This window comes from Oceanospirillum sp., from assembly GCF_982874595.1.
Genome location: NZ_CEYNZH010000006.1, coordinates 57,672 through 114,824 on the forward strand (window position 1 = coordinate 57,672; position 57,153 = coordinate 114,824).

General features: G+C 50.9%; 53 protein-coding genes (2 of these 53 running past the window's edge). 31 read left to right on the forward strand and 22 right to left on the reverse strand.

Features of this window, described 5'->3' with window-relative positions:
* The 4 genes from AC4GL5_RS04395 to AC4GL5_RS04410 form a co-directional block, all read right to left on the reverse strand.
* Positions 1-729 carry the 5' portion of an HTH domain-containing protein gene (locus AC4GL5_RS04395; RefSeq protein ID WP_490381576.1) on the reverse strand. It extends 3,381 nt beyond the left edge of the window, so the window shows 729 of its 4,110 coding nt (coding positions 1-729); it begins with the start codon at positions 727-729; the stop codon falls past the left edge of the window.
* 550 nt (positions 730-1,279) lie between these two features.
* Complete coding sequence (locus AC4GL5_RS04400; RefSeq protein WP_490381577.1) at positions 1,280-2,284, reverse strand: TniB family NTP-binding protein; 1,005 nt, start codon at positions 2,282-2,284, stop codon at positions 1,280-1,282.
* On the reverse strand, positions 2,285-4,090 hold the full coding sequence (locus AC4GL5_RS04405) for an integrase catalytic domain-containing protein (protein ID WP_490381578.1): 1,806 nt from the start codon (positions 4,088-4,090) through the stop codon (positions 2,285-2,287).
* A gap of 4 nt (positions 4,091-4,094) precedes the next feature.
* Positions 4,095-4,727, reverse strand: coding sequence for a Tn7 transposase TnsA N-terminal domain-containing protein (locus AC4GL5_RS04410; RefSeq protein WP_490381579.1), 633 nt, complete (start codon positions 4,725-4,727; stop codon positions 4,095-4,097).
* 184 nt (positions 4,728-4,911) lie between these two features.
* Here AC4GL5_RS04410 and AC4GL5_RS04415 point away from each other — a divergent pair, with 184 nt between their 5' ends.
* The 4 genes from AC4GL5_RS04415 (at position 4,912) to AC4GL5_RS04430 (ending at position 10,260) form a co-directional block, all read left to right on the forward strand.
* Positions 4,912-5,556: an MBL fold metallo-hydrolase gene (locus AC4GL5_RS04415; RefSeq protein WP_490381580.1), complete on the forward strand. Its 645-nt coding sequence runs from the start codon at positions 4,912-4,914 to the stop codon at positions 5,554-5,556.
* Positions 5,557-5,889: 333 nt separating this feature from the next.
* Entirely contained in the window at positions 5,890-7,905 is a 2,016-nt protein-coding gene (locus tag AC4GL5_RS04420) for a TonB-dependent receptor plug domain-containing protein (RefSeq protein ID WP_490381581.1), read from the forward strand.
* A 35-nt stretch (positions 7,906-7,940) separates the two neighbouring features.
* Positions 7,941-9,074 carry a hypothetical protein gene (locus AC4GL5_RS04425; protein ID WP_490381582.1) on the forward strand — a complete coding sequence of 378 codons (1,134 nt, stop codon included), beginning with the start codon at positions 7,941-7,943 and terminating at the stop codon, positions 9,072-9,074.
* A 100-nt stretch (positions 9,075-9,174) separates the two neighbouring features.
* Positions 9,175-10,260, forward strand: a complete 1,086-nt coding sequence (locus tag AC4GL5_RS04430; protein WP_490381583.1) for a hemin-degrading factor — start codon at positions 9,175-9,177, stop codon at positions 10,258-10,260.
* Between the two features lie 112 nt (positions 10,261-10,372).
* On the opposite strand, the gene AC4GL5_RS04435 is transcribed toward AC4GL5_RS04430, so the two are convergent.
* From AC4GL5_RS04435 to AC4GL5_RS04445, 3 genes are read right to left on the reverse strand one after another with little or no spacing between them, the layout of a single operon-like run.
* A complete protein-coding gene (locus tag AC4GL5_RS04435; RefSeq protein WP_490381584.1) occupies positions 10,373-11,236 on the reverse strand; it encodes a heme ABC transporter ATP-binding protein in 864 nt (287 codons plus the stop codon).
* A gap of 1 nt (position 11,237) precedes the next feature.
* Positions 11,238-12,269 carry a FecCD family ABC transporter permease gene (locus tag AC4GL5_RS04440; protein WP_490381585.1) on the reverse strand — a complete coding sequence of 344 codons (1,032 nt, stop codon included), beginning with the start codon at positions 12,267-12,269 and terminating at the stop codon, positions 11,238-11,240.
* A gap of 4 nt (positions 12,270-12,273) precedes the next feature.
* Positions 12,274-13,200, reverse strand: coding sequence for a heme/hemin ABC transporter substrate-binding protein (locus AC4GL5_RS04445; protein ID WP_490381586.1), 927 nt, complete (start codon positions 13,198-13,200; stop codon positions 12,274-12,276).
* Between the two features lie 155 nt (positions 13,201-13,355).
* On the opposite strand from AC4GL5_RS04445, the gene AC4GL5_RS04450 reads away from it, so the two are divergent.
* The 12 genes from AC4GL5_RS04450 to AC4GL5_RS04505 all read left to right on the forward strand — a co-directional run bounded on the left by AC4GL5_RS04450 (position 13,356) and on the right by AC4GL5_RS04505 (position 23,113).
* Positions 13,356-13,895 carry a HugZ family pyridoxamine 5'-phosphate oxidase gene (locus AC4GL5_RS04450; protein ID WP_490381587.1) on the forward strand — a complete coding sequence of 180 codons (540 nt, stop codon included), beginning with the start codon at positions 13,356-13,358 and terminating at the stop codon, positions 13,893-13,895.
* 270 nt (positions 13,896-14,165) lie between these two features.
* Positions 14,166-14,942, forward strand: coding sequence for a response regulator transcription factor (locus AC4GL5_RS04455; protein WP_490381588.1), 777 nt, complete (start codon positions 14,166-14,168; stop codon positions 14,940-14,942).
* Positions 14,942-16,327 (forward strand): ATP-binding protein, encoded by a 1,386-nt coding sequence (locus tag AC4GL5_RS04460; protein ID WP_490381589.1) that lies wholly within the window; start codon positions 14,942-14,944, stop codon positions 16,325-16,327. The genes AC4GL5_RS04455 and AC4GL5_RS04460 overlap by 1 nt, the downstream gene beginning before the upstream one ends.
* A gap of 119 nt (positions 16,328-16,446) precedes the next feature.
* Positions 16,447-17,088 (forward strand): PepSY-associated TM helix domain-containing protein, encoded by a 642-nt coding sequence (locus AC4GL5_RS04465; RefSeq protein WP_490381590.1) that lies wholly within the window; start codon positions 16,447-16,449, stop codon positions 17,086-17,088.
* A gap of 60 nt (positions 17,089-17,148) precedes the next feature.
* Positions 17,149-17,700 (forward strand): DUF2271 domain-containing protein, encoded by a 552-nt coding sequence (locus AC4GL5_RS04470; protein WP_490381591.1) that lies wholly within the window; start codon positions 17,149-17,151, stop codon positions 17,698-17,700.
* An 18-nt stretch (positions 17,701-17,718) separates the two neighbouring features.
* Positions 17,719-18,552: a DUF4198 domain-containing protein gene (locus AC4GL5_RS04475; protein ID WP_490381592.1), complete on the forward strand. Its 834-nt coding sequence runs from the start codon at positions 17,719-17,721 to the stop codon at positions 18,550-18,552.
* A gap of 13 nt (positions 18,553-18,565) precedes the next feature.
* Positions 18,566-18,874: a hypothetical protein gene (locus tag AC4GL5_RS04480; protein ID WP_490381593.1), complete on the forward strand. Its 309-nt coding sequence runs from the start codon at positions 18,566-18,568 to the stop codon at positions 18,872-18,874.
* Entirely contained in the window at positions 18,861-19,430 is a 570-nt protein-coding gene (locus tag AC4GL5_RS04485) for a DUF6162 family protein (protein WP_490381594.1), read from the forward strand. Before AC4GL5_RS04480 ends, AC4GL5_RS04485 begins: the two co-directional genes overlap by 14 nt.
* Positions 19,431-19,456: 26 nt before the next feature.
* Positions 19,457-20,443, forward strand: a complete 987-nt coding sequence (locus AC4GL5_RS04490) for a metal ABC transporter solute-binding protein, Zn/Mn family (RefSeq protein WP_490381595.1) — start codon at positions 19,457-19,459, stop codon at positions 20,441-20,443.
* On the forward strand, positions 20,443-21,192 hold the full coding sequence (locus AC4GL5_RS04495; protein WP_490381596.1) for a metal ABC transporter ATP-binding protein: 750 nt from the start codon (positions 20,443-20,445) through the stop codon (positions 21,190-21,192). The genes AC4GL5_RS04490 and AC4GL5_RS04495 overlap by 1 nt, the downstream gene beginning before the upstream one ends.
* Positions 21,189-22,088, forward strand: a complete 900-nt coding sequence (locus AC4GL5_RS04500) for a metal ABC transporter permease (protein WP_490381597.1) — start codon at positions 21,189-21,191, stop codon at positions 22,086-22,088. The genes AC4GL5_RS04495 and AC4GL5_RS04500 overlap by 4 nt, the downstream gene beginning before the upstream one ends.
* A gap of 74 nt (positions 22,089-22,162) precedes the next feature.
* On the forward strand, positions 22,163-23,113 hold the full coding sequence (locus tag AC4GL5_RS04505) for a hypothetical protein (protein WP_490381598.1): 951 nt from the start codon (positions 22,163-22,165) through the stop codon (positions 23,111-23,113).
* Positions 23,114-23,200: 87 nt separating this feature from the next.
* Here AC4GL5_RS04505 and AC4GL5_RS04510 read toward each other — a convergent pair whose 3' ends face one another.
* The 5 genes from AC4GL5_RS04510 to AC4GL5_RS04530 form a co-directional block, all read right to left on the reverse strand.
* Positions 23,201-23,698 carry a chemotaxis protein CheX gene (locus AC4GL5_RS04510; protein ID WP_490381599.1) on the reverse strand — a complete coding sequence of 166 codons (498 nt, stop codon included), beginning with the start codon at positions 23,696-23,698 and terminating at the stop codon, positions 23,201-23,203.
* Positions 23,699-24,111: 413 nt separating this feature from the next.
* Positions 24,112-24,456 carry a 4a-hydroxytetrahydrobiopterin dehydratase gene (locus tag AC4GL5_RS04515; RefSeq protein ID WP_490381600.1) on the reverse strand — a complete coding sequence of 115 codons (345 nt, stop codon included), beginning with the start codon at positions 24,454-24,456 and terminating at the stop codon, positions 24,112-24,114.
* A 221-nt stretch (positions 24,457-24,677) separates the two neighbouring features.
* The gene (locus AC4GL5_RS04520; protein WP_490381601.1) at positions 24,678-26,726 is read right to left on the reverse strand and encodes a TonB-dependent copper receptor; all 2,049 of its coding nucleotides are present in this window, start codon (positions 26,724-26,726) and stop codon (positions 24,678-24,680) included.
* Positions 26,727-27,139: 413 nt separating this feature from the next.
* Entirely contained in the window at positions 27,140-27,979 is an 840-nt protein-coding gene (locus AC4GL5_RS04525; RefSeq protein WP_490381602.1) for a hypothetical protein, read from the reverse strand.
* Positions 27,980-28,125: 146 nt separating this feature from the next.
* A complete protein-coding gene (locus AC4GL5_RS04530) occupies positions 28,126-28,692 on the reverse strand; it encodes a YceI family protein (protein WP_490381603.1) in 567 nt (188 codons plus the stop codon).
* A gap of 245 nt (positions 28,693-28,937) precedes the next feature.
* Here AC4GL5_RS04530 and AC4GL5_RS04535 point away from each other — a divergent pair, with 245 nt between their 5' ends.
* Together AC4GL5_RS04535 and AC4GL5_RS04540 are read left to right on the forward strand one after the other, a co-directional pair.
* Positions 28,938-29,840, forward strand: coding sequence for a LysR family transcriptional regulator (locus AC4GL5_RS04535; protein ID WP_490381604.1), 903 nt, complete (start codon positions 28,938-28,940; stop codon positions 29,838-29,840).
* 334 nt (positions 29,841-30,174) lie between these two features.
* Positions 30,175-30,375 carry a DUF3185 family protein gene (locus tag AC4GL5_RS04540; RefSeq protein WP_490381605.1) on the forward strand — a complete coding sequence of 67 codons (201 nt, stop codon included), beginning with the start codon at positions 30,175-30,177 and terminating at the stop codon, positions 30,373-30,375.
* Positions 30,376-30,494: 119 nt separating this feature from the next.
* Here AC4GL5_RS04540 and AC4GL5_RS04545 read toward each other — a convergent pair whose 3' ends face one another.
* On the reverse strand, positions 30,495-32,324 hold the full coding sequence (locus AC4GL5_RS04545; RefSeq protein WP_490381606.1) for an ABC transporter ATP-binding protein: 1,830 nt from the start codon (positions 32,322-32,324) through the stop codon (positions 30,495-30,497).
* A 456-nt stretch (positions 32,325-32,780) separates the two neighbouring features.
* Between AC4GL5_RS04545 and AC4GL5_RS04550 the strand changes: the two genes are divergently transcribed.
* From AC4GL5_RS04550 to AC4GL5_RS04560, 3 genes are all read left to right on the forward strand, one after another.
* Positions 32,781-33,449 carry a 7-cyano-7-deazaguanine/7-aminomethyl-7-deazaguanine transporter gene (locus AC4GL5_RS04550; RefSeq protein ID WP_490381607.1) on the forward strand — a complete coding sequence of 223 codons (669 nt, stop codon included), beginning with the start codon at positions 32,781-32,783 and terminating at the stop codon, positions 33,447-33,449.
* 216 nt (positions 33,450-33,665) lie between these two features.
* Positions 33,666-34,595: an alpha/beta hydrolase family protein gene (locus AC4GL5_RS04555; protein ID WP_490381608.1), complete on the forward strand. Its 930-nt coding sequence runs from the start codon at positions 33,666-33,668 to the stop codon at positions 34,593-34,595.
* Between the two features lie 115 nt (positions 34,596-34,710).
* Positions 34,711-35,103: a DUF2061 domain-containing protein gene (locus AC4GL5_RS04560; protein ID WP_086481393.1), complete on the forward strand. Its 393-nt coding sequence runs from the start codon at positions 34,711-34,713 to the stop codon at positions 35,101-35,103.
* A gap of 129 nt (positions 35,104-35,232) precedes the next feature.
* On the opposite strand, the gene AC4GL5_RS04565 is transcribed toward AC4GL5_RS04560, so the two are convergent.
* Positions 35,233-35,700: a VOC family protein gene (locus AC4GL5_RS04565; protein ID WP_490381609.1), complete on the reverse strand. Its 468-nt coding sequence runs from the start codon at positions 35,698-35,700 to the stop codon at positions 35,233-35,235.
* 166 nt (positions 35,701-35,866) lie between these two features.
* Here AC4GL5_RS04565 and soxR point away from each other — a divergent pair, with 166 nt between their 5' ends.
* The 4 genes from soxR to AC4GL5_RS04585 all read left to right on the forward strand — a co-directional run bounded on the left by soxR (position 35,867) and on the right by AC4GL5_RS04585 (position 38,050).
* Positions 35,867-36,322 (forward strand): redox-sensitive transcriptional activator SoxR, encoded by a 456-nt coding sequence (soxR, locus tag AC4GL5_RS04570; RefSeq protein WP_490381610.1) that lies wholly within the window; start codon positions 35,867-35,869, stop codon positions 36,320-36,322.
* 47 nt (positions 36,323-36,369) lie between these two features.
* On the forward strand, positions 36,370-36,981 hold the full coding sequence (locus tag AC4GL5_RS04575; protein WP_490381611.1) for an HD domain-containing protein: 612 nt from the start codon (positions 36,370-36,372) through the stop codon (positions 36,979-36,981).
* A gap of 341 nt (positions 36,982-37,322) precedes the next feature.
* Complete coding sequence (locus AC4GL5_RS04580; RefSeq protein WP_490381612.1) at positions 37,323-37,562, forward strand: HP1242/YdcH family protein; 240 nt, start codon at positions 37,323-37,325, stop codon at positions 37,560-37,562.
* 173 nt (positions 37,563-37,735) lie between these two features.
* Positions 37,736-38,050, forward strand: coding sequence for a TraR/DksA family transcriptional regulator (locus AC4GL5_RS04585; protein WP_490381613.1), 315 nt, complete (start codon positions 37,736-37,738; stop codon positions 38,048-38,050).
* A gap of 116 nt (positions 38,051-38,166) precedes the next feature.
* Here AC4GL5_RS04585 and AC4GL5_RS04590 read toward each other — a convergent pair whose 3' ends face one another.
* Positions 38,167-39,603, reverse strand: coding sequence for a hypothetical protein (locus tag AC4GL5_RS04590; RefSeq protein ID WP_490381614.1), 1,437 nt, complete (start codon positions 39,601-39,603; stop codon positions 38,167-38,169).
* A gap of 187 nt (positions 39,604-39,790) precedes the next feature.
* Here AC4GL5_RS04590 and trmA point away from each other — a divergent pair, with 187 nt between their 5' ends.
* Positions 39,791-40,891, forward strand: a complete 1,101-nt coding sequence (trmA, locus tag AC4GL5_RS04595; RefSeq protein ID WP_490381615.1) for a tRNA (uridine(54)-C5)-methyltransferase TrmA — start codon at positions 39,791-39,793, stop codon at positions 40,889-40,891.
* Between the two features lie 129 nt (positions 40,892-41,020).
* Here trmA and AC4GL5_RS04600 read toward each other — a convergent pair whose 3' ends face one another.
* The 6 genes from AC4GL5_RS04600 to AC4GL5_RS04625 all read right to left on the reverse strand — a co-directional run bounded on the left by AC4GL5_RS04600 (position 41,021) and on the right by AC4GL5_RS04625 (position 48,392).
* Complete coding sequence (locus AC4GL5_RS04600) at positions 41,021-42,742, reverse strand: BatD family protein (RefSeq protein ID WP_490381616.1); 1,722 nt, start codon at positions 42,740-42,742, stop codon at positions 41,021-41,023.
* Complete coding sequence (locus AC4GL5_RS04605) at positions 42,736-44,652, reverse strand: VWA domain-containing protein (RefSeq protein ID WP_490381642.1); 1,917 nt, start codon at positions 44,650-44,652, stop codon at positions 42,736-42,738. Before AC4GL5_RS04605 ends, AC4GL5_RS04600 begins: the two co-directional genes overlap by 7 nt.
* A 2-nt stretch (positions 44,653-44,654) precedes the next feature.
* Positions 44,655-45,788, reverse strand: coding sequence for a vWA domain-containing protein (locus tag AC4GL5_RS04610; RefSeq protein ID WP_490381617.1), 1,134 nt, complete (start codon positions 45,786-45,788; stop codon positions 44,655-44,657).
* Complete coding sequence (locus AC4GL5_RS04615; RefSeq protein ID WP_490381618.1) at positions 45,767-46,261, reverse strand: DUF4381 domain-containing protein; 495 nt, start codon at positions 46,259-46,261, stop codon at positions 45,767-45,769. The genes AC4GL5_RS04610 and AC4GL5_RS04615 overlap by 22 nt, the downstream gene beginning before the upstream one ends.
* Before the next feature lie 179 nt (positions 46,262-46,440).
* Positions 46,441-47,418, reverse strand: a complete 978-nt coding sequence (locus tag AC4GL5_RS04620) for a DUF58 domain-containing protein (RefSeq protein WP_490381619.1) — start codon at positions 47,416-47,418, stop codon at positions 46,441-46,443.
* Complete coding sequence (locus tag AC4GL5_RS04625; RefSeq protein WP_490381620.1) at positions 47,418-48,392, reverse strand: AAA family ATPase; 975 nt, start codon at positions 48,390-48,392, stop codon at positions 47,418-47,420. Before AC4GL5_RS04625 ends, AC4GL5_RS04620 begins: the two co-directional genes overlap by 1 nt.
* A 496-nt stretch (positions 48,393-48,888) precedes the next feature.
* Here AC4GL5_RS04625 and AC4GL5_RS04630 point away from each other — a divergent pair, with 496 nt between their 5' ends.
* From AC4GL5_RS04630 to AC4GL5_RS04645, 4 genes are all read left to right on the forward strand, one after another.
* Positions 48,889-53,739, forward strand: a complete 4,851-nt coding sequence (locus AC4GL5_RS04630) for an NAD-glutamate dehydrogenase (RefSeq protein WP_490381621.1) — start codon at positions 48,889-48,891, stop codon at positions 53,737-53,739.
* An 8-nt stretch (positions 53,740-53,747) separates the two neighbouring features.
* On the forward strand, positions 53,748-53,969 hold the full coding sequence (locus tag AC4GL5_RS04635; RefSeq protein ID WP_490381622.1) for a DUF2835 domain-containing protein: 222 nt from the start codon (positions 53,748-53,750) through the stop codon (positions 53,967-53,969).
* Between the two features lie 55 nt (positions 53,970-54,024).
* Positions 54,025-54,468, forward strand: a complete 444-nt coding sequence (locus AC4GL5_RS04640; RefSeq protein ID WP_490381623.1) for a hypothetical protein — start codon at positions 54,025-54,027, stop codon at positions 54,466-54,468.
* A gap of 121 nt (positions 54,469-54,589) precedes the next feature.
* Positions 54,590-55,624: a quinone-dependent dihydroorotate dehydrogenase gene (locus AC4GL5_RS04645; protein ID WP_490381624.1), complete on the forward strand. Its 1,035-nt coding sequence runs from the start codon at positions 54,590-54,592 to the stop codon at positions 55,622-55,624.
* A 113-nt stretch (positions 55,625-55,737) separates the two neighbouring features.
* Here the strand turns inward: AC4GL5_RS04645 and rmf are convergent, their stop codons facing one another.
* Positions 55,738-55,947 (reverse strand): ribosome modulation factor, encoded by a 210-nt coding sequence (gene rmf, locus AC4GL5_RS04650; RefSeq protein ID WP_490381625.1) that lies wholly within the window; start codon positions 55,945-55,947, stop codon positions 55,738-55,740.
* 467 nt (positions 55,948-56,414) lie between these two features.
* Between rmf and rlmKL the strand changes: the two genes are divergently transcribed.
* On the forward strand, positions 56,415-57,153 hold the 5' end (the start) of the coding sequence (gene rlmKL, locus AC4GL5_RS04655) for a bifunctional 23S rRNA (guanine(2069)-N(7))-methyltransferase RlmK/23S rRNA (guanine(2445)-N(2))-methyltransferase RlmL (RefSeq protein ID WP_490381626.1). The gene runs 1,445 nt beyond the window's last position; 739 of the gene's 2,184 nt are visible here — the first part of the coding sequence; its start codon is at positions 56,415-56,417; its stop codon lies off the right edge, out of view.

A 57,153-nucleotide genomic window follows, 5' to 3' on the forward strand; every position in this document is an offset into this window, starting at 1 on the left:
TGATGAGTTCCTTATCTTGAGCAGACGAGAAGCCTCATCTACATTGTTCGATCCAATAGCATCCGTAAAGGCCTGTGCTATTACAGCCTCTTCCGTTTGACACAGTTTTTTTGAGCTTGATAACCATTTTTTTGTGAACTCGGTCCTTTCCCCTGCGCACAAGTATCTTGCAAGACATCCTAGCGCCTTTGCTTTTACTTGGGGCGTACCGCCAGATAACTCACCATCAATAATGCTTTCTGCTAAAACAGACGCTTTTTCTTCTAAGGGAAAGGATCCAAAAAAACGTAGCGAAGAAATTTCACTAGTACGTTTTTCTATTTCTTTGTCTTGAAGATGCTGAGCGGTAAATCCCGAGTTCTGAATTTGATCAACTACCGAATCTGCTGTTTGTTTTGAGTGGTCCTTGACAACGTCCAATAGCTTTCTTGCGTTATCCTGACGCATTGATTTAATTTGAAGCAAAACCTCAATAAAATAAATCAAAATGCTTAAACTGATTAGCACCCACCCAGTTATATACATTTGAGTTGATATTGGCTCGCTATATTCTGGAAGGGCTTTCTGATTACTCAAAAACCAATTTAGAATATCCAGCCACAAAGGAGGATTGAGGATACCTATTCCTGCCAACAATAGCGGCATACTTATTGCCTTCGCTAATGAAGGTCTAAACAGCGCAACCAAAAATTTTATGTTTTTCCACACAACAGCCCAATCAATATTCATAACAATCTAAACTCTCCCTGAAGGTGGAATTTCCTTTTCAAACGGCCGGCGCATCTGAGCAGTTTTTGTATTCGGGGCGGTCAGCCCTTCTGAAGGGGCCATATATCGCTGGTATCTATATGTCGTTCTGCCCAAATAAAAGACAATTTCTGCCTGCGCTCAGCTATTGTTCTTCCTTTCACTCTGCTCAGCCTCAAGGCGCCCTACCTCTACCTGAAGCTCCTTAGCTTCTTTAAGTTGCCTGTTCTCTGGTTTTTATGAACCGCACGGCAGTGCTCGTTTTGAGCGCTTGAATCTAACTTATTTTGAAGTGATTGACGATTTAAACCAAGGTGTTTGCCCAGTATCTCATAGGTGGGCTTAGATCAAGTCTGGTTGTAGTGGTTCATTGAACCTCTACACTAAAAAGTGCTTCAGATTAAATATTTTCCATGGCACAGAAAGGGCTTACTACTGTAGCTTTTGCTCGTCCAGTGGGTCTTGGTTATTCATAATGTTATCCCCCCCACCGAATGCTGCGAGTGCTTTCAGATAGAGGAAAGAGGAATTGTTAAGACTTACTGAGCAACTCACTTAAAGAATAGAACTGAGATAGTTTGGCTGGTTCGATGTGTGCAGGGTACATTGAGTCGCCGCGTATATATCGAGAACTCATATCTATTTCTCTGAAGTTTACCTTCTCTAATTTGCCCTTGAAGGGCTGGTCGTTAGCAGCCGGATAGAGATTTCTGAATGCTTCGTCATATACGCTTAAGCTGATAGGTCTCTTTTGGACGAGGCATAGCCGATATACTTCTGTCATTAGAGCCTTGATTTGTCTCTGTTCTCCGCAAGTTGCTGCAAAGATTCTCAGGTCTTCCTCCATATTTTCCATTTCATCTGAGCGTTGGATTGGTATGTGGCTTTTTAATGCTTTCATAAAATCACGAAATTGCCTTGGTTTTTTTATGATGGAAAAATACTCGATATTATGAGCTCGTGTAGCAAGACGTGAAGCCCATTGTGGGTCTTGTCTGATTTCATCAGACCATGGCATACCCACGAAAATCATAGGGACCTCAGTTTTTTCGCTAATGAGCTTTAGCCGGTTGGAGATTACTTGTTGATCTTTAGGTTTTTTAAACTCAACGAGCTCTTGGAACTCATTGATTATGATGAGCTTAATCCCCGCATCCTTAACTGCAGAAATTAGACGATTAGTGAGATTCTGGTCTGATGATTTTCTGCTGGAAACCGAGCTTCCAAAAATACCCATATCAATTAACATTTGCTTTGTGGTTTCTTCAGCAGTTGCTCTGCTAGGCACTCGTGTAGATAGAATCGGAGCTCTACCGGTTTGAGGAGATATTTTACTCTTAATGAAATGATTTATTGTCGAGGACTTTCCCGAGCCAGTGTCTCCAGTGATGAGCATAGACAGCGGTTCACCGCCTATCTCACTGCTTTCAAAAACAGTTTCGAGGTCGCTTAATAGTTTTTTGATACTGTAGTAAAGGCAAAATGAATCTTTAAATTGCCGTATGTTGGCTTTCTGAGCATCTGTGAGTTTTGGCATTTACGTATCCTCTTGCCATATCATTTCAAGATCGGCCAAAGATGATGGCTGTTTGACCGTATTTGAATCTTTTTCACGATGAGTTTGAACGGATACGCTATCGACCCCTTTTACACGGGCTGCTTTTTTCATTCCACCAACTTTCTTCTGTTTAGAGCGGCTTTCCTTAGCCGAAGCATCGATATCTTCAAGGATCTCAGCAATGTGCTGTTTAGCAAGTGCTTGATCCAATCCGCTTTTGCCATGTATCTTGTTGTACTTCCTTATGTAGGCGATATGGACCTTATGCTTTTCATACGTTAGGCCCGATGCATACTGAAAATCTACGCATGGAACCTTCAGGTAGCGTTCGTATTCGAAAAGGTAGACGTATGCGAAACCTAAATCGTCAATATTAACCTTGGTTGTAACTTTTATTTTCTTATCACGACAAAATTGTTTGCGGTAGTCTGCAAGTTCTTTGGAATCATATCTAAGATGTTCAAATATAATTCCATTATTCTGAAGAGTTGGCTTCTTTAGTATCCCTGATATGAGTTTAATATGCTCATACTCTGGGGGAGTCAATTCATTAGGAGGGAATTTGTTTATAGCCTTGCGCCATTCGAGCATCGGTACATGCGTTTTTTTCTGATTAGGTTCCCAGTTAAATACTTCAGAAACCCATTTTTCAAAAGCTTTCACAAACCGAGAGAATTTAAACTTCGCATTTTTGACGGAGTCATAATCTGCCCTTTCTATATTATTAGAAAAGGTCTTTCCTTCCAAATCATCAAGAATGAGCTGTTGGATTGTTAAAAAATTTCGCTCAACCAGCCCCTTGCCCCACGGTTGACCTACTTTGTTATATTGAATGTTGATACCCGCTTCAAGACAAAAGTGCTCTAATGATTCTGACCAGAACTCTGCACCGTTATCTGCAACTAAAGTTTCAATTTTGCCATGACATTCCCAAGAGGGTTTGCCATCCGGACCTTTAATTTTTTTGGGGAGCATAGCATGGCAAATAGCCTTTGAGGCAGAGGCATAGCTTGGAGCCTGAAAGGATAGATGGTACCCAATAATGCATTTACTGAGAGAGTCCTTAAGAATAGTCAAATAAGGACGACCCAGAGGGTGTAAAGTTTCATCATCGAGTAATATCAAGTCTAGTGGGGTATGATCAATTTCAACGCGTTGTAAAGGTCTTTTAAGCTTAAGAGGCCCTCCTTTATACCCAAATTTCATGTCCGCTTTGTACTTTCCATACCTTTTGGCAGTGACTTCGTAACTAGAAAGCTTTGCCAGGCGTTTGTAAAAGGCTGTCTGAGAAATAGGACGGCCCTCGTACTTGCCATTTTCAATATCGATCAACATTTGACTCTCGTAATATCGATAGGCACTCATAGCCGTTGGCCGAGTTGCTTTAAGGAATCGCTCAAGGGCTAAATCGAAGTACTTGTCGTCTCCTACCTTGGAGTTCCTATTTCCTTTTCTATGGTGTTTCGAGACCAGAACAGCGGGATTATCTTGATTCTGGGAAAGGCTGAGATGCCACCTTTGAACACTGCTAAGGCTTGGCGATTTAAATGGCAAGCTTGCGTCATACAGAGTATCGACTATCGGCATCACATTCTCTTTAGTCCATCCTTTTTCTTTGAGCTTTTTGCGGATATTCAGAATGAATTTCGTTTTTGCGACAGCTATTTTTTGTTGCTCTTTTGGGAAGCAATCTAAGTCGTAAGTAGCTTCTTCCCCTTCGTTATTTTCTATAAAACCATCATCGAGATTATCTATGTGTTCTGGGCTATATTCGTCTTCGAACATGTGTTTAATCCTCGGATGGTGTTAGTGATAATTCAGTAAATTTTGACACTTTTAAGTCAGCAGTTAGATATCCTCTAGCAAGCATCATTGCACATACAGGTATGAGATTTTGCTCTTCGAGATTAAGCAGAGAAGCGAGCTTAGCAACGCTTAAATCTTTTGTTTCGTGAAGTCTTTTTTTGATTTCGGCTTGTAGTTTAGAGTCTCCCTGAAAGGAGGCATAGCGGTGTAGGATCTTATAGTTAGTGAGAGCCGGTTCACTGCGAATTTGATTTTCAGTCACTAAGATCAACGTTTCCCCAATTTCTGAATATGCATCAATTTTTTGGGAAAAGTCATTTTGAAAGTCTGGGGATAGTAATTTCTTGACAGGTTTTACTTCGATGAAATTTGAAGTTCCGTCTTGATAGGAAACGGTAAAGTCTGGGGTATAGCGCCTTTTTTTATTCGCACTATCAAAATATTCTATGCCGTTAGGCTGTGAGGCAAAGCTGACTACTTTTTCTGAGTATTCAAGATGAAAACAAGCGTCAAATTCCAGGCTGCTTTCGCACATGATAGTGCTTCGATTTTTACGACTGGCGAATTTGAAGACATTTTTGACTGGACTAGGTTTTCTTAGATTACGATTGTACATGTAAACTATCCTTAATTATGTGCCAGAACAGCACAGCTTGGCTGTGAACGCTCACAAAAAGAGAAGCACCTTACTAAGGGTAGTAAATTTTCACTTTATGGTTGATTTTTCACCTTTTAGTTTATTTTTTTCACTTTATGGTTGAATTAACATATCAATCGCCCAAACGATCAGAGACGACCCCATGCAATATGAAATTATCCCGGTGACCGGCTTTCAACAGAACTGCACGCTGGTGTGGTGTGATTCCAGTAAAGACGCGGCTGTGATCGATCCCGGTGGTGATCTGGATAAGATTCTGGCGCGGGTTGAAGCGCTGCAACTGAAACTGAGTCAGATCTGGCTGACCCATGGCCATATTGATCATGCGGGTGGGACAGGTGAGCTGGCAGACAAGCTGAATCTGCCGATTATTGGCCCTCATAAAGATGATGGTTTCTGGATTGATGGGTTGGCGCAGCAGAGTCAGATGTTTGGTTTTCCGGCAGCAAAACCTTTCACGCCGACCCGCTGGTTGGAAGGTGGCGATACGGTAACGTTGGGGCAAGAGACCTTTCAGGTGATTCACTGCCCAGGGCATACGCCCGGTCATGTGGTTTTCTACCATGAAGGTGCTCAGTTTGCTCAGGTGGGGGATGTGCTGTTTCAGGGTTCTATTGGCCGTACCGATTTCCCGAAAGGCAACCACGGTGATCTGATCCGTTCGATCCGCGAGAAGCTGTTTCCGCTGGGTGATGAGATTCGTTTTGTTCCCGGTCATGGCCCCATGTCGACTTTTGGCCAAGAGCGCCAAACCAACCCTTTCTGCAGTGATCCGAATTACGGTTGATTCGATGAGAGGCCTTAGCTTCGCTCCGGGCTAAGGTTTCTGCATCCGGGTTTACTCACCCACGAACTCCCCTTCCTTGTTTCGTCCCCGCTTTTTTCTGCACGCTTCTCAACACTCTGATACTGGGTTTTATCCATCTGGGATGAATGGTTTCAGAGGATGGGACTAAGCGCGTGATGAGTTCCATCCTCTGTGTTTTAAATGTGGCTACCCATTTACGGGTTGCATCAATATTAGTGTTTTATTAATTTAAAATAATTCTCATTTCCGTTGAATAATATCTAAATGGTAATTATTATCATTGAGTTTTATTTATTCAGCGGGTGGGAAGCAATGCAAGGTACAACGGTAAAACCCCTTTCATCATGGATCATTTTAGGCACGCTGTTCCTGTCTTCCGGCGTTGTGTCAGCTCAGGGTGTTACCGGTTCATCTGATGAAACCTGGGTGATTACCGGTACCCGAACTGAACGCCTTCTTGACGATACTCCGGTACGTACTGAAGTGATCTCCCGGGATCAAATTGAAACGTTGCACGCCAGGCATCTTGGCGAGGCATTAAGGTCTATTCCCGGATTAATGCTGAAGGATATTCATGGCAAGGGCGGTCAGGAGGTCTGGCTGCAGGGATTGGATGCTGACCGGGTACTTATTCTGGTTAATGGCCGACCGGTTACTGCCAGCACCGGATCTTCTGTCGATGTCAGTCAGCTGGCTACAGCAGATATTGAGCGTATCGAGGTAGTCAAAGGCGCGACCTCCGCACTTTACGGTAGCTCTGCGATGGGAGGGGTGATCAATGTCATCACCCGTCAGCCCGAAAAAAGCTTCAGCCTTTCCGCGACCGCAGATGTGGGAAGTTATGGTGCCGGTAATATAGGCAACTCATCATACGGTTTAGGAGGGCGAAAACAGGATATCAGTGCGCGTTACGGCCAGCTGAACCTTGGGCTTAAACATGGTGGCTGGAGTGGTGCGCTGAACGCCAGTGTCCGGGATGTTGATGGCTATGATCTGGAGCCTGAAACACCCGCCAGAGATGGAGAGATGGGGCGCAAAAGCAATCTGTCAGCCCGTATTGCTTATAAGACGCTTCAGGGGGATGAGTATTTTTTTGAACCCAGTTATTACAAAGAGGATCTGGTTGCTGAAAACCTGATCTACTCACCGGGTATCGGCTACAAGGACAAAACCGAGATTGCTGAGCGCGAGCATCTTGATATCGGGAGTCGTCTGCAGTTTGGTGAAGACAGGTTGGGAATTTACCTGACCCATGAGTCTTTCAGTGATACCACGGACAAAGGTGATATTCGTACCGCCAAGCAGAATATTACCCGCGGTAGTTTGCAGTGGGATACGCCTCTGACAGACAACCAGTTGCTGACGTTGGGTGCAGATCTGTCCCGGGCAGAGCTGGAACAGTATATCGATAAGCCCAGCCTAAGTGGCTATAAACGCACAGACGAGATTGGTCATGGCACCAACAATAAAAGTGTCGAGGCGTTTGCACAAAACGACATCTTTATCGGGCAGGATTGGGAGTTTTTACCGGGGATACGTTACCAGTATGACTCTGACTTTGGTGATCATTACACCCCCAAAATTAACGTGCTTTATACCCCTGACTGGTTCACGGCAATGGAGTTGCGTATTCGCGCCGGTATGGGAAAAGGGTACCGTGTTCCCAGCCTGAAAGAGCGCTATTACGTTTTTGATCACAGCAATCTGGGTTATATGGTTATGGGTAACTCAGACCTGCAGCCGGAGCGTTCGGATAGTTTCCAGTTGGGTGCTGAAATGCGTTTTCCATCGGGACTGACTCTGGATCTGAGTCTGTTCCGCAATGAATTAACCGATCTTATTGCATCTGCGGCCAATCCTGATCATCCGCGAACCACACCCTCTGTGGTGATCTATGAATACCTCAATATTGATAAGGCGACGATTACCGGGGCCGAGCTGGCGCTGAAAAATCAGTGGCAATCATGGGTGTACTGGGATGCTGCTTTTACCCTGATGGATACAGAAAACGCCAGCACCGGCAAGCAGTTGACCGGACGCCCGCAACAACAGTTTAAAACCGGCCTGACCCTCCGACCCGGCAAAGGCTTCAGTGCAACGTTGCAGGGACAATATCAGAGCAAAAGCTATAACGATGTCGCTAATGACACTTATACACCTGCCTGGAGTCAGTGGGATCTGAAGCTCAATCAACAGATCAACCCCCACCTCAAGCTTTATCTGGGTATCGACAATCTTGCAGATACCACCAAAGACCCATCCGATCCGGACGACCAGGGGCCGCACCCCGGCCGCTTTGTTTATACAGGACTGAAGGTCGACCTTTAATTAAATCCGAAAAACAACCAACGGAGATGATACTCATGCCCCGCGAACACCTTTTTGCCCGTTCTTTCCTTACGACTGCAGTACTAACCGCTTTGCTGACTGGCTGTGGCTCATCAGATGATAGTGATAATAGCAAGGATGATCCTGATAAAACCTCGTCAGGTAAATGGCAGGCTGCAGTGGCATCCCCCAGCTTAACGCCAGGTGACGGAGCCCCGGTTTACTGGGATCTGGAGACCAACAGTATTGTTACGGAAAATGACGATTGGGAAATTAAGATCGCTAAGTCAGGCTATAGCACCGTTTATTCATTAAACGGAGGGGCATCAGGAAAGGGTCAGGCTGCGATTGCCGGTGCCGACAGTGATGGCAAAGCCCAGGGGGTTGGCGCACTCCTGGTTGATTCCGTCTGGGATGTGACCAACCCAACCGATACCGATCAGGTTTACAAATACTTCACCGACTCGGCGGAGGGAGCATTCAAGTCTCCGGGGGATTATGGGGCGCTTGAATATGGTGCCCATGGCGGGCATGCCATGTCACCGACCTTTGCGGTGTATCTGGTTGAAGATGGCGATGGCAACACACATAAAGTTCAGATCTTGAGCAATACCGGTGAAACCGGAACCCTATCGTCCGGCAGTCTCTTTATCCGCTACGCTGAAGCCACCGCTGATGCAGCGATTGAAACGATCAGTCTGGATGCAACAAGTGCTAAAGCCGGGCTGGATATTTCCGGAGACCTTGCGATTGCTGATACAGCCGCAAATACCAACTGGGATCTGGCCTATCAGAAGTACGTTGGCTTTAGCCTTAATGAGACAGCAAAAGGCTGTGTCGCCTTTAAGTATGACGCTTTGTACGATGCGGAGGGTAACCCGGTTTCCGATGAGTTTAAGAAACTGACTGCAACGAGCACGCAAGCGGACTTTAATGCGGTTAAATCCGGTGATTGCACCACTGCAGCCGATACCGTTAAAACACTGATGCCAACAAGTGGTTGGTACGATTATGACAGGGACACGCATCAGGTCAGCGTGCATGATAAGGGCGATAGCAACGGTTGGATTATCCAGTCTGCGGATGGTAAATCCTACGCAAGGGTGCATTTCAGTGCTTATAGTCCGTTAACGTTGCAGGTTGAAAAGTGGCAGGTCGCGGAAGAATAGATCGGCACCGTTTTCAATAAAACCTGAGAACCCCGCACACAGCAGATCGGTTGGGCGGGGTTTTTGCTTTATCGGCTAAATTACTCTTTTCGGAGCAATCATGACCTCTATTTCAAGCCCGGATGCTATCCGGCAGCTACGCCAACGTGTGGCTGATTTTAAAGCGGACAACCCTAAGCTGAGAATTCGCAATGTGGCCGATGCTCTCAATGTGAGCGAAGCGGAACTGGTCGCTTTGGAGTGTGGTGGCAGCGTATTTCGCCTGCGTTCGGATGCTGAAAGCCTGCGCCAGTTAATGTCCGACATCCGTAACCTTGGTTCTGTCATGGCGTTATCACGTAATGACAGTGCCGTGCATGAAAAAAACGGTGTGTATGGCAAGCTTGGGGGTGGCGATCATGTGGGGCTTTTCCTTGGCGATATCGACCTGCGAATCTTCTTCAAACAGTGGGCGCTGGCCTTTTATGTGGAAGAAGCCGGGCGTCGCAGTCTGCAGTTTTTTGATGCTGCCGGGGACGCTATTCACAAGATTTACGCCAACAGCGAAACCGATATGAGCGCACTGGATCAGTTGGTTCAGCGCTACAGGTCAGAAGATCAGTCTGCGGGTCTGGTTATTGATCCGGTCTCTGCAGCCGGAGCTGATCGGCGAGTGACAGAACCGACCCAGGCCGATAGTGATATTGATCTTAGGCGGTTTCATCAGGACTGGGATCAGCTTCAGGATGTGCATGATTTTTTTGCGTTGCTGAAAAAACATCACCTTGAGCGTCGTCAGGCGTTTCGGTTGGCCGGTCAGGCAAGGGCCAGACAGCTCCCGATCGATGTCCTTGAGCAAGCGCTGACACTGGCTGCAGATCAAGAGTTGCCTATCATGGTCTTTGTCGGCAATAGCGGCATAGTTCAGATTCATACCGGACCGGTGAAGAAACTGATGCGCACAGGCCCCTGGTTCAATGTACTGGATCCGGGTTTTAATCTGCATGCTAACACCGACGCTTTCACCGAAGCCTGGCTGGTTCGTCGTCCAACAGAAGATGGCACCGTGTCTTCACTGGAAATTTTTGACCGAAACGGACATCAGGTTTTACAGATGTTTGGTGCCCGAAAACCCGGCCAGCAAGAATTGCCGGAATGGCAGGCGTTGCTGGAATCGCTGGAATCTTCAGCTGACGCTTCGGCTTGAATCAAGCCCATCAGCAAGCGTCTGAATAAACCACTAAAAGCCGGGTGCACGAAGTGACCCGGCTTTTTCGTTTTAAGTTTTTTGCTGCGGCTAATCGGTTGGAATGATGTGATCAGATCAGAACGGTTTGCCCGCTATCCGTCTGTATGATCTGGGGACGGTATTGCCAGTGATACTCTATAGTTTCCGGTGTCAGGATCTTTTCCGGCCTTCCCTCCAGAGCAACTTCCCCTTTGTCGATCAGACAGCAGCGGTCACAGTATTGCAGTGCCTGATTCAGATCGTGCAGGATCACCAGCACACCGTAGCCATTCTGTTTCGCCTGTTTTCTGGCGAGGGATAGAATGCCGTGTTGCTGGCCCAGATCCTGTGCCGATGTGGGTTCATCAAGCATTAATAGTGGTGCGAGTTCTGCCTGACTTAACTGCAGCAGGACGCGGGCTAACTGAACCCGCTGGCGTTCACCGCCAGACAGCGATGGGTAGCTGCGATCCGCCAGATGCAGACAGTCAGCCTGATCCATGACGCTATGGGTCAGCCGCCAGCCCTCTTTGTGGCTGATTGAGAGGGGTGTCAGCCCCAGGGCAACAACTTCCTGCGCCTGGAAAGGAAACGTCAGTTCGCTGGATTGAGCCAGTACGCCCAGATGCTGAGCCAAATGCTGGTGATTCCACGCTCTGCGGGGTCTGTTATGCAGTTTAACCTCGCCACTGCTTTCCAGGGTTCCGGTGATGGCTTTGAAAAAGGTGGATTTACCAGCGCCATTGGGGCCGAGGACACCAACAACTTCTCCTGGATGCATCGAAAAATGATCCACATTAAGAAGGCTTTTTGTTCCCGCCATCACATGGAGATCAGAGACCGACAGCAGGGCCGTTTTCTCAGTAGTGCAGATCGCTTGTCCGGTTATATCAGGCCTTCGGTCAGAGGCCGTGTGGTGTTCAGAAGACGAATGAATCGGGTCGGAAACAGTCATATCAGGCATTCCAGCGGCGGCGTTGTTGAATCAGCATAAACAGAAAGAAGGGCGCACCCATCAGGGCTGTAACCAGACCGACAGGCAGCTCCGCGGGTTGTACAGCCAAACGTGAGAACAGATCAGCAATCAGCAATAACAGAGCGCCACACAGCGCTGCCAGCGGCAAAAGGCTGGTATGGCTTGGGCCGGTCGCCATGCGCACAATATGGGGTACCACTAAGCCAATAAAGCCGATGATGCCTGAGCAGGCAACGGCAACACCCACGCCGATCGCGGTAAGAATAATTAACTCCAGTTTCAGGCGTTCCACATTGATGCCCAGATGACGGGCATCGGATTCACCCAGTAAGAGCGCGTTAAGTGCTCCGGCGCGCTTCTGGAAGGCAACAGCCAGTAGCAGGAAGGTGGCGCTGGCCAGAAGAATTTTATGGGTATCGCTACCGGCCAGAGATCCCATCTGCCAGAGACTTAATGCCCTGAGATTTTCATCACTGGCAAAATAACTGACAAAGCCGATGGCTGCCCCGGCAAAAGCCGACAGCGCGACCCCGGCCAGCAGGAGTACCAGCACCGACGTGCCGGACCGGGTTTGCGACAACCCGTAAACCAGAAGTGTCGCCCCAAGGCCTGCTACAAAGGCTGCCACCGGAACCGACCAGGCTGAAATGCTTGCCGGTAGCCAGACAATCGCAATAACAGCGCCCACAGCCGCACCGGAAGAAACACCAATGATTCCCGGATCAGCCAAGGGGTTGCGGAACAACCCCTGCATCACGGCACCGCACTGGGCCAGAATTGCCCCCACGGCCAACGCCAGCAGCATTCGCGGCAATCTCAGCTCCATCACCACAGCCTGTTGATAATCCTGCAGGCTGCTGAAGGCAGAGCCGGTTGCTGCGTCAATTATGGCTAATAGACTGTCCAGCGCAGGCAGAGGCATCGCTCCCAGCATCACAGAGGACAGTGCCGCCAGAAGCAGCAGTAACAGCAGTACTGAGGCGGTCATTACAGGAGGCAGGCGCAGCATCATGTCGTTACTCCCCGGTATCCGCCAAAGAGACGGGTGGCACGTTTTTGTGTGCTGCGACAGACCGATCATGAATCAGATCCGACAAGCGCTGAGCTTCTGTCAGTGCGGAAACACTTAAACCCCCTGAAACGATGCTGCGCCCGTCAACGGCATAGACTTTTCCGCTTTGCCCGGCGGGTGTGTGCTGCAGCAAGGGATTGCTCTTAAGAAAGCGCTCAACGCCCTCGTTGGGATCGCGGGTAGAAACCAGAATTAAGGTCGGCTGCATAGCAACCAGTGCTTCGACAGAGATGCTGCGATAGTTATCGTAATCGGCCAGATTGTGCGCACCGGTCAGGGAGATCAGCGCTCCACCACCGGTTTTACTTCCGGCCATGCGCAGTTTGCTGTCCATATTGAGCAGAAAAACCGCTCTCTCATCAGCCAGGGACTGAGCGTCGAGTCGCTGCTGCTTTTGGTTGTTGCGCCGGATCAGGGCTTCGCCTTGTTGCGGGATATTCAGCTGCTGAGCCAGATGCCGGATATTGTGGTTCAGCTGCTGTGTTGTATGGGCAACCGGCAACTGAATCAGTTGCACCGGGCTTTGCTGAAGCTGGCGTATCACATGATCCGGCCCCATATGGTTGCTACCCACCAGCAGGTCGGGATTCATGCTCATAATCCCTTCGGCGGATAAATTGCGGTGATAGCCAACCGATGGCAGAGGGTTATCGGCATCGGGCTGAGTACTGGTGACATCAATGGCGATCAGTTGATCCTGCAGGCCAAAAGCCACCAGAAGCTCGGTGCTGCCCGAGTCTGTGCTGATAATGCGTTTTGAGGCTTGTTCTTCAGCCGCCAGCGCTGTTGGTGACACAGCGCTAATCGCAAAAAAAGAGAGAGCCAGCGAAATGACCGCTCTGTACAGGAGTGAGGAGTTGGCTTGTGTCATGATGTCTGTTCGTCCGTTCGGGGTTTGATAAGGATTCAATCCTGCTGGATATCTCAAAAATATTAATGATAATAATTTGCATTTGCAAGAATGTGTTTTCCGGATTATCGTTGTCGGGTTGGATTTGAGTTATCAAACGTCATTGGAGAAGCGACATGACCCCGGAAGAAAAGCAGCAAAAACTGGCCATTAAGATCAATCGAGATGTGTTGGATTTTATCGAAAGCCGCAAAAGCCTTTATCTGTCGAGTATTCAGCCTGATGGTAAGCCCTATGCTTCCTATGCCCCTTTTGCCATAGGCGATGAGTGTCTCTACGTGCTGTTAAGTGAAATTGCACTGCATGCCATCAATCTGCAGCACAATGCGTCAGCGTCGGTGTTGATTGCACAGGATGAAGACAGTGCCAAAGAGTTGTTTGCCCGGGTGCGGGTGAATTACGCCGTAGAAGCAGAGCTTTTAGCCGTTGACTCCCCTCAGTGGAATGAAGGGGTGAAAATCATGACCGACCGCTTAGGTCAGCGCGTTGAAAACCTGAGTCAGTTATCAGACTTTCGCCTGTTCCGCCTCAAGCCTCAGGGCGGTCGTTTTGTGAAAGGGTTTGGCGCAGCTTATACCCTGGTGGGTAATACGCTGGCCGGTGAAGCTGTCGATCATCTCCGTGAAGGACATAAAAAACGCACAGAGGCAGCATAAGGCGGCTTTTGGGCGATCGGAGACGTCTTATTTGAAGGCATCTTATGACTAGGGTGCCTTTTGATTATCTGCGATGCCGGGTGGCCGAGAGTGAATGGCTTGGGTTTACCCCGGATTTCGGGCCATCGTTCTTTTTGCAGTACGTTTCTCTCTCTTCTCCCTGTTTTTAATTCTCATTTGATAATGGTTTTTGTTTGCATATAATGCATGGATTTTCCTGCGGTAACGGAATTCCCGTATCCGGCCGTGTAACCAGCCGTGAGGTGAACAGTGAACGCTAAATTTGATCCGGAACGTTTCGATGAATTCAGTTGTGGTTCTGATAATGGTGCTCCTGACGGACGTCAGTCTGCCCGGATTCTGCTGGTGGAAGATGATGAGGAGGTCAGCCGTCTGATCTCGGCCTCATTGCAGCAGCAAGGGTTTGAGGTTGCCGTGTGCCGTGATGGGGAATCCGGTCTGCTTGCGGCTCTTTCCGATCATTATCAGGTGATTTTGCTGGATATTATGTTGCCGGAACTGGATGGCCTGAGTTTACTGAATCGGCTTAGGGCCGCTGAAAAAGATACCCCTGTGATTCTGCTGTCAGCACTGGGTGAGGAGCAGGATCGTATCCGGGGGTTTCATTCCGGTGCCGATGATTATCTGCCAAAACCCTTCAGCATCATGGAACTGGTGCTGCGTATTCAGGTACTGATCCGCCGCTGTTATGCCTCGATAAACTCGGAAGACAGCTCTGAACTGAGTGACCACTACCTGATCCTGAGCCGCAAAGAGAAGCAGGTATGGGTTCGCAACCCTGAGGGAGAATCCCGATCATTACTGGATCTGACCCCGGTCGAATTTGAGCTGCTTTGGCAGCTGATGAAGCAGCGCGATGAGGTGCTCAGCCGACCTTATCTTTATCAGTTGGTGCTTAACCGCCCGTTCAGCCGTTACGACCGCAGTCTGGATATGCATATCAGCAACCTGCGCAATAAAATCCGCCGTTACCTGCCGGAAGCGGGCCTTATTCAGACGGTACGGGGGCAGGGATACCGCTACTGATGAGTCGTCGCCTTTATATCCTGCTGGTGCTGGGTATCTGCCTGGGCAGCCTGATGTTGTTCAGTCTGATGCATAAGGCGGAGGATTACCTGTCACGGCATCTGACCCGAATTGATCCTGTCGCCCGGCAAGAACTGAAGGGCTATGCGTTGCAAGCGGAGCGCTTTTATCGTTTGGGTGATCAGGCGGGTATGCAGCAATTGATTGCCGATATTGAGGCCAAGCATCAGACCTGGGCAGCGGTACTGACACCTCAGCTGCATGCCGCATTAGGCACCGAGGTGCCTGAAGCCTATCTGTCTCGGTTAAGCTTTCAACGCAAACTGAGCTGGCCCGTGCACACGGTCTGGAAGGAGGTGCTGATCGGTATTCCTTTTCAGGATCACAGCGCAAGTTTTGTTATACGCCTGCCTGCTGCCATGCACCCGCGGCCAAACCTGTTTCTTTGGCATGTCGGTCTGGTTTGGCTGTTGCCGCTGAGTGTTCTTTTTGTCTTTACCCACTGGCTCTACCGCCATCTGATTCGCCCCATCAATATCCTGAAAAATTCGGCGAAAGATCTGGCCTATAAAGAGTTTGCTCGGCCGGTTCGTCCCCAGCTGGGTAATCGGCAGGATGAGTTGGCCCAGCTGGCCACCTCGTTTGATGAGATGGTCGAGCGTATCCAGTTACTGGTTAGCTCTCAGCGCCAGCTGATTGGTGATCTTTCCCATGAGTTGCGCACGCCCTTGGCCCGAATGAAACTGGTTCAGGACAGCGACTGGCCGGAAGCGCAGCGAAGAGAAAAACTGGATCGGGAGATCAGCCTGATCAATCAACTGATTGATGATGCCATGACTCTTGCCTGGCTGGATAACGAACAGCGTCGTCATCTGCCGGAGCATCTGCAGGAAGAGGTTCAGCTGGGTCAGCTGTTGGATGTGATCTGTGATGATGCTGAATTTGAGTTCAGCGGCCGCCAGATCGTCCGGGACTATCCTGATGATGTGCTGCTGAAGCAGAGCAACGCTTTGGCGTTGAGTCAGAGTCTGGAAAATATTATCCGCAACGGTCTGATCCACAGCCCTGAGGGTGGAGCGCTGAAAGTCAGTGTTTACTTTCAATCCTCACAAGCTGCGGGATCAACAGAATCAGACGAAGCGGGCGCACCTCGTCAGATTCAGATCAGCATTACGGATCAGGGGCGAGGCGTGCCTGAGGCGCAGCTGGATAAAATCTTTCACCCCTTCTTTCGGCTGGATAAAGCCCGTGCCCGCAAACGCGGTGGCTTTGGTCTGGGACTGGCGATTGCCCGTAAACAGGTGCTGCGTTTAGGCGGTCATCTGCAGGCGGAGAATGTTCCCGGTGCGGGTCTTAAAGTGACCCTTACATTGCCCTGTTGCTAATCAATAATCGCTAAAGTAAAGAGTGTAAATTTCATTTTCCTGCGACCATTTTCATCCCACAATAGCCATTAATTGATAATTGTTATCAATCGCATATTTGACGTTATATAGGCTATTCCGTGCTCGACAAAATCGCTGCTCTTTTTCCTGCCCGAACGGTTCGGGTGATCCATATCTACAGCTCTATGGTGATGCTGTTCATCATGCTGTTTTTCACCCTAACCGGTATCACGCTGAACCATCCTGACTGGTTTCGCTCGTCTGAGCCGGCTCAGTTGATTGAGACCGATATTCCGGTGTCGCTATTGCATCAGACACAACGGCTTTTGGCGCAGCAGGATGATGTTTCGCAGGTGAATACGCTGCTGCTGGCCGTGCCGCTTCTGGACTGGATTCGGGATAGTCATCAGGTTCAGGGGCAGGAGCTGCGTCTGGACTGGGATGCTGACGAGCAGTTTTTGGTGGCAGATATTCAGCAGCCGGGTGGATACAGCCTTGCTGAATTTGATCTGGCAGCCGGCACGCTAATGCTGGAGCGCAAAGACGCCAGCCTGATTCATCAGCTCAACGACCTTCATAAGGGGCGTAACACCGGTGATTTATGGCGGGGCTTTATCGACGTTTCTGCCGTCATTTTGCTGCTGTTTACTCTGAGTGGTTTCTGGTTGCTGTTGCCCCAGAAAAAGCGCCGTCGCAGAGCCTTTTCTGTCAGCGGTGTTGGGCTTGGCTTCTTTCTCTTTCTCTACTGGCACACCCTCTAATCTGGCAGGCCTTATCAGTAGGCACACGCCCGGATAGATACCAACAGGACATTGCACGTTATGCGACATAAATATTTTCAGAATAAAGGCTGGCGGGTCGGTTTTGCAGGTTTCGCAGCAGGTATGGCTCTGGTGTTTCTAACCGCGCAGCCACTTCATGCCGCAGCCGCTAGCAGTCCGGAGGCGCTGTCGATCAGCTTTAGTTTGCCGGAGATTCAGACCGGTCAGTACCAGCGCCCTTATACCGCGGTCTGGGTTGAAGATGCCTCCGGCAAAGCGGTGAAAACACTGGCGGTCTGGCACGGTGATAAGAAGTGGCTTAAGGATCTACGTCGCTGGTGGCGTAAAACCGGTCGTTATCAGGACGGTGATATTGACGGTGCAACCGGAGCCACCAAAGGGCCGGGACAGTATTCCCTGAGCTGGGATGGTACCGACAGCGCTGGTAAGCCGGTTGCTGAAGGTGAGTATCAGCTGGTGTTGGAAGCTTCCCGCGAGCACGGCAGCCGAACCCTGCTTAAACAGAAATTCACGCTGCCGGACAGCCGTAAAACCTATCGCCTTAAAGCGGGCAAAGAGCTGGGTCCGGCAACCCTTGAGCAAGCACATTAGGATCAAAGGAAAATCATCATGTTGCATACAAGACTGAAGAAATGGGGCAAAAAGGCCGCCCTGATAACGCTGGCAACTCTGGGAGCCAGCAGTTTGGCTCAGGCGCACCCGATGTGGTTGTTGCCCCACGAATACAACCTGTCCGGTGAGAAGGCGGAATGGATTACGGTCGATGCCTCGGCATCCCATACTATTTTCAGCCCTGATAAAGCATTGGGTCTGGATCGTCTTTCAATCTATACCCCGGAAGGTGGTAAGCAACGTTTAGGCAGTTACTACAAAGGCCATCGTCGCAGTGTGTTTGATCTGGCGATCGATCAGCCCGGCACCTGGAAGCTGGAGCTGGCGCGGCCAACGGTTTATTTCACCTTCTATACCAACAAACGTGGTGCCAGTAAGCGCATCTTTGCCGATAAGCTGGCCGCAGCGGATCAGTTGCCGGATGGCGCGCAGGATGTGGTCACCAAGCAGTTTAATGTCAGCACCGTCAGCTACATCACCTGGCAGGCCCCGGACAATAAGGTGCTGGAACTGACCGGTAAAGGTCTTGAATTGGCAGGCCCGACTCACCCAAGCGATGTGGTCGCCGGTGACGAGGTGCGTTTCCAGTTCTTTGTGGATGGAAAACCGGCACAAGGGGTTGAGGTGGAACTCACCCCGAATAACACCAAATACCGCAACGACCGCATGATGCAGAAGCTGAAAACCGACAGTAAAGGCATGCTGGTCTTTACCCCTGAGGTTGTCGGCCCCTGGTATCTGGCCGCCAAGGTTGATCACGACCGCCAGTCAGATCGTGCGGACAGTGAAAGCTCGCTGATGTACATGACCTTTGATGTTCAGTTGCCCTAAGTAAGGAGGCGTTATGTACAGGTTAGTAACCCTGGGCTTATTGCTGGCAGGTAGCTTGTTCAGTCAGGCCGCTCTGGCACACTTTCCTATTATGACCTGCGAACAACAGGCCGGTAGCGTGCACTGCGAGACCGGGTTCAGTGATGGCAGCCTGAGTGTTAATAAGCCGGTAACCGTCCTGAGCTACGACGATGAGGTTTTGCTGCAGCTGATCACGGATGCAGCTTCTTCTGTGACCTTTACGGCACCGTCCGGTGAGTACTACATACGCTTTGACTCCGGCCATGAGCAGCCGGTTGAGATCGACTATGACGAACTCTGATTCCGGTCGGCAAAGTGCTCACATCAGATCAGAGCGGGTCAGGCCTAATAACGGCCAGCAGGAAAGCCTTTGGGCTTTCCTGACCCTGGCGCTGATTCTGCTGATCAGCGCCTGCGGTGTCTGGCTGAATCAGGCGCCGGTGCCCAAAGCCGCTGCACATCTTAAGCTGAATACTGAGCAGAAAAGGTTGCTGACCCAGCTCAGTAGTGCTGCCAGTGAGATACGTTTTCTGGCGGAGAGTGACCTTTCATCCGGACACGGAATCCGTATCGAAAACAGCCCGCAGTGGCCGGATCTGGAAACCCTTATCGCTTTTGGTGTGCCACCTTTTGCCAGTTCTTCTGTGAACCTCAGTGGTAACGCCGGTTTTCGCTGGCTGAACCCGAAACCCGGCTGTTTTATCGGTGAAAATGCCTCTGCAAACGCCGGTCATCTTATGTTACTGATGGGGGAGCGCCTGAGTCAGCCTGCTCAGCTCTATAGCCGCCAGACCGCTCTGTCCAGTGAACCCTGCCATCCGGATGCTCAGTGGCAACATCAACTTTCAGAATTTTAGTCGGCCTCGTCCGGCAGGAGCCTGTTGTGTACCTTGTAAACGCTTCCCGATTGTCTTATCTGCTGATGTCAGTGCTGACTCTGTTTGTTCTGGCGACAGCATTCATTTTTTCTCCTGCAGCCGAAGCCAGCGAAAAACGTCTTCAGGTGGGGATTGCACTGCATCCTTATTACAGCTACGTGGCGGAAATTGTCGGTGATCGGGCTGATATCCTGCCTTTGGTCGAGTCCGGTTTTAACCCCCACAGTTATGAGCTGCAGCCCTCAGATCTGAATCGCCTGATGAAGATGGATGCTCTGGTACTGAATGGTATCGGCCATGACGAGTTTGCCGTACACGCGGTAGAAAAGCTGATATCCAGTCAGCCTGCGTTAGGGGACAAACTGACGCTGATCTATGCCAACAAGGATGTGCCTCTTTTGGCGGCAGCCAATACCCGCAACGCCTGGAACCCCCATAGTTTTGTCTCTATTGATGCTGCAATCCGTCAGATCTATACCATCGCCCGGGAACTGGGGCAGTTGGATCAGGTTAATGCCCGCTTCTACCAGAAAAATGCTCTGAACTATGCCCGTAAGTTACGCCAGTTGAAGAATCGTCATCTGAAAGCTTTTCAGGGCAAGGATCTGAGCCGTATCCGCATCGCCAGTACCCATAACGCTTATGGCTACTTTCTGCAGGAGTTCGGTATCAGCATCGATACCGTGATCGAACCCGCTCATGGCGTCGAGCCCAGTGCGACCCAGCTGAAAAAGACCATTGAGCGTATCCGTGAAGCGAACGTCAATCTGCTGTTCACCGAGCTGGATATGGATAACCGCTATGTGAAAACCATCGAAGCGGCAACTGGCGTGCGCCTCTATCATTTTTCCCATATGACCTTCGGCCCCTTTGAGAAAGATAAGGTGTATCGGGAGATGGAGCAGAACCTGATGACCTTAACCCAGGCGCTAAATGCGGCTCTGGCCGCTGAGAATGCTCCGACGGCCCCGGATCAGGGAGAGAAGAGTTGATGAACGCTTATGCATCAGCTGATGTCGGTTTTATGGGCGAAGAGCGTCGGATCAAAGGCCCATCCATCGAACTGGATCAGCTCAGTCTTCGTTTTGGTGAGCATCAGCTGTTCAAACCGGTCAGCCTGACGCTGGCTGCGGGCAAGCTGCATATGCTGACCGGTGCCAACGGTGCCGGTAAGTCATCCTTGCTGAAGTGTATGGCAGGGCTGATGCCCCATCGCGGGGAGATTTTCTGGCATTGGCCTGGGACCTTAGAGGGTGGGAGCAATCCTTGGGAGGGCAAGGACAAGGTTGCCTATATCCCTCAGTTGGAGGCCTTTGATGCCACGCTGCCGATCACGGTTGAGGATTATCTGCTGGCGAGTATTCAGCCCAGAGTCTTTTTCCGTCGCCCGGCGGACAAGGAGCAGCAGCGTCTGGCTCTCTTGCTGTCTACCGTCGGGCTGGATCAGAAGCGCCAGCGCAAAATCGGTCAGCTGTCAGGCGGTGAGCGCCAGCGTCTGCTGTTTGCCCGTGCTTTGGCTCAGGGAGCCCGTCTCTGGTTTCTCGATGAACCTATGAACGGGCTGGACCGCACTGCTCAGGAGCAGATTGTGAAGTTGATTCTGCAACTGAAGGCAGAGGGCTGCACACTGGTGATGGTGCATCATGATTCTGACTTTGTTAACGCCTTTGCGGATCAGGAAATTAAGCTGGTTGATGGCGATGTAAGCCTTCACCGGTCTGATCGTGGGAGGCTTCAATGACCGTATCGCAATTACTGGCTGACGGTGTCGCTGCAGGCTGGCTTCCGGAAGTCTTTCAGTATCCCTTTGTTACTTACGCCTTGATCGCTGCCGTGATGGTAGGGCCGTTATTGGGGGCCTTGGGCACCCTGGTGGTGGTAAAGCGTCTGGCCTTTTTCTCTGAAGCGGTGGGTCATGGAGCTTTGACCGGCGTTGCGGTTGGTATCCTTCTGGGAGAACCCGCTACGCAACCTATTGCCGCTCTGTTTGGCTTCTGTATGAGTTTTGCTCTGGTGCTGCATTGGGTCAAAAGCCGTACTCAGGTGCCTTACGATGCTTTGGTGGGTGTTTTTCTCGCCTTTGCCATCGCCCTTGGCGCTGCGCTTCTGCTGTATGTCGCCAAGAAGGTAAACGTGCACATTCTGGAGAATGTGCTCTTTGGTTCCATTCTGACCGTCACTCCTGCGGATCTGATGTTGCTGGGCGGTATCAGTGTGATTAGCTGGGTGCTGATCTGGCGCTACGGTAATCAGGCCCTGATGTCGGCACTTCAGCCCGATCTGGCACGAGTTCAGGGAGCTGCTGGCCGTAAAACCAACGTCACCCTGTTGGATTACGGCTTTGTCCTGCTGATCGCGCTGATTACCGTTGCTGCCGTGAAAATTATCGGTGCCGTTCTGGTGGGAGCTTTGTTATTGATTCCGGCAACCACAGCCCGCCTGATCAGTGCGAACCTGCGTAGTTTCTTTATACGAACGCTGATGATCTCTACCGGTTGTTGTGTTGCGGGCGTGGTTTTACCCATGGCGATGGAGATTCCGATCCCTTCCGGCGCGGCCATTGTCCTGCTGGCCAGCAGCCTCTTTCTGCTGATGGTGCTGTTACGCCAGCTGGGTTGGAGCCAAAAGCCTGCCTGACCTTTTAATGACCTTATTTTTTAAATATTTTCTGAATCCTTACAGGTACTGTAACCAGCAGGGGAGATTGATCCATGTCTGAACAACTGAATAAGCGGTTGCCGTCTTCCGGCGAGAAATCTCTGTGGGGGCGACTTCAGCATCACTTGCCCTCTTTGTTACTGGCGGTGCTGGTTATAGGCTCTGCTTCTTTACTGATAAGCCGAAACGCTTTGGCCGTAGCCGCTGTAACCCAAACCAAATCAGTAACCCAAACCAAATCTGAAGCCGTGCAGACTGAGTATCTGGCAACGGTTTTGCCGGTCGCGCATCTGTTGAGTCGTGCTCTGCTGGCGGATACCGCTGTGCAGGTGGATTACCTGCCTTCCAAACGCTATCCCGTCAGCCGTATCGGTTACTGGATCGATAAAAAATTACCGGAGGAGCTATCGGGTCTGCCGGCTTATCGGGCGGTTGCAGAAGTGGCCTCTATCTGGCCGGAAGGGGCCATTTATCCGGCGCTGCGCCAGCGCAATATTGGTGTGATTCCGGTGGACTTTGCTGCGCAGATCAAACCGGGAGGTGCCCGAATCAGCCGTTCAGCAGATGGGCAGGCACTGGATTTCTTCTGGCTGAACAGCGCTAACCTCAAGGTGATGACGGCGATTCTGGCGGAAGATTTTGCCCGCATCTGGCCCCAGCATCAGGCGGTGATTCAGCGTAATCAGCAGCAGGCTTTGAGTGCCATTACAGATTATGCACTCAAGCTGGATGAAACCTTGTGGCATCAGGGCTGGGATGGTGTCTGCAGCGACGATCAGGCGTTACAGCCGATGTTGCAGAGTTTGAGTTTGCCATTGTTGGCCGAGAACAAGACTGAAGATCTGACAGGATTCCGCTGCCTCTGGATTGAAGAGGGCAAAAAACAGGATGCAGACAAGGCAAAAGATATCTGGACACTGAACGGCCTAAACCGTTTTGAGAAAACCAGTCTGATACTCTGGTTAGAGGATAATCTGACGCGACTGGAGCAGGTGTCTGGCTAGGTTTTGCTATAGGGGATTAATACTAATAGCCCGAAAGCCAGCCAGGTGCTGGCTTTGTGCGTTCTGGGGCTAAACAATATCGCTAACTCAGTGGATGCGGGCATCCTGCTGAAATTCACCAAGTCCGGCAATGCTGAATTCAGAGAAGCAGATGCCAGCCGGAGTCTCAAACTGCATCATCAGTTTCGGATCGTGACTTGCGTGGTGAATCCGCTGACGGAAACCCTGAAAGACCTGGGGGGAAGTCAGCAGAAAGTGAGCGTCTTTGTCCTGCATATATTGACGGGCTTCACTGCAGGCCAGATAAGTCAGGCGACCTGCAACACTCAGGACGGTGTTATCGATATGGCGAACCTGATGGTGACTGATTTCGGAAGCGATAAACAGGATCAGATCACGGCTGAAGCTTAAAGCCAGAGAGCCTACATGATTGTTGATCTGCATATTCACCAGGCCGGTAACAGCGCCTTGGGCCAGTTCATGCTTTTTAAGTTTGATACGGCCGGGGTGGGGTTTGTGGTGAGTGATACGGTTCAGCGTTTCCATCACCGAGAAGAGTACAGGGTTGATATAGTCCGCACGCATAATATCCACCTGCTAATCCATTTTTGGAGGTTCCGCTCGGCTGCCTTTTGAGCTGATCGAGCGGGTGGCTGAATCCAATAATAGAATAATAACTTTATGATGTATCTATGGGATTACAATTGAAAAACTTTCTAAGATTTGTGTTACAAAAGCCGGGTTTTGTAGCGAAATATGTCTGTCTTTTTTCTGTTGGGATACTATTTATTCTGGGATGAGTGGTTGGTTAACCGTTTGAATCAACCGGTATCGATTTTGATCTGTGGCGTGTTTTAGTGCGATAGTGGTTGGCGATAGGTCGCAGGATGGGAGCGATAGGCATGGAACCCGCATCTTTGTTTTTATGCCGGTTTTTCTGATGTAAATTGGATCTGGGTTGACGGTGGCTTGAGAGCTGCCTTGGGTACCGAGCAGGGTTAGCCCTGCTCATAAATCTCATCGGTTCGGGCGGCCATAATAAAGTCGTTTTTGTGCAGCCCCATAATCTTATGGGTCCACCAGCGTACGGTGACTTTGCCCCATTCGGTAACGATCTCCGGATGATGATTTTCCACCTCTGCGAGTTCCCCCACCGCGTTAGTAAAATTGAGTGCGCTGCGAAAATCCTTAAAGGTATAAACGCGGCAGATCAGTCGGATATCGTCATCCACGACCAGATGCCATTCAGGAACTTCGTTTAACAGATGTTCCAGTTCGTCACCGGTTACCCGGGGTGCATCGGCTCGGCATGCCTCGCAGGAAAATTGGCTTAGCTCGCTCATTATCAGATCCTTCAATGGTTGTTTTTTTCCGGATACTTAACTCTTCCAAGGTTAGTCGATTTTTACGGGCAAGGGTTTAAAACAAAAAAAGCCACGCCGGAAATGGCGTGGCTGAATTTTCAGAAAGGAAAACGAATCAGTCTTTGTACCTGACTGATAACAAAGCGGATCAGATGCCTCAGGCTCAGAACTCAGAAACGCCTGTCTTAAAAACGCCTGTCTTAAAAACTATAGTGCGCCTTAAGCCAAAGACTGCGTCCTGGTTCCATTACCTGAACAGGCTCTGGATTAAAGCTGTCGTTGCGGCTTTCGTGCAGGGTGTAATCTTTATCGAACAGGTTGTTGATACCGGCGTCCAGTGTCAGGTTATCCTGTACCTGATAGCGGGCATCGAGATTAGCAACCCAGTACGAGGGGGTTTCCCGTACATCCTGTCCACCGCAGTCACTGTCATCGTAGAGGCAGACGTCGTCCTGCTTGGTCGCGGAAACCAGCTCAAGACCCGCCTGCCAGCTGTTCTGCAGATAGCGCGCTTTAGCACGTAGTTCCAAAGGCGAGATCTGTGACAGAGCTTCACCGTTGTCATCGTTTTCACCCTTGATCCATGCCAGTTGTGTACTGAACAACCAGTTAGCGTTGATGCGGTGGCTGGCTTGTGCTTCGATACCCATCAGGGTGGCATCCACATTGGTATAACGATCTTTCCCGGTTACATTTGAGCGCAGAATATAATCATCGACCTTGTTCACCCAGCCGCTGACGGAACCTTTGGCAGCTCCCATATTGATCGATAGGATGCCTTCCAGCTGGTGATGTTTTTCCGGTTCCAGTTCTGGGTTGCCGATCCATGTAGATGTCGCGATATAGCGTTCGGTGGCATCTGCGGTGCGTACACTGCGGGAAACAATCGTATCCCATTGCCAGAGTGCGTTGATACTGTGGCTCCACTGGCCAAAGCCTCCGACATTGGTTTCGGTCTGGTCAACGTTACTGGTGCCGTAGAGGTCTTCCGGTGTTTTTCCGGCCATCATGCCGCCGGTAAAGGCTTCATCGGGCCGGCTGGCGCTGGCATCAACCTGATCGACACGAAGACCACCTTTAATACGGTTGCTGCCGTCGAGGGTTGTTTCTGCTTCTGCGAAGAGTCCTATCTGGCGGATATTGGCATCCGGCCACTGAATACCGGCAATCTTATCCATCATCATGGGGAGCTGCTGGTTGGCGTTGCGGGTGTTGTCCTGCAGATCGATCCCGGCTAACCAGTCGATGCGGTTGGTCACCCCGGTTAAGACCAGACGGCCACCCTGAGTATCTGAGGTAGAGGGGGCATCCATCTTCATCTTGGCGGTGAATTCCCGCAGGCTGTAGTTGTCCATCAGATGTTCAACATCGCTCTGATAGATCTCAGCCTTAAGGGTTTTCAGAGAACCCCCGGTAAAGGTGTGATCCAGTTTCAGGCGGATGTTTTCAGCGCGGGCGTAGGGGCTGTCCATACCGGCACCGGCGAAGAGCACGTCGGTTTCTTCGGTTTTCTCAAAGCTGGCCTGAACACGGGTGTTATTGCTGATGGCGTAGCCGCCCATCAGGGTGCCGGACTGGCTCTTGTATGCCGAGCGCACTTCGTCACCGTTACCGTCCTCATAGTTATCGCCCTCAGCGGTGTGGCCAATCACACGGATATAGCCCTGATCACTGCCTGCGGCGACATCCGCAGCCATCTCCCATTTCTCACCATTGGTTTCGTAGCTGCTGCTGACGGAGCCGGTGACCGGTTTGTCTGTAAAGGTTGGCCACTTGCGTTCAAACAGCACGGTGCCACCGGATCCGCCACCGCCATACTGAACGGTGCGGTTACCTTTAATGACCGTAATCCAGTCATAACTGTCGACAGCGGTATAAGTGGTGGGCGGGTCCATACGGTTGGGGCAGCCACCATGCAGATAAGCGCCATCGAGCAGAACATTCACAGCGGTTTGTTTCTGGCCGCGAATAATCGGATCAATGGCGCGCCCGCCCATACGGGTGCCGGAGATGCCATTCAGGCTCTTCAGCAGTTCACCACCATCGGTGACAGGTGCCGGTTGAACACTTTCCAGAGATTGACTCAGATTTTCCTGCTGCTGACCGCGGGTGATTTCGATCACCAGACCTGATTCTGATGCCTGGGGTGCCAGAGTGTTATCTGATGTTTCGGCATAAGCTAATGAAAAGGGAGAGCCAGCCAGCGCGGCCGTAATTGCGAGAGAAAGTAGAGATCGTGCGGGAGTCATGACGCAAACATCCTTAACAAATCAGATTATTGAAGGGGTTGTATTGATAGCTCTTCTTGATGGCTTGTATCGATGGTTCGGATCTTGATGGTTTGTATTGATGGTTCTGGAACTTTTTCCTGAAGGCTAATTCCGCCGGAGCCGCTTTGTCGGTTGGGTGACAGAGTGATGGCTCCGGGAGGAATCGGAATTAGCAACTGCTAATGGTTGATAGTGATTTTAGAGGCTGGGCAGATAATGAAAATGTGGCCTGATGTCACAGTAGGCAGAGTGTCGCAGCGACAATTTGTCGCAAAAAAAAAGCAGGATCTGGTGCTCAATGCATCTTAAAGACGCTAACTGAACAGGATCCTGCCATATGTTTTTTTACGAGTAAAACGACTCAGTCTTTAAAGCTGATGTAGCGTTTGGGATCAGTACAGCGGCTGTTCCGGCCAAACCAGCCAGATTGCGAGAAGACCGGGAATCACACTGGCAACCAGCGTTTCGCTCAATGCTTTCCACCAGGGCTGCTTGTTGTCCTGCCCGGAAGGCCATTTCACCAGCAGTGGCAGAGCCAGTAGCAGAAGCGCCCAGATATTGACATCGGCATAGTAGTGGGCGTAAGCCAGTACCATCAGCCAGACGGCCATAGCACCCTGTGCGATCACCAGCTGGGTACGCGGTTCTGCGGTGATAACACGGCTCAGTAGCCAGACCGCCCCCAGTGCTGAGCAGATACCACCAACCAGTTGCGCCAGCGACAGCGAGCTGGAGATGCCGATCACCAGTGCTGACATCGTCATCATACCGATCAGACTCACCGGAAAGCGGAAGCTGTTGTTCTGACGTTCAGAACCCATAACCACGATACCTGCCACCAGCAGACCGCCAATGGCGTGGCTGACCATCTCAATCAGAGACATACGCCCCACAATCGGTTGAGCGACCACCGCAAAGCTCAGTACCAGAGCAACGCCAAAACCCGCCATACGGATATTTCGTGGCGTACGAATTGCAAGAGCCGGAATCAGCGGCATCAGCAACAGCCAGTCCATCGCTTGCCGGGGCGGGAAGCTCCAGCGGGTATGAATACCCTGAGCGGCTGCTAACCAGGCCAGCCAGATCACCAGAGGGGCCAGCCAGTAGGCGATTTTGCCTTTACCGGTCTGTTCCAGCTTAAAGAGGATAAAGCTGATCACCAGTGCTGCCAGCATGGGATAAACCACAATCGGCAGCAGCATCATCAGCGGTGAAACGGATTCACCATACATATTTGAGGTGTCCTTTATCAGGGAGCGCAGAGCTAAGCTCAGCACTTAAGGTTGTATTATTGAGGCAGCTTCAATGCCCTAAAACAGAGAAAGCGCCCAAGGGCGCTTTCTGCAGGTAAAGCCTGACAGGCTTGTCTTGGTATCAATTACTTACGGATACCTTCGATAAACAGCTCAACTTTGATCTCGTCACCGATACCGCCCAGCATCTGGTCAACACCAAACTCAGAACGCTTAATGGTGGTTGTACCATTGAAGCCGCTGCGGTAGTTACCCCATGGATCTTCGCCTTCACCGATTTTCACGATATCCAGATTTACTTTCTTTGTTACACCGTGCAGGGTCAGCTCACCGGTCAGAACACCCTTCGTCGCACTACCTTTGTAATCGGTAGAGGTGAAGGTGATTTCCGGGAACTGTTTGGTATCCAGGAAGTCCGGGCTCTTAATGTGTTTATCACGGGCTTCGTGATTAGAGTCCAGGCTGTCGGCATCAATCTTTACCGTAATCTTGGATGCCGTCGGTTTTTTATAGTCGTAGCTGTATTCGCCTTCCATTGAGTTGAAACGGGCGACGGTTTCACTGAAACCCAAGTGACTGATTTTGAAAAGAATTGCTGTGTGTGATGGATCAATTTTGTAGTCTGCGGCAAAAGCTGAGCCAGAAATCAGAGCAGCAGACAACAGTACAGGTTTAATCAAAGATTTCATCATGGTTTTTATCCCGTTTTCCCTAAGTTTATTTAAGGCGTATTCATTGAGGCAGCCAGCGGGTTAGCCGTGCTGCATTTGATGGGTTTATTGTAGATCCGATGGATTAGCATGATAATAGGTCTTAAATGCTATTCACTGTTTCTTTTTGGTTAACAATTTTATTGCAAAGTAAGTGTCCGAGTGACGTTTGTTCGCTTTTTAAGACAGACCGTTTTGTGCCGGTTGAGTGTACTTAGGAAATATATATGGATAAATATACAGCTATGCAGGTTTATTGCCGTGTGGTGGAGCTGGAAAGCTTTGCGGCTACGGGGCGTAGCCTGAGCATCTCCACTGCGATGGTGAGTAAACATATTGCTGCCCTTGAGAAAGATCTGGGTATCCGCTTGCTCAACCGTACCACCCGACGGGTGAATCCGACAGATGAAGGTTTGTATTACTACAATCGCTGTCGGTCATTATTAAGCGAGATTGAGGAGCTGGAGTCTTCCGTCACACAGCAGGGGCATGACCCCCGGGGATTGCTGCGATTAACGGCACCCATGGACTTTACCTTGTTACACCTGATTGAACCGATTCAGGCGTTTCAGAAATCATACCCCCTGGTGCGGATTGAACTGGAGCTTGATGATCGTCAGCGTAACCTGACCGCTGATAATTTTGATGTGGCTATCCGCATCGCCAATTTGTCTGACTCCAGCCTTGTCGCCCGAAAGCTGACTCAGTGCCGGGGCGGGTTTTATGCCTCACCGGAATATCTTAAAGAGCAGGGGACACCAGAATCTCCGCAACAGCTTCAGCAGCATCGTTGTCTGTTGTATACCTACCTGACTCAGGACAGAAACTACTGGGTCTTTCAGGATAAGGAGGGGCAACGCCAGAAGGTACGGGTGCACTGGACACTGGCAGCGAATAACGGCCGCGCTTTGTGTGAAGCGGCAGCCCAGGGCATGGGGGTGATTCAGCAGCCGGACTTTATCGCTGCTCCTTTTGTGAAAGAGGGGCGACTGGTTCAGCTGTTTGCGGATTACCCCGGACATGACTTTAATGTCTATGCGGTTTACCAGCATCGTCAGTTTCTTCCTGCCCGTATCGTCGCGTTTGTGGATTTCCTGCGGGATTACTTTGATACCCATAAACGCTGGTAAACAGCACTGTCCTTTGGCCCCCAGTGGATGCCCCGCCACAGGGATAATCGCAAGCTACCCGCCATTCGTGCTGTGCTGGATTTTATCGGTGAGTATACCCAGGACTGGCTTAATGAAAATGAGCCGACTTACACGTCATAGGTTGACCGTAAAGGTTAGTAAAACGCCTGCTAAAACCCGTTACTAAACTGATCAGAACACTTACCCGTCCGTCATTTATGGTTGTGTTATTGTTTAAATATTCAAACTGGGTTTTATGATTTATTTTGGCTGGCGCAGACCTACTTTAAAGTTGAAGAGCGCTGGCCTTTCATTACGCATTTAAGGAAGCAGTATGAAAAACTCCAACGGCAAAATTATCGGTATCGCTCTGATCATCATTGGTGTCGCACTGGCATTCTGGGGCTACGATGTTTATGACTCGGCCAGCTCGCAACTGACCCGTGCCGTCAGTGGCGATACCCCGATTGAGGCCTATGCCGGTATGGGTGGTGGTTTGCTTTGTGTGCTGCTGGGTATTATGAAAGTTAAGTAAACGCGAGCTTTAGCTTCTGATACTAAAAAGCCGGGCATTCCCTCTTTAGGTGGGGGAGTGCCCGGCTTACATTTATGGGGTTATTTTTTCAGGCTATTCCTCGACCTGCTCTAATTACCCTACTCTTCGCCTAAAAAGCCTCCGGTCTGGTGCGCCCAAAGCTGAGCATAAATGCCGCCTTGTTCAATCAGTTCGGCGTGGCTACCCTGTTCCACTACTTCGCCTTTATCCAGCACTACCAGACGATCCAGCGCGGCGATGGTAGAGAGGCGGTGAGCGATAGCGATCACGGTTTTGCCTTCCATCAGGGTGTAGAGACTCGCCTGAATTGCGGCTTCAACCTCGGAATCCAGAGCTGATGTTGCCTCATCCAGCAGCAGAATCGGCGCATCTTTCAGCAGCACGCGGGCGATAGCGATACGCTGACGCTGACCACCGGAGAGCTTCACGCCCCGTTCGCCCACATGGGCGTCGTAACCCTTGCGGCCTTTCGGGTCGGTCAGGCCGAGAATAAACTCATGAGCTTCCGCTTTTTTGGCAGCAGCGATCATCTCTTCTTCGCTGGCATCCGGGCGACCGTAAAGAATGTTGTCCCGCACGGAGCGGTGCAGCAGAGAGGTATCCTGCGTCACCATACCGATCTGGGCGCGCAGGCTATCCTGTGTGACCTCAGAAACATTCTGACCATCCACCCTGATCTGGCCGGATTCCACATCGAAAAAGCGCATCAGCAGGTTGACCAGTGTTGATTTACCGGCACCGGAACGGCCCACAAGGCCCACTTTTTCACCGGGCTGGATATTCAGATTCAGCTGTGGGATCACGGGCTTGTCTTCGCCGTAGTGGAAGACCACATCCTGATAATCGATGCCGCCGTGATCCACGGTCAGCTGTTTCGCTTCCGGCTTGTCCTGTACCTGCAGCGGCTTAGACAGGGTGTTCATGCCATCGACAGCGGTACCGATATTCTCGAACAGCGCACTGATCTCCCACATCACCCAGTGGGACATGCCGTTAAGACGCAGCGCCAGCGCGATGGAGATCGCAATCGCCCCCACGCCGACGATCTCTTCCATCCATAGCCAGATTGATAGGGCGGCAATAGAGAAAGACAACAGATGGTTAATACCCTGCACGCAGAAGTTCAGCCAGGTCACCAGACGCATCTGCACATACACGGTGTCCATAAACTGATCCATACCTTCGCGGGCAAAATCCGCCTCGCGGTTGGTGTGAGAGAAAAGCTTCACCGTGGCGATATTGGTGTAGGAATCGACAATACGGCCACTCATGATTGAGCGTGCATCCGCCTGTTCGGTGGAGATCGCCTTCAGCTTCGGCACAAAGTAAATCTGAATGGCGATATAAAGCACCAGCCAGACCAGCACCGGCATCATCAGACGCCAGTCCGATTGTGCGACCAGTACCAGCATGGCGATAAAAGACACCGCGATATAGACCAGCACGTCCAGCAGCTTCATCACCGATTCACGCACGGCAAGAGCCGTCTGCATCACCTTGGTGGCGATCCGTCCGGCAAAATCGTTCGAGTAGAAAGAAACACTCTGCTTCAGCAGATAGCGGTGTGCCTGCCAGCGGATCGCCATCGGGAAATTACCCAGCAGACTCTGGTGCACCACTAACGAATGCAAGAGTCCGGTCAGCGGCAGTGCAACCAAGGGCACCAACGCCATCCAGAACAGGGTAGAGGCTTCCTTCTCCAGAAAGGTTTTCGGATCCTGAGCGGACAGCCAGTCCACCAATTGACCCATAAAACCAAACAGGGTGACTTCAAGGGTGGCTACACCAGCCGTCAGCACAGACATCAGGATCAGGGGCACACCCATGCCCTTGGTGTAGTGCAGAATAAACTGCAGCAGCTTACCGGGTGGTTGTTGAGGCTCTTCCTTAGGAAAAGCAGCAATCAGGCGTTCAAAAAATGTAAACATGACCGTACTCATCGTGAACAGGTTTCAGGTATTCGGGTTGTCGTCATCGATCACTTGGTGTGGTGTCAGCGACACAGGCAGGAGCGAGCATGATAGAGCAATCAAAAGTACTTACCAGTCCATAGAGATGAATCCGGTGGTCTGCAAGTCAGAAAAATTAATCGACAGGTGGTCTGAAAACGATGGCAAAAAATGCGATACAGCTAAAAGGGACAGGGCGGAAAAAAAGCGAAAAAAGATTCGATTCAGACTTTTGTCTGGGGCTCACTTCGGTATAATGCGCGGCCGTTAATGCCAAAGGCAGGCACACGACCGATCAGGCCTGATAAGTGGACCACCACTTATCAACAGCTCTAACGTGAATCACTTATTCACAGAAGCTATCAACAGTCTGTTTTGCCCCGGCTACAAGTTCACTTGGGTTCCCTCACCCCAACTAATAAAAAGGTGTCACTGATGAGTGCATTCACGTCTGCTCAACAGCGCAAAGCGCTGACCTGGCTGGTGGCTTTCCACCTGCTGATTATCACCTCCAGTAACTATCTGGTGCAGCTGCCGTTTACCCTGTTTGGTTTTCACACCACCTGGGGCGCGTTCAGTTTTCCCTTTATCTTTCTGGCAACCGACCTGACCGTCCGCATCTTTGGTGCTCAGATGGCGCGTAAGATCATCTTTAAAGTGATGCTGCCTGCGCTGCTGGTCTCTTATGGTTTGTCGGTGCTCTTTTTTGAAGGCGCGTTTCAGGGCTTTGCTCAGCTGACCGAGTTCAACCTGTTTGTTGCCCGAATCGCCGTTGCCAGCTTTATGGCCTACGTACTGGGGCAGATTCTGGACGTGCACGTCTTTAACCGCCTGCGTCAGGCGGGCCCTTGGTGGGTCGCGCCAACCCTGTCTACCATTCTGGGTAACGCACTGGATACACTGGCCTTCTTCGCCATCGCCTTCTACAACAGCCCGGATGCCTTTATGGCTGAGCACTGGACTGAGATCGCCATGGTGGATTACGTGTTCAAAATCATCATCTCCTTGTTCCTGTTTGTACCTATGTACGGCGTACTGCTCAACTACCTCAGCGGCAAGCTGACACAGGTTAGTGACGAGCTGAAACCACAGCAGGCGCTTTAATCGTCGATTGCTACAGACAAAGAACTGAGGGGTTCTGAAAGCGGCTTAACGCAAGTTAAGCCGCTTTTTTTGTGGCTGGGAGCCAGTCACTTTTCTGACTGGGTGAATTCAGGAAATCCCTCTAAACCTTTTCCGCTTTTTCTGTTCCAATAACCCTAACCCTGCAAGGAAACGACTGGGATAGCGATCAGCTCCGGTCTGGCAATGAGGTCTTTTATGAAACGCCGTGTTCTCGCTTTTCTGCTGTTGTTCATTACCGCCACCACCGCTTATGCGGAGCTGAGGGATTACTCCCTGACGCGCTCTGACGGTTCGAATCTTCACTATTACCTGTCTGCGGGCACAAAGCCCAACACCGATACTTTACTGCTGATCCTGCAGGGTTCGGACTGCAACAGTGTGACCCGTATCGACTCTATCTTTACCGATTACCGTAACGTCTGGCCGGAGGCGGATCTGCTGCTGGTGGAGAAATACGGTATTGATCGACAGCTGAGTTACAGCTCTGCTGGTGAGCGACAAGATTGCCCGCAAGCGTACCTGAAAGGGGATAGCCCAAGGCAACGGGTTGCCGATATCCGCCAGGTACTCGATAAGGTAATAAACAATGGGCATTACCCTCAGCTTATTGTCCTTGGTGGCAGCGAGGGGGCGGTTATCGCCAATCTCCTGGCCAGTGAACGGGAGGTCAGCGCCAGCATCGCCTTTAATGGTGGTGGTCGCTGGTTTAAGGATGATGTGCTGCACAGTATTCAGCTGGAATCACCCAACCCAGAGGTTGCCAGAGAAGCGCTGGCCGGGTTTGAAGGTTTCAGCCAACATATTCTGAATAGTCCGCCAACGGATCTTATTGTCAGTGGGCATGCCTATGACTGGTGGCAGCAGATGTTGTCTCTTGATCAGCAGGCGGTATTACAGCAGATTGAGTCACCGGTGCTGCTGATTCAATCCGGGCAGGATCGTTCGGTTTCGCCGCAAAAACAGGCGCAACTGGTCAACGAGTTAAAGGCAGCGGGCAAAGACAATATCCATTATCTGACCTATGATGCGCTGGATCATCAGTTCAACAAGGCTGACGGTTCCAGTGATCGGAAAAGAGTCGTGGCAGATATCCGTCAATGGCTGACAAAAATCCTTGCTCCGTGAGATAGCCAAAACCTATCAACGCCATCGAAACTATCGAGTGTCGCAAATAAGAAGCCTTATCAATAATACACCTGTATTCAATGATAGCTCCGGTTCACCGGGCAAGGCGGGCGACATGAAAAAGGCACTGAATTTTGCGGCGATTCACTTCACGATTGCGTTCACCGTGGCGTTTGTGCTGACCGGTGACATCATCATCGGTAGTTTGATCGCTTTGCTGGAACCGGCTGTTAACACGGTTGCTTTCTACTTCCACGAAAAGGTCTGGAGCCGTTTTCAGATGTTAAAGCTGGCGGCATCAGCCCGGATCAAAACCGGCAGTTTTGCCGTGGTTCACTTCGGCGTTGCCTTTACGGTGGGCTACCTGTTGTCCGGTGACTTTCTGGTGGGTGGTTTGGTTGCTGCTGTGGAACCTTGTTTTAACACCGTGGCTTACTATTTCTTTGAGCGTAACTGGCAGCGTAAATGTCACCAGAGTCAACTTCAGAGCCCGGAACTGGCTTTCTGATTACTCGGTTTTCACTCTTTCTTTCCCTCTCTCCGGTTTGTTTTGGTGCACCCTAAGCGAGCATTTATGGTCTCGCTCAGGGTTTCTACTGGTAGGTAGAATTTGCCGAATAAACCGCTTTTCAATGTCTTACTGATAGACGGCTTTACTGAAGGCTTCCGCTTCTTCAGTGACCGCTTTTGGTGCGGCATTGCGCTCTTCCGGCAGGTCGCTCAGGTATTGCACAAACTCGATTTCGTAACCATCCGGGTCGATAAAGTAGACATTGCGTCGGTAAGGTTCATCAGCGCCATCCTTACTGATCTCGAATCCGGCCTCTGCTAATCGTGTAATGGTGGCATCGATATTGGAGGTAACAAAGGCGATATGAGCCAGCCCCAGTTCGTGCCCGGTCAGATCCCGATTGTGACCGGTGCCGGAGTCATTCAGTGCCAGATACTGATAATCATCGCCGTAGTGCAGCCAGTTTCTGATCTTGCCATACCAGTTACTTTCGCCTTTAGCGCGTACTTTCCATTGGGGAAATGCTGCCCGATAAAACTTCAGTGATGCCACTAAATCGGTAACGACCAAATTGACGTGTTCTAAGTGAATCATCTTCTGCTTCCTTCTTTTAAGTTGTCTTTTTTTGATGTGCTTGCTTTTGTAGAATGAGTGCAGCTTAAAACCTCAAGTTAGGTTGAGGTAAAGACCCTGTTTCAACTTTTTTGCCATTTAATTTTTGATGTCCAGTTTGGGTGGGAAATTCACAGGAGGAATCAGTATGGCGACCCGGGATAAATGGTCGGTGGGGCGGGTGGCAGAGCGCTCCGGGGTTAAGATCAGTACGCTGCATTTTTATGAGCAGCGCGGGTTGATCTCAAGTCATCGCAACCCTGGTAATCAGCGGCGATACACACCGGATGTGCTGCGTCGTATCTCCATTATCAAGGCGGCGCAGAAGCTGGGCGTTACGTTAAGTGAGATCGAGCAGGCGTTTTCGGCTCTGCCGGAAAACCGCACCCCGACACAGAAAGATTGGGAGCGCCTCTCCGCCGGTTGGCAGGAGAAACTCGACCAGCGTATTCGCTATCTGGAGCGTCTTCGGGATCATATGACGGGTTGTATCGGGTGCGGTTGCCTCTCGATGAAAAGCTGCCCGTTGTACAATGCCGAAGATGAGTTAGCCTCAGAAGGAGCGGGGCCTGTGATTCTGGATCGCAACGGTGTTCCCGATTGAGATTCAGGCGTTAACGTGTCGATGTTTATAAAGTGAAGGGTGAAAAAATGCAGGCCATTGAGCAGGTTTTAAGTTTTATTGTTGAGATCGAAAAACTGAAAGACGTTTACCGCAAAACAAAGCCTGTGGGTCTGGATCGGTTTGAGAACTCTGCCGAACACAGCTGGCATGTTTGCCTGTCGGCGCTGATGCTGAAAGAGTTTGCCAATGAACCCGTGAACATCGATCGGGTAATCAAAATGTTGCTGATCCATGATCTGGGTGAGATCGATGCCGGAGATACCATTATCTACGCCAGTGAAACGCCGGAGTTGAAAGATGAAGAAGCCGAAGGTGTTGCCCGCCTGTTAGCGCTCTTGCCGGACGGGCAGGGGGATGAATATATGCAGCTCTGGTATGAATTTGAAGCCGGTGAAACCCCGGATGCCCGCTACGCTAAAGCGATAGATCGGGTGCCCCCTTTGCTGCACAACCTGCACGGCAAAGGGGAGAATCACGGCCACAGCTGGCGCACGCACAATATCAGCCGTGAGCAGGTTCTGGGGCTGAACGCCCGTATCGACAAGGGCAGCAGCGAACTCTGGCAAGCTCTGAAAGGTCAGCTGGAAGAGGCGTTCGATGCCGGTGTGTTGAATACAGGAGCCGGACCGAAAAAATAATTTAGGTATATTTTTTTGCTCACTTTTAAATTCTCCTTGTGCCTCTTTGTTCAAGTTGAAATTCTTGGCCCCCTAATAGTTGATTGTTTTAGTCATTGTAGGATTCGCTCAATTGATAGCTTATTCACGGTACCGGCAGGTTATCTGGTGAGATTTTTTTTGATCTGAATCAGTACGTAATGCTGTAGTAAGAGTAGTCTGAGGATAAAGATTCACTCTCCCTAAATAACCTGATAACTCAAGGGGTTAAGAGATAAATATTAGGGAGAGCATTGATTTTTATCTTTTGATCTCAATCTATATAGATAGAGTATCTGAACAAACAACCAAGGAGAACGATTATGCCAATTGAACATCATGACCTGCTGAGTGAGTTACCGGAATACAAAGAACAGATCCATGAACTGAAAGTGAGCAATGCACACTTCCGTAAGCTCTTTGATGAGTACCATGACCTGACAAAAGATGTTGAGAACATGGAGTCTGAACAGAAGCCTGTTGCAACGGATGTGGAAGAGGCTGCTAAGGTTCGTCGCCTGAAACTGAAAGATGAAATGTTTGCTATGCTGAAGCAAGCTTAACAGTCTGAGTGAGCTGTTGGTTTTTTGGTTAAGCTGAAAGCTTGCTGAATCAGATTGCATTGAGGGTCGCGGCTTCATAACACCGAAGTTAGCGGCCTTTCTGTTTTTTGGCTTCGGGTTGGGCTTATGGCTGACTTTTTCCGAAGCCCGTATTTAACAAGGTGATTGTGCTTATGGATATTCAAGCGATTAAAGACAAGCTGAGTGCAGAGCTGGAAAGCTTAACGTCGCGCCTGAACCATATTGAAAAAGATGTGGCTCAGGCTCACTCCAGTGATTCTGCCGAGCAGGCACAGGAGCGGGAAAATGATGAGGTGCTGGATGAGATCGGTAATGAGACCCTGCACAGCATCGAGCAGATCAAAGCGGCACTGAAGCGAATCGATGAAGGTGAATACGGTATTTGTGAAAGCTGCGGTGACGAGATTGCCGTTGAGCGTTTGCAGATCCTTCCTGAAACCACCTTCTGCGTGAAATGCGCTGAATAAGGGTCTCTATTGTTAGGTGTTGCGCCGTTGCAGCACCTGATATTTTCTTCCCTGTCTCCAGCCTTTCTTGTAGCACCGCCTCTATTTCTCATAGCAGCCCATCTGTCGGCCGTCTTTTATAACGGATTGTAATACCAGAGTGATGCACTGGTGATCAGCCACATAATCACCCCGTAATGCAAATTATTCCTCAGCGCCTGTTTGGCACTGATAAAGTAACGTCCGCGCAGTGACAGATTCATCCCGGACATCGGGCTGCAGGCTGTCCCTATCCCCCAGCTGGCCAGAAAAACCATCGCCAGCAGATCCATCGGCGGATTAGTTGGAACCATCAGCCCACTGATGGTGGCAATACTGATCACCGGATGTACCCCCAGCAGTGACAGCACCAGCATTGCCAGAAGCAGTAACGAGGTCACCAGAGGCGTCAGCTGAGGAATCGGTAGCTGATCGGCATAGAGTGTAAACAAAGTACCCAGTCCTGCAGCCATTGTACCTGCCGCCAAAAACAGCGCCAGTTCATTACCCATACGGGCAAGACGGGTATGGGTATGATTTCTCAATTTTTTGACCACTGGCTTACGTTTGAACAGCAGGACACCAATAGCTGTGAGTGGCGACAGAATACTGATAATCTGCAGCACCGAAAGCGTTGGGAACAGGTAATGGGCGCTGATGACCGCTAGTGCCAGAAATGCCGGTAAGGCAAGACTGCTGATCCGCATCGGATACCCGGTAAAGGATTCCGCCTTGGGGCGTAACTCGAAATAGGTGATCAGCACACCGGTAATTGCCAGCGGAATACCTGCCTGCATCAACGCCAGAAGGTTCGCACCCGGCGCATAGGTCAGGGCAACCGCCACTGCAGCGAAGAAGGGCGACCAGAATGCTCCCGCGCAAAATGCCCGGGACAAAACCTGATGCTGGGTATTCTTCAGCGTATTGCCGTCATGACTGGCAGAGGCAAAGCGATCCGCCATGATAAAAACGATGGACATATTGATCACAGCACCAAACAGATGAACCCCTGCAAGAGTCTGTTTAAGCGCTGAGCGACCTTCCGGCAGAGCTTCCGGTTCTTCATCCGGCTCTTTGGCGGCAACCATGGATAGAAAACTCACCGCCATCAGCATCGCCAACAGATTTCCGTTGGAACTGATCGCCGTTTGCCAGGGCAGATCAGCACCCTGAAAAACACCCCAGCCCATACCGCCGAAACCCACCAGCATCAGTAACCCTGCCTGACGGCGTGTAGCAATCGCCAGCTGACTCCAGCTGAGCGCCAAAGCACTCCAGAGCAGCAGCCCCGGCCAGATCAGAGATAAGTGAGTAAGGGGATTACTGGCGGTCAGCAGTAGCGCCAAAGCCATACAGCCACCGATCAGCTGATAGCGCACAGAAGGCTTACCCTCGGGATTAACCGGAGGCTGCGACAGCTCAGGTTCTTGAGGCTGCCCGGATTGAGAAGGAAGCGAGGTTTGAATGCTGCTATCGGTAGTCTGAGACACAGAGGCCTGCCAGCTGGAAATTGGGTTGGTGTTAGAACTGACCATTAGATAGGCGCATCATACGCTGATGACAGGGCTTTTTCGAGCAGCGGCTGTGGGACAAATTGAGAAATAATCAATCAGTCTCAGGTCTGGCAGACTTGAGCTGCGGGGATTTCCTGTTATGCTCTGCGCCCTTGTAAAACACTGTCCATCAACCAGTGATCAATCTACCGAACGTTGAGGTTATTCCGTGGCCCTACCTGTTGTTGAACCTGAAAACTATGCCGCTCTTCTTGAAGAGAAAGCCAACCGGATTCGTGAGCAATTCGCAGCTTTTAATCCGCCAGAGCTGGAAGTCTTTGAGTCGCCAGCCAGCCACTACCGTATGCGGGCCGAGTTCCGTGTTTGGCACAAGGGTGATGACCTCTTCTATGTGATGTTCGATATCGGTGAAGACCCGAAAACCGACCGCAAAACCGTGCGTATGGATCAGTACCCGGTGGCCAATGAGCGCATTAATGAACTGATGCCTGCCCTGCTGGATGAGATCCGTGATGTGCCGGAACTGCGTCGACGTCTGTTTCAGGTCGAGTTCCTCACCAGTCAGTCCGGCGAAGCCCTGATCACCCTGATCTACCACCGCGCCCTGGGTGATGAGTGGGAAGTGCTGGCCCGTGAGCTGCAAACCAAACTGGGTGTGCGCATTATTGGCCGTAGCCGCAAGCAGCGTGTTGTGCTGGATGTGGACTACGTGATCGAAACTATGCAGGTGGGTGAGCGTACGCTGGAATACCAGCAGGTAGAAAACAGCTTCACCCAGCCAAATGCAGCCCTGTGCGAAAAGATGCTCAACTGGGCAGTGGATGTCAGCAAGGGTGCGGGTGGTGACTTGGTGGAGCTGTACTGCGGTAACGGCAACTTCACGCTGGCGCTGGCAGAAAACTTTGATCATGTGGTCGCAACCGAAATCTCCAAAACATCGGTACGTTCAGCACACTTTAATATCGAGCGTAACGGTATTGAAAATGTGAAGGTTGCCCGTGTTTCCAGTGAAGAGTTCAGCGATGCTTTAGCCGGTAAAACTGAGATGCGCCGTCTGGAAGGTTTTGATCTGGACAGCCGTAATTTCACCACCGTGCTGGTAGACCCGCCTCGCGCCGGTCTTGATGAAAACACCGTGCAGCAGATCGCTCAGTACGACAACATTATCTATATCTCCTGCAATCCGGACACCCTGCATGAGAATATGCTGGCGTTGAATAAAACCCATAAAGTGGTGCGTTTTGCCATGTTTGACCAGTTCCCGTACACCCACCACATCGAAAGTGGTGTCTTTATGGTGCGTCGCTAAGTTTCTGATATGCGTTTAAGCCTGATTATCCGTATCAGGACTGATGATGCAAAAAAGCCCTGCCAACCGTTATTCGTATCGGTTGGCAGGTTTTTTTTATGCTTGGCGTTACAGATGTACTGCGGAAAATCAGCCGGAAGGGTAGAGGTTAGGCAGTGGCTGACTCTTTTCAGCGGTTTGCAGCCTGACCTGTTGGCTTGCTTCTGCCAAAGGCTGACCCTGCCAGTTTTCAGGTGCGGCATCCGGGCCAAACAGGCTCATCTGTAGCTGGCGCAGTGCCTGATCAAACTCGGGGGTGGTTTTTGGCGCTTCCATCTTCTGCCATTTCTGCCAGGCATCCCATGCCGCTCTGGCTTTATTTTGTTGGCAGGCATTTAAAAGCGCCTGCCGGAAAATCGGATTTTCTTCAGCAGAGGCCATATCCCCTTGAACGGCCAGCCCACTGCCAACACTCAGACCATGAAACAGTTGCTGACGGGCAAAGGTCAGTTGCTGTTTGATCTGCCAGAGAAAGGTTGCCAATATCGCACTTAAGGTGGCAAAGATCAGTGTGCTGATCTGCCAGATAAAGCTGTTGTCATCACCTTTTGCAATCGCTGTGGTCTCTCTGGCCTGTTTGGGGATCTCTGCAACCGGTTCCGGTTCTTCGACCTTGTTCGGGTCCGGACTGATGGTCAGTGGCAAGGAATCCAGCGTGGCGTATTCCAGCTGATCGGTTTCGGTATTCCACCAGGGAACCCGCAACTCAGGTAGCTTCAGTGGACCGGTTTCCGTTGGAATCAAGGCAATACTCAGGGTTTTCTCGCCCACCATACCCGTGCCTTTACCGTTCAGGTTTTCCGGCATCTCATTCAGTTGAGGCTGTTCCGGATACTGGCGCACACCCGCTATTGGAGACATAACCAGAGGAGGAAGTTGGGCCGCTGTCAGTCCCTGTGCTTTAAGGGTTAGCTTTCGCGTCAGGGGCGTGCCCTCTTGCCACTGGGCGTAGTTACCGCTCCATTCCTGGCTGAGTGTGACAGATTTGGCGGGAAGCCATTGAGCGTTGGCGGGGAAGCTATCAGGCACTGGTAGAACATTGATTTTATGTTCCGGGCTTTGAATGCGGATATGTTTCAGACCACCCAGTGAGTAGCGGTTTTGGATCCGCACCCGACCACTGAAGGTCTGTGGTGGAATGATAAGTTCGCCACTGCTTTGCGGGTAAAGTGCAAACTGCCATTCAGCGACATTGTAGAGACGGCCATCGATACGGGCTTCAAAGTCTTTACGGTTGCCCAGCTGTACCATGAGTACGTTATCCAGATCCAGATCGGTAAGGCCATGGTCTGAAATGCTGGTGGCGTAGTAGAGGCGCAGGGTATAGATCAGCTGCTGTTGCACGTAGATCGCATTGCTGTGGTCGATCTCGCTATGCAGAAAGACATCGGCGCTGGCTTGAGTGTTTGCGGGTTTAGGCTGCACCTCAAGGGTGATGGGGGAACTGGTGGCATCTCCAATAGAAATGGCCGGAATAATCAGGGTACCCGTTCGTTTCGGGAAAAGGGTTACTTCCCAGATCCGCTCTGAACGGTTGACACCATCGATGATAATAATATTGGTTCTTGGCGGTTGAGCCCGTACTTCAAAATCCTGATAGAGCTCGCCCAGGTCAGGTTTACCAGTGAGCTCAAGTCCCGGTGATTTCAGAAAGAGCGTCACGCTTTCATTTTCCATCAGCCGGGTTCGGTCAACGCTGGCTTCAAGGTCATTAGCCTCGGCGATGTTGGCGAACAACAGGCTGCTGATCAGCAGACAAAGCGCTGCGAACAGATCGATGAACGATAATCGGTTTTGAATCGGGTTTACCATGGTGCTCGTCCTTCGGGCAGCGGTTCACGGTTCTGATTGGCTTCATACTGAAATTTGCGGCGCAAAAGTCCTGCCGGATCATCCGGAATCCGGCGCAGCCACTGTTCAAGAGACAGTTCTTCTTCACTCATCCCTTCGGTGGTTTCGGGAGTTCCCGCTACAGATGATGCGCTCTGATCTTTCAGTTGCTGTTTTTTCTGCTGTTCGGCCAGTTTATCCAGCACGCTCTGGTCCAGTTCTTCATCACCGGCGGCATCGTTTTCGTTAGGATTGCCGAACATAGATGAGTCATCATCCGGGCCAAACTCATGATTCTGGCTGCCTGCACCCTGCTTTGGTGCCGTATCTGAGCGGTTTTCAGAACCTTGCTGTTCAGGAGCGGATTGCTGAGAACCGTTCTGACCCGACCGGCCGTTTTGCTCAGACCGGCCCTGTTGTTCTAAAGGCGGTTGTTCAGAGGGTTCTTGGCCGGAGGATTGTTGTTCAGAGGAGCCCTGTTCAGACGATTGCTGGTTTGGGTCGCTGTTGCTCTGATCTTGTTGCTCTTTGTTCTGTTGCTGGTCTTGCTGCTGTTGCAGCAGTTTTTCCACCAGAGAACGATTGTACTCGGCATCCTTCAGGTTCGGGTTCTGTTCCAGTGCTTTGCTGTAGGCGCTCATGGCTTCATCAAGGCGGCCCAGTCTGGCAAGGGCGTTACCTCGGTTGTAGTGAGCCTGCGGTGTGTCGCTCTTGGCAAACTCGCTGACCGCCTGCTGATAATCCTTCTGGCGGTAGTAGGCACTTCCTCGCCACAGGGGGGCTTCCAGAAGTTGTTCTGCTTCGTTGTATCTGCCTTCTCTGAAAGCTGCTTCCCCTTCGCTTTGTGGGTCAGAAGGCCAGAAGGCGAATACGGGCTTAGGGGCTGACAGCAGAATCAGTAACGGTAGCATCAGCAACCAGTTACGGCGGAAGGCCAGGGCTACTAAAGGCAGTACCGGCAGCAGGAACCAGTGGCCTTGTTCAATCCAGAGAGGCAATTGCGCCTGAGTCTCTTTGATCTGCTGCTGATCGATCTCTATCGGCAGCAGGTCGTTCAGGTCCTCTTCATCCAGTGTGATGGGGTGTATCCGCCCGCTCACCGAGTCGGCAAAACGTTCCAGCTCTTTCTGGTCGAGCTGGCTGATAATCACGTTGCCGTTCTGATCTTTGACAAATCCCTGGTCATCCAGAGGGATCGGGGCTCCGGCTTCACTACCTACCGTCATGATACTGAGACTCATCTCTTTAGGTAGCGCTTTGCGAATACCTTGTTGTGCTGTCTGATCCAATCCGTCGGTGATGAGTAAAAGGCGGGCTTTCCGGAAGCCGGACTGATGAACCAGCTCAATAGCTTTGTTAATACCCACTTCGGCAGCGCTGCCCAGTTCCGGCATCATCAGGGGCTCCAGCGCCGGAAGCAGATTACGAATGGTGGCGGTGTCCTGAGTCAGGGGAGTAACGGTGTGGGCATTACCACTATAAACCACAAGGGCTGTCATCCCTTCTTTTCGTTGTTTGAGCAGGTCCTGCAGTTTTTGTTTGCTTCGGGTGATTCGGTTCGGTGGCAGGTCTTCTGCCAGCATTGACAGGGAAAGATCCAGAACGATGACCAGATTATCCTGTTTGATCAGTGCGGGACGGGATTGCTGGCTCCAGCTGGGACCCGCCAGTGCGACCCCGGTCAGACACAGGGCAAGTAGGGTCCATAGCAGATAACTGGGTTGTTTCTCTGGTTTGGCCAGCAGTTGTTGCTGAAGATCCGGGCGCATGCGGTCCTGCCACGGATTACTGGCATGACGAAAACGCAGATACCAGAGTACCTGAATGATAACGATAGGTATCAATACCAAAGCCCAGGGGCGGGCAAAATGAAAGCTATCCAGCAGTTCCACAATCAATCCCCATCCTGTGTGCTGTTGATTCCTGATGAGGGGCTGGCAGGTTGTTCCTGCCCACTGACTTGTTGTCGCCAGTAGATCAGAAACCAGCGACCGGCAAAGGCACAGATCAAAGACGCAAAAACAAGCAGCAAGGGCCAGTGCATCAGGCTGATTCGCGGACGAAAAACCTGGGCTTGCTGTTCGATCGGTTCCAGTCGGTCAAGTTCCTTGTAGATCGCATCCAGCTCTTCGGTACTTCGGGCCCGAAAGTAGTTTCCCCCGGTCGTTCGGGCGATATTGCGTAGCGTGATCTCATCCAGATCCTGTGATGGATTGATACGCCGGGTCATGCCGAAGAGGGTTTGAACCTCCAGTTCATCAGCCCCAATACCTACGGTGTAGATTTTAAGTTTTTGACCGGCTGCCAGTTGAGCTGCCTGGATTGGGTCGATAGATCCGGCAGTATTGGCACCGTCTGTCAGCAGAACCAGAATCCGGCCATCTTCCGGCTGATCTTTCAGACGTTTGACCGCAAGGCCAATCGTATCGCCGATTGCGGTCTGATCACCGGCCATTCGGGACTGGATTTCACTTAACTGGGTAGAAACGGTTTTGCGGTCATGGGTCATGGGGACATGCAGATAAGCCTGAGAACCGAAGACGATGAGCCCTAAGCGGTCACCTTCTCTGCGGAGAACAAAATCGGATACGATCTCTTTAACCGCTGTCAGACGGGGGATACGTTGTTTATTTAACACCATATCATCCATCTCCATACTGCCGGATATATCCACGGCCAGCATCAGGTCACGGCCTTTATTCGGCAGGGGCTGAGGTTCGCCGACCCATTGAGGGTGGGCGGCCGCGATAATCAATAGCAGCCATAACCACCCCCCCATCAGCAGGCGGAGGGTTTTACGCTGGTTACGCAGGGTGCCGCTTTTTACACTTTGCTGGGAGCTTAGCCAGACAACTCTCAAACGATAATGCCGTGGAGCGGCAGGCGGCATAAAACGATAAACCAGCCAGGGCAGGGGTAGCATCAGAAACACCCAGGGCCAGATAAAAGAGATCTGACCTAAGGGTGCCAGTGGGCCGGAGAAGATATCCAACTGGGTGATGGTATTTAAAGCTGTCGCTTGATCCACCGTTTCACCACCTCAATCAGGGCGTTTTCATCAAAGCTATCAGGTGACGGTTCGTAGGCCTGAATGAGTACCTGGCCGTCACCGTTGCTGAAGTCTTTGGTGCGGCCGCTACGGTCGAGAAACTCAAGCCAGTGTTTGCCAGCCAGCGGAGAGATCTTTTCCCGGTCATAGTTGATCATTGCCATTCGACGCAGCAGCATATTGAGTTCGTTCAGCAAGCGCTGATGTTGGCCGTGTTCTTCAAAACGGGTTCGCATTAACTCCAGTTCTTTCAGTGCATAGCGGCGGGTTCGGGTCCGCAGATAATAACGGCGGATAAGAAAGCTGAGAACCACCAGGGTGATAACGCTGGCAACAGATATCCACCAGACGTTAAGGCTGGGTGTCCAGCCTCCGGAAGGTTCCGGAATGTGGATATCTCTGAGTTGCTCCAGCAGTCTGGAGGCCTCTTGGGTTACTTGTGCGGTGCTCATGTAAGCGGGGCTCCTGCCGAGCTCTGATTATGTGTAATGAATCGTGTTGTAATGGTCAGATGCTTCTGTCGACATATATCTGTTTTGACGATTGATCCGCTTGTTCAGATATCTGTTTGTTGTATCAGGCTTTTTTATACCAAAACAGGGGTTTGGATTATACTGGTTTAAAGTGGATTTTACCGGGTAGCTTTGGCAAAAAACTGTTTCAGTTTGTCAGCCGGTTTCTCCTGTGTGGACAGAGGTATAAAGTGCCCCCGTGCCTTTTGCACGTATTGCTTAAGGGCTGTTTGATGCAGATCAAACTCTTTTCGGTACCGCTCCTGTTCGCTGATTTTCGTTCCGTCGTAGTAATAATCCTGCTTGCCATCAGTCAGAAAGCAGGAGCCGCCCGGCAGTTCCCGTTCCAATGGGTCGCTGATCTGAATCGCTACCAGATTGTGGTTTCGGCTCAACTGGCTCAGGGCCGATGCGTCTTCAAGATCCAGTGACCAGAAATCGCTGATCAGTATGATGAGGCTGCCGTGCCCCGGCTGAGCTGCTATCTGTCGTAATACCTGATTCATTCGGCCCGGTTTGGCCCGGCTGGCTTTGTCGGTGATCTGCCATCCAAGATCGCAGCTGTTTTTCAGCAGTGGCAGCAGACCTTTGTGGCGGGCCTTGGGTTTGACCAATCGGGTTTCATCACCATTAAAGACGAGCCCACCGCAGCGATCCCCTTGGTCGCTTAGCGCCCAGCCCAGAATCGCAGCCGTATTGGCAGCCTGTTCTGCTTTACTTCTTTGACTGCCAAAGAGCATGGAAGCACATAAATCCACGACCAGGTGGATTGGGCGCTCCCGTTCTTCCATAAAGACTTTGGTGTGCGGTCGGCGGGTACGTGCGGTTACTTTCCAGTCCATCAGGCGAATATCATCACCGGGCTGGTAATTGCGGATCTCACTCAGCTCCATGCCGCGGCCCTGTTGCCGTGACCTGTGCTGGCCTGCCAGGGTGGAGCCTGTTGGCGAGCGCAGGTTGAGTCCCAGTAGGTTTTTATGCTCCTGCAAGCGTGTCAGCTTTTCCAGCCGGAGTTCCGGTAGAAAGGGTGTTGCGCCTTGCAGTTGATGCTCGGGCTGCAGGCTTTTGCGGATCTGTCGCCAGGCGGATTGCAGCATTAACTTACCGGGACCTGTTGCAGCAGATGAGCGATAATCTGGTCGGCACTAAAGCCTGCTGCTTCCGCTTCGTAGCGCAGTAGCAGACGGTGACGGAAGACATCCGGTACCATCGCCTGTACATCTTCCGGTGTGACAAAGTCACGGCCTTCCAGCCAGGCATGTGCGCGGGAGCAGCGGTCCAGTGCCAGGGTGGCGCGTGGGCTGACACCGTATTCGATCCACTGGGCGAGATCTTTGTTATAACGATCTGGCCGTCGGGTCGCATCAACCAGGTGCACGATGTACTGCTCAATGCTTTCAGCCATGTAAATATCCAGCACCTCTTTACGGCCCTGGATAATCTCCTGTTGGCTGACAGTGGGAAGTGCTTTGCTGTTGGTTTCACTATCCAGCAGCTCTTTTTGCTCATTGCGGATCAGGCGCAGAATCTCAAGTTCTGCTTCAGCGCTTGGATAGTCCAGATTGGTATGCAGTAAAAAGCGGTCCAGCTGGGCTTCCGGTAGGGGGTAAGTGCCTTCCTGTTCGATCGGGTTCTGGGTTGCCATCACCAGAAAGGTTTCCGGTAGCGGATAACTGGTGTTGCCTACGGTGACCTGGCGTTCCGCCATCGCTTCCAGCAGTGCTGCCTGTACTTTGGCGGGTGCACGGTTGATCTCATCGGCAAGAACAAAGTGATTAAACACCGGCCCCTGCTGAAAGCTGAAACTGTTATGTTCCGGCCGGTAGATATCGGTGCCGGTAATATCGGCGGGCAGCAGATCCGGAGTGAACTGAATGCGCTGGAAATCACCCTCAAGACAGTCCGACAGAGATTTGATCGCCTTGGTCTTTGCCAGTCCCGGCGGGCCTTCAACTAAGAGATGGCCATCGGCCAGCAGGGCGATCAGAAGTCGGCTGAGCAGCGTTTCCTGCCCGATGATCTGACTTTTTAAGTGGTCATGCAGAGACTGAAAAGCGTCGCGAACACTCATGGTTATCCTTACATTGCCGGGTCTTGCGCTGTTCTGTTGTGGTTTCGGAACAGGCTCGGTGCTGAATCATGATCCGCAGGTACGTCCGAAGGCAGAACCGGTTACGGGTGCTGGCTGTTCGGGTTCTGTAACCTGCGTTTAAGACAGTCAGCGAGTATAACGAGATTAGTTTCTGACTGGCTAGGGTTCTGATCAATGAAATTCTTTGAGGTTCCTGTAAAAAGTAATCCTCTGATTTTTAAACTAAACTTTGATCTGGAAGAAACCTAAATGATGGCGGAAGGTCGCTTTAGCGCAGTTTTCGTGCTGTGGGCGCGACCTCTTATGTTGTTCGCTTCTTCCCCTATGCTTTTTTGTAATACATCATCGGTACAGTGGTTGATTTGTACTATGTTTTCAACAAAGCTATCCCATAGAGAACAGGTGTTATGCCTGTTTTATTATGGATTTAAGTCACATAAAGTCATCCCGGTATCATCTCTGAGGTTAATTGACGATGTATCAAGCCAGTGAAGGTCATAAACAGTTTCTCGGTCTTCTGGAAGACCAGCTCACACAAAAGTTTTCTGAAAAACAGGCAAAAGATATCAGCACTTTTGCCGGTCTTTATTACGCATCTGCTTCCTTAGAAGAGCTGACGGAACGTCGTTCGGATGACCTGTACGGTGCTACTGTTTCTGCGTGGAACTTTGTACAGAAACACGATAATACCGAGCCTAAAATCCGTGTTTATAACCCGGACTTTGAGCAGCACGGCTGGCAGTCTACGCACACCGTTATCGAAGTGCTGCAGCGTGATATGGCTTTCCTGGTGGATTCTGTTCGTATCGAACTGAACCGTCGTGGCTTAACGGTTCACTCGATCCATAACGCGGTGCTTAACTTCCTGCGTGATGACAAAGGCCAGATGACTGAGCTTAAAGGCCGCAGTGAAACCTACAAAGATGGTAAGGGCAGCGCTGAGTCTCTGATCTATATTGAGGTGGATCGTCACACCGATCAGTCTGAGCTGGATGAACTGCGTGACAGCCTGGCCGAAGTGCTGGCTGAGGTATCAACCGCGGTTGAAGACTTCGATCATATGGAGCAGAAATGCTTTGAGCTGGTTGATGCTCTGGCAGCAAGTCGTCCTGCTCATCTGGCAGAAGAGGATGTTAACGAAGCCGTTGATTTCCTGAAGTGGCTGAACGATGAACACTTCACCTTCCTGGGTTATGACGAGTACGAAGTTGCTGACGAAGATGGCAAGAAAGTACTGAAACTGGTTCCGGGTTCTGAGATGGGTGTCCTGAAACTGGATGATCCGCGTTACAACCCTCAGGACCGTAACGAGCTGGCGCTGGATGGCCGTCAGTTTGTCCTGATTCCTGAACTACTGACCTTCGCAAAAGCCCCTGAGCACGCTCGTGTTCACCGTCCTGCGTACCCGGATTACATCCGTATCAAGCGTTTTGATGACAAGGGTAATCTGGTGGGTGAGAGCCGTTTCCTGGGTCTGTACACCGCTTCTGTGTACAACGAAACCCCACGTAACGTACCGATCCTGCGTAAGAAAATTCAGGCGGTTCTGCAGGCTTCCGGCCTTGATCCAAATGGCCACAACGGCAAGCAGCTGATTCAGATTCTGGAAGTGTATCCGCGCGATGACCTGTTCCAGATCGGTCTGCACGAGCTGACTGAAACTGCGGTTGCCATCATGAACATCCGCGAGCGCCGCAAAGTACGTCTGTTTATCCGTGAAGACCGCTTCGGTAAGCTGTTCTCCTGCTTGGTTTATGTGCCGCGTGACATCTTCAGCACGGAACTGCGCCACAAGCTGCGTGACCTGCTGTGTGAAGAGCTGGATGCCCACGGTAATGAGTTCCACACCTACTTCTCCGAGTCTGTGCTGGCCCGTTCTCAGCTGATTCTGCGTTTCAATGGCGATACACCGCCTAAGTACGATATCCGCGCGATTGAGAAGAAAGTGATTCAGGTAGTTCGTTCTTGGAGCGATGATCTGGCAGAAGCGCTGGTTGAAGGTTATGGCGAAGAGAAAGCAAACGCTTACCTGCGCCTGTACCGTGATGCCTTCCCGGCCAGCTACCGTGAAGATTACAGCCCGCGTACCGCTGTTTTTGATATTGGTTACATTGATGAGCTGAACGACAAGCGTTCGGTGACCATGTCTTTCTATCGCCAGCTGGAAGCTGAAAACAACCATCTGCAGTTCAAACTGTTCCATAAGAACGAGCAGCTGCCTCTGTCTGATGTGATTCCGGTTCTGGAAAATCTGGGCATGCGTGTTGTGGGTGAGCACCCGTACGAGATTGCCCGTGGCGATGGTGAAGTGATCTGGGTTCACGACTTCTCCCTTGAGCCATCATCCGGTCAGCTGGATGCCCCTCTGGTGGAAGTGCGTGATGTTTTCCAGGAAGCCTTCGAGCAGATCTGGAACGGTTCCGCTGAAAATGACAGCTTTAACCGTCTGGTACTGACCTCACGCCTGAACTGGCGTCAGGTGACGGTACTGCGTGCGTATGCCAAGTACATGAAACAGATCCGTTTCAGCTTCGGTCAGAGCTATATCGCTACAACGCTGGGTAACCACTCCAATATCACCAGTATGCTGCTGGAGCTGTTTACGCTGCGTTTCGACCCTAAGGCGAACTACTCAGAGTCGATTGAAGAGTCTCTGGTTAACCGCATTAAAGAGTCGCTGGATCAGGTTCAGTCTCTGACGGAAGATATGATTCTGCGTCGTTACATGCAGTTGATGCTGGCAACGTTGCGTACTAACTTCTACCAGCTGGACAACGAAGGCGGTATTAAGTCTTACGTCTCCTTCAAGCTGGATACCAAACAGATTCCGGATGTGCCGCTGCCGCGTCCTATGTTCGAGATCTTCGTTTACTCTCCGCGTGTGGAAGGTGTGCACCTACGTGGCGGTAAAGTGGCCCGTGGTGGTCTGCGTTGGTCGGATCGTCACGAAGACTTCCGTACCGAAGTTCTGGGTCTGGTTAAAGCTCAGCAGGTTAAGAACTCTGTGATCGTGCCTGTGGGGGCGAAAGGTGGTTTTGTCAGTAAGTGTCCGCCTGCAAGCGGCGACCGTGACGATATCCTGCAGGAAGGTATCGCCTGTTATAAAACCTTTATCAACGCCCTGCTGGATGTGACCGACAATCTGGTTGAAGGTGAAGTGGTTCCGCCTAAACAGGTGGTGCGTCACGATGAAGATGATCCGTATCTGGTTGTTGCAGCCGATAAAGGCACCGCAACCTTCTCAGACATCGCGAACGGTATCTCTGAGGAACACGGCTTCTGGCTGAAAGATGCCTTCGCATCCGGTGGTGCTAACGGCTACGACCACAAGAAAATGGGTATTACAGCCCGTGGTGCGTGGGTTTCTGTACAGCGTCACTTCCGTGAATTCGGTCATGATGTTCAGAATGAAGATTTCACCGTTGTGGGTATCGGTGATATGAGCGGTGACGTATTCGGCAACGGTATGCTGCTGTCTGAGCACATTCAGCTGGTCTGTGCCTTTAACCATCTGCATATCTTTGTTGATCCGAATCCGGATGCTCTGAGCAGCTTCCGTGAGCGTCAGCGCTTGTTTGATCTGCCGCGTTCAAGCTGGGCAGACTACAACGCGAAACTGATCTCTGAGGGCGGTGGTATCTTCTCCCGTTCGGCCAAATCCATCGTGATTACGCCTCAGATGAAAGCACGTTTTGATATTCAGGAAGACCACTTGTCACCGAATGACCTGATCTCTGCGGTTCTGAAAGCACCAGTAGATCTGGTCTGGAACGGCGGTATCGGTACCTACGTGAAAGCAACCTCTGAAAGCCATGCCGATGCGGGTGATAAGGCTAATGATGGCCTGCGTATCAATGGTAACCAGATGCGTGCCCGTGTTCTGGGTGAAGGGGGTAACCTGGGTGTGACTCAGCGTGCCCGTATCGAATACGGACAGCACGGTGGCGCATCAAACACCGACTTTATTGATAATGCTGGTGGCGTGGATTGTTCTGACCACGAGGTAAACATCAAGATTCTGCTGGCTGAGCTGGTGGAACAGGGTGATATGACCGAAAAACAGCGTAACCAGCTGCTGGAAGCGATGACCGAAGAAGTCGGTGATCTGGTTCTGAAGAACAACTACAGCCAGTCTCAGGCCCTGAGTTTGGCTAAGATCATGGCGAAAGAGGGCATCGGTCAGTTCCGTCGCTTTATCAACGCACTGGAAAGTGAAGGCAAGCTGAACCGCGAGCTGGAATTTATCCCAGGTGATGATGAGTTGCTGGAGCGTTTCAACCAGGGTGAAGGTCTGACCCGTGCAGAGCTGTCGGTACTGATTTCCTATGCGAAGTCTGACCTGAAGCAGGCGCTGCTGGCGACAGAAGTACCGGACGATAGCTTTATTGAGCGTGAAGTCGAGCGTGCTTTCCCTCGTGTTCTGATGGAGAAGTACAAGCCTGCGATGTACAACCACCGCCTGAAGCGGGAAATTGTATCGACTCAGCTGGCAAATGATCTGGTGGATCACGGTGGTATCGCCTTTATTCATCGTCTGATCGACTCCTCGGGTGCCGAGGCTGCCGAGATCGCCCGTGCCTACGTGGTAACCCGTGAAGTCTTTGGTATCCACAACCTGTGGAGCCAGATCGAAGAGCTGGACAACCGTGTCGACAGCTCGGTTCAGTACGACATGATGCTGGAACTGATGCGTCTGATCCGTCGTGCAACCCGTTGGTTCCTGCGTCCGCATCTGGCCAATCTGCCGGTTCGTGATGTGATCGAACTGTACGAGCCGAAAGTTCGTATGCTGAGCGAAGGGATTGGTGAGCGTCTGCGTGGTGCACAGCTGGAGAGCTGGGCCCAATCCCGTGAAGATCTGGTCAGCAAGGGCGTTCCTGAAGCACTGGCGGATCAGGTTGCGGCAACTTCTGGTCTGTACTCTCTGCTGGGTATCGTGGAAGCGGAACGTGCCACTGGTGAGAAACTGCAGCGTGTTGCAGAAGTGTACTTCGAGCTGGGCCACCAGCTGGATCTGCAGTGGATTAGTCAGAAGATCACTCAGCTGAATGTTCATGACAGCTGGGAAGCGCTGGCCCGTGAAACCTTCCGCGATGATCTTGACTGGCAGAGCCGCGCTCTGGCGATCAGTGTGATTCAGATGGAAGATGGCGCGCTTGACGTTGAAGGTCGTGTGACTCAGTGGATGACACGTCACCAGCATCAGGTGAACCGTTGGCAGACCATCCTGCATGAGATTGAAAGCGGCAACAAAGCCGACTTCCCGATCTACTCAGTGGCCATGCGTGAACTTTTTGACTTGGCACAGATGCAAATGGAGGCATAATATGCCCCATGCAGGAAGTCATCATTTCACTCAGCTTAAGTGCTGAAAAATATCTTGAGTATTATCGCGGTTACGCTTCCGGCGTAATCGCTTACGATACCCTCGGCAGGCGGGTGCAGTTACCCGCCTCCGTGTTGCGCCAGTTTGTTACCCACAAGGGGATTCATGGTGTATTCAGGGTAACGTTCGGACCCGGTAATAAGTTCAAGAGCATAGAAAGGGTAGCCTGAAAGGGCTGCCCTTTTTTGCGTGCTGAGCAATAAATAACGAATAAGGACTATGGATTTGAAGGATTCAATTTTTGCGACGATCTTAGCTGGCGTATCTGTATTTGTGGTTGGGCAGTTTGTTTTGAAGCTAGTTTTAGAGCCAATTGTCGGTTTTAAAGAGAGCATTGGTGAGGTAGCTGCTTTCTGCTTAAGATATCGAGCGAAAATCACTAATCGTCGAGCAACACTGGAAATGCAAGAAGACCTGAAGTGCTTAATTGCTTCCATGAGAGCAAAGCGCCAAGCGATACCTTTTTACAGGCTGTTGAGATATGTCTTTGCTCTCCCTAGCGATAAGAATCTTGTTGCTGCTTGTCAGTCAATGAACTTAGTTTCTATGGAGATGGTTAAAGAGACATCCAGACAAAATGAAGATCTACCTGGATGTATTGAGATTATGTGGGAGATTCAGAATGTCGAAACTTGTCTTAATATTCGACTGGATTACAGTGATAGCTAGCAGGTCCATATAGAAGAGAGTCAACCCTTATCATTTCACTGTTAATGCTTTTAGTGCGCTGTCAGCGTATAATTCCGCCGTTTTTCATCCGCTTTGATGCATCGCTTTCAGGAGTCCTGTCATGTACGGTTTAGCGCGCAATATTCTGTTCCGTTTTTCTGGTGAAACGGCCCATGAGTTGGCTTTGGATGGCCTGAATGCCGCCAATCGTCTGGGTGTTTTGTCTCCTTTTGTGGCAAAACCGGTTCAGGCTCCGGTTGAAGTGATGGGCATTAAATTTCCGAATGCTGTCGGTATGGCGGCGGGGCTGGATAAGAACGCTGATTATCTGGATGCGCTGGGCACGCTAGGCTTTGGTTTTGTTGAGGTAGGTACGGTGACCCCTAAACCTCAGCCGGGTAATGACAAGCCTCGTCTGTTCCGTATTCCGGAGAAAGAAGCCATCATCAACCGTATGGGCTTTAACAACAAAGGTGTGCATCATCTGGTTGAGCAAGTTAAGCAGCGTAAGTTTTCGGGTATTGTCGGTATCAATATCGGTAAGAACCTGACCACCTCGGTCGACGATGCAGAAAAAGATTATCTGTACTGCCTGAAAGAAGTTTATCCACACGCGGACTATGTCACGGTTAACATCTCTTCTCCAAACACTCCTGGGTTGCGTAGTCTTCAGTTTGGCGAAACCCTTGAAGCGCTGCTGCGAGCGCTGAAAGAGGAACAGACCCGTCTGGCTGAACAGCATCAGCGTTATGTACCGATCGCCGTTAAGATCGCTCCGGATATGACTGATGATGAGATTAAGCTGGTAGCGGATAACATCCGTAATCAGAAGATGGATGCGGTGATTGCAACTAACACGACGTTGGATCGTGATGCGGTTCTTGGACTGGATAATGCAGATGAAGCCGGTGGCCTGAGCGGCAAACCGGTACGGGATAAGTCCACACACGTCATTAAAGTGCTGGCGGAAACCTTGCAGGGCGAACTGCCGATTATCGGTGTGGGGGGTATTGATTGTGCCGAAGCCGCTTGTGAAAAGATTGAAGCGGGTGCGAGTCTGGTTCAGGTTTACACCGGTTTTATCTATCAGGGTCCTAAACTGGTGAAAGAAGTCGCTGAAGCGGTTGCTGCTTTACAGGCGTCCCGTAAGTCTTAATCGTTTTGAACGATATTTCAGGCTGATACTAAAAAGGCTCGCAGTTGCGAGCCTTAGAATTTTGGGGGAGACGATCCTGATTCAGCCCGTCGACTGATCAGTGATCCGAAACATTAAGACAGTACGGTCGGGTTCTTGTGGATCCCGGAGACACCTGTCATACCCGCCCAGGAATCAGCGCGGCCTTCTCGCCATCCGCTCATCCAATATTGTCGGGTATCTATGTTGTTATTTGGGCAGAGATCACGGGATTTTCCGGATACGCCCGCTTGGTAACCACGTAAAAAAGCTCGTTGGGCAGGGTCTCTTTTTTGTCTTTTCATAATGAGTAACGCCTCGTAGCTATCTGTGGAGTTTGCCTGGACACCGATGCTCTGTTTGAGTTTTTACGGTGGGCCGAAATAGTAACGGCCTCCGGCAAACACTCCCTAAATGTAAAGTCCTGTGGCACTTGGATGCCGGTTTTTCAGGTCTGACTTCAGACTCCATCGGAATCTGAAAAGACATCAGGTTTCTTTAACCTCCGGTCTGATGTTGCGTACAGATTCTTTGAAAATGTTTCTGAAGAGCCTGTACTTTTAAAGACCTGTTTAGGGGTTTAGAGTTCACTCTTGTTTTACGAATGTGTTCGTTTACGACGTTTGCGCAAGATGTGCGACAACAGTTAAGTTGTAGTTGAATTGACATACTTTGTCGAACACCTTTTTTTCATAATCCTGCCATTCTTTAGGCTGTGCAGGAATAACGAACAGGCTAAATACCGTTAGCCTGTTGAATTGGCTGGGAAATAATGGCGTTACTAGATCTTTTTTTAACCTGTCCGAAAAGCCTTGAAGGCCTGTTGGCACAGGAATGTGCTCAACTGGGTGCAGAGAATGTTAAGGAAAAAGTCGCTGGTGTTCAGTGTCAGGCAACGCTGGAAGTGGCTTATCGACTCTGTTTATGGTCGCGTTTGGCCAACCGGGTGCTGCTCCGTCTTTATACTGGCCCGGCAGAAACTGCGGATGAAATGTACGATACTGTCCAGTGGGTCAACTGGCAGGAACACATGCAGGAGATGGGTACACTTGCGGTAGATTTTTCCGGGACTAACCGTGAGATCCGCAATACGCACTTTGCTGCACAGCGTGTTAAAGATGCTATTGTTGATCAGCTGAAAGAGAAAACCGGTCATCGTCACTCGGTGGATAAAGATCGCCCGTCGATGCGGGTTAATGCCCGACTTAACCGTGGCGAGGTAGTACTGAGTCTGGATCTGTCCGGCAGCAGTCTGCACCAGCGTGGCTATCGTCTGGATGGTGCGATGGCACCCCTGAAAGAGAACCTGGCGGCAGCAATTCTCATCCGCTCCGGCTGGCCTGAGCTGGCGAAAGAGGGAAAACCGCTGATCGATCCGATGTGTGGTTCCGGTACGCTGCTGATTGAGGCGGCACTGATCGCCATGGATCAGGCGCCAGGCCTGAACCGCAGCCACTTCGGCTTTTTCACCTGGAAGCAGCACGATTTTGATCTCTGGCGTGAAGTGGAGC

Excerpts from the sequence above, each read along its gene's own strand:
- AC4GL5_RS04400 (WP_490381577.1), bottom strand. The coding sequence starts at position 2,284 with ATGCCAAAACTCACAGATGCTCAGAAAGCCAACATACGGCAATTTAAA.
- AC4GL5_RS04405 (WP_490381578.1), bottom strand. The coding sequence starts at position 4,090 with ATGTTCGAAGACGAATATAGCCCAGAACACATAGATAATCTCGATGAT.
- AC4GL5_RS04410 (WP_490381579.1), bottom strand. The coding sequence starts at position 4,727 with ATGTACAATCGTAATCTAAGAAAACCTAGTCCAGTCAAAAATGTCTTC.
- AC4GL5_RS04415 (WP_490381580.1), top strand. The coding sequence starts at position 4,912 with ATGCAATATGAAATTATCCCGGTGACCGGCTTTCAACAGAACTGCACG.
- AC4GL5_RS04420 (WP_490381581.1), top strand. The coding sequence starts at position 5,890 with ATGCAAGGTACAACGGTAAAACCCCTTTCATCATGGATCATTTTAGGC.
- AC4GL5_RS04425 (WP_490381582.1), top strand. The coding sequence starts at position 7,941 with ATGCCCCGCGAACACCTTTTTGCCCGTTCTTTCCTTACGACTGCAGTA.
- AC4GL5_RS04430 (WP_490381583.1), top strand. The coding sequence starts at position 9,175 with ATGACCTCTATTTCAAGCCCGGATGCTATCCGGCAGCTACGCCAACGT.
- AC4GL5_RS04435 (WP_490381584.1), bottom strand. The coding sequence starts at position 11,236 with ATGACTGTTTCCGACCCGATTCATTCGTCTTCTGAACACCACACGGCC.
- AC4GL5_RS04440 (WP_490381585.1), bottom strand. The coding sequence starts at position 12,269 with ATGATGCTGCGCCTGCCTCCTGTAATGACCGCCTCAGTACTGCTGTTA.
- AC4GL5_RS04445 (WP_490381586.1), bottom strand. The coding sequence starts at position 13,200 with ATGACACAAGCCAACTCCTCACTCCTGTACAGAGCGGTCATTTCGCTG.
- AC4GL5_RS04450 (WP_490381587.1), top strand. The coding sequence starts at position 13,356 with ATGACCCCGGAAGAAAAGCAGCAAAAACTGGCCATTAAGATCAATCGA.
- AC4GL5_RS04460 (WP_490381589.1), top strand. The coding sequence starts at position 14,942 with ATGAGTCGTCGCCTTTATATCCTGCTGGTGCTGGGTATCTGCCTGGGC.
- AC4GL5_RS04470 (WP_490381591.1), top strand. The coding sequence starts at position 17,149 with ATGCGACATAAATATTTTCAGAATAAAGGCTGGCGGGTCGGTTTTGCA.
- AC4GL5_RS04475 (WP_490381592.1), top strand. The coding sequence starts at position 17,719 with ATGTTGCATACAAGACTGAAGAAATGGGGCAAAAAGGCCGCCCTGATA.
- AC4GL5_RS04480 (WP_490381593.1), top strand. The coding sequence starts at position 18,566 with ATGTACAGGTTAGTAACCCTGGGCTTATTGCTGGCAGGTAGCTTGTTC.
- AC4GL5_RS04485 (WP_490381594.1), top strand. The coding sequence starts at position 18,861 with ATGACGAACTCTGATTCCGGTCGGCAAAGTGCTCACATCAGATCAGAG.
- AC4GL5_RS04495 (WP_490381596.1), top strand. The coding sequence starts at position 20,443 with ATGAACGCTTATGCATCAGCTGATGTCGGTTTTATGGGCGAAGAGCGT.
- AC4GL5_RS04500 (WP_490381597.1), top strand. The coding sequence starts at position 21,189 with ATGACCGTATCGCAATTACTGGCTGACGGTGTCGCTGCAGGCTGGCTT.
- AC4GL5_RS04505 (WP_490381598.1), top strand. The coding sequence starts at position 22,163 with ATGTCTGAACAACTGAATAAGCGGTTGCCGTCTTCCGGCGAGAAATCT.
- AC4GL5_RS04510 (WP_490381599.1), bottom strand. The coding sequence starts at position 23,698 with ATGCGTGCGGACTATATCAACCCTGTACTCTTCTCGGTGATGGAAACG.
- AC4GL5_RS04515 (WP_490381600.1), bottom strand. The coding sequence starts at position 24,456 with ATGAGCGAGCTAAGCCAATTTTCCTGCGAGGCATGCCGAGCCGATGCA.
- AC4GL5_RS04520 (WP_490381601.1), bottom strand. The coding sequence starts at position 26,726 with ATGACTCCCGCACGATCTCTACTTTCTCTCGCAATTACGGCCGCGCTG.
- AC4GL5_RS04525 (WP_490381602.1), bottom strand. The coding sequence starts at position 27,979 with ATGTATGGTGAATCCGTTTCACCGCTGATGATGCTGCTGCCGATTGTG.
- AC4GL5_RS04530 (WP_490381603.1), bottom strand. The coding sequence starts at position 28,692 with ATGATGAAATCTTTGATTAAACCTGTACTGTTGTCTGCTGCTCTGATT.
- AC4GL5_RS04535 (WP_490381604.1), top strand. The coding sequence starts at position 28,938 with ATGGATAAATATACAGCTATGCAGGTTTATTGCCGTGTGGTGGAGCTG.
- AC4GL5_RS04540 (WP_490381605.1), top strand. The coding sequence starts at position 30,175 with ATGAAAAACTCCAACGGCAAAATTATCGGTATCGCTCTGATCATCATT.
- AC4GL5_RS04545 (WP_490381606.1), bottom strand. The coding sequence starts at position 32,324 with ATGTTTACATTTTTTGAACGCCTGATTGCTGCTTTTCCTAAGGAAGAG.
- AC4GL5_RS04550 (WP_490381607.1), top strand. The coding sequence starts at position 32,781 with ATGAGTGCATTCACGTCTGCTCAACAGCGCAAAGCGCTGACCTGGCTG.
- AC4GL5_RS04555 (WP_490381608.1), top strand. The coding sequence starts at position 33,666 with ATGAAACGCCGTGTTCTCGCTTTTCTGCTGTTGTTCATTACCGCCACC.
- AC4GL5_RS04560 (WP_086481393.1), top strand. The coding sequence starts at position 34,711 with ATGAAAAAGGCACTGAATTTTGCGGCGATTCACTTCACGATTGCGTTC.
- AC4GL5_RS04565 (WP_490381609.1), bottom strand. The coding sequence starts at position 35,700 with ATGATTCACTTAGAACACGTCAATTTGGTCGTTACCGATTTAGTGGCA.
- soxR (WP_490381610.1), top strand. The coding sequence starts at position 35,867 with ATGGCGACCCGGGATAAATGGTCGGTGGGGCGGGTGGCAGAGCGCTCC.
- AC4GL5_RS04575 (WP_490381611.1), top strand. The coding sequence starts at position 36,370 with ATGCAGGCCATTGAGCAGGTTTTAAGTTTTATTGTTGAGATCGAAAAA.
- AC4GL5_RS04580 (WP_490381612.1), top strand. The coding sequence starts at position 37,323 with ATGCCAATTGAACATCATGACCTGCTGAGTGAGTTACCGGAATACAAA.
- AC4GL5_RS04585 (WP_490381613.1), top strand. The coding sequence starts at position 37,736 with ATGGATATTCAAGCGATTAAAGACAAGCTGAGTGCAGAGCTGGAAAGC.
- AC4GL5_RS04590 (WP_490381614.1), bottom strand. The coding sequence starts at position 39,603 with ATGGTCAGTTCTAACACCAACCCAATTTCCAGCTGGCAGGCCTCTGTG.
- AC4GL5_RS04600 (WP_490381616.1), bottom strand. The coding sequence starts at position 42,742 with ATGGTAAACCCGATTCAAAACCGATTATCGTTCATCGATCTGTTCGCA.
- AC4GL5_RS04615 (WP_490381618.1), bottom strand. The coding sequence starts at position 46,261 with ATGAGCACCGCACAAGTAACCCAAGAGGCCTCCAGACTGCTGGAGCAA.
- AC4GL5_RS04620 (WP_490381619.1), bottom strand. The coding sequence starts at position 47,418 with ATGCTGCAATCCGCCTGGCGACAGATCCGCAAAAGCCTGCAGCCCGAG.
- AC4GL5_RS04625 (WP_490381620.1), bottom strand. The coding sequence starts at position 48,392 with ATGAGTGTTCGCGACGCTTTTCAGTCTCTGCATGACCACTTAAAAAGT.
- AC4GL5_RS04630 (WP_490381621.1), top strand. The coding sequence starts at position 48,889 with ATGTATCAAGCCAGTGAAGGTCATAAACAGTTTCTCGGTCTTCTGGAA.
- AC4GL5_RS04635 (WP_490381622.1), top strand. The coding sequence starts at position 53,748 with ATGCAGGAAGTCATCATTTCACTCAGCTTAAGTGCTGAAAAATATCTT.
- AC4GL5_RS04645 (WP_490381624.1), top strand. The coding sequence starts at position 54,590 with ATGTACGGTTTAGCGCGCAATATTCTGTTCCGTTTTTCTGGTGAAACG.
- rmf (WP_490381625.1), bottom strand. The coding sequence starts at position 55,947 with ATGAAAAGACAAAAAAGAGACCCTGCCCAACGAGCTTTTTTACGTGGT.